At 64.8% G+C, this 55444-nt stretch carries 56 protein-coding genes and 1 riboswitch (1 of these 57 cut by a window edge); of the genes, 28 read left to right on the forward strand and 28 right to left on the reverse strand.

Features of this window, described 5'->3' with window-relative positions:
* Positions 1-145: 145 nt before the first annotated feature.
* From ACQ4N9_RS06485 to lnt, 5 genes are all read left to right on the forward strand, one after another.
* Entirely contained in the window at positions 146-691 is a 546-nt protein-coding gene (locus tag ACQ4N9_RS06485; RefSeq protein ID WP_125462484.1) for a tetratricopeptide repeat protein, read from the forward strand.
* 262 nt (positions 692-953) lie between these two features.
* The gene (locus ACQ4N9_RS06490; protein ID WP_347150090.1) at positions 954-1952 is read left to right on the forward strand and encodes a PhoH family protein; all 999 of its coding nucleotides are present in this window, start codon (positions 954-956) and stop codon (positions 1950-1952) included.
* Entirely contained in the window at positions 1945-2418 is a 474-nt protein-coding gene (gene ybeY / locus ACQ4N9_RS06495) for an rRNA maturation RNase YbeY (protein ID WP_390966704.1), read from the forward strand. Before ACQ4N9_RS06490 ends, ybeY begins: the two co-directional genes overlap by 8 nt.
* Positions 2419-2444: 26 nt before the next feature.
* Positions 2445-3284, forward strand: a complete 840-nt coding sequence (locus ACQ4N9_RS06500) for an HlyC/CorC family transporter (protein WP_110993410.1) — start codon at positions 2445-2447, stop codon at positions 3282-3284.
* An 8-nt stretch (positions 3285-3292) separates the two neighbouring features.
* The gene (lnt, locus tag ACQ4N9_RS06505) at positions 3293-4810 is read left to right on the forward strand and encodes an apolipoprotein N-acyltransferase (RefSeq protein WP_390966702.1); all 1518 of its coding nucleotides are present in this window, start codon (positions 3293-3295) and stop codon (positions 4808-4810) included.
* A gap of 252 nt (positions 4811-5062) precedes the next feature.
* Here the strand turns inward: lnt and ACQ4N9_RS06510 are convergent, their stop codons facing one another.
* Both ACQ4N9_RS06510 and ACQ4N9_RS06515 read right to left on the reverse strand, forming a co-directional pair.
* Positions 5063-5824 carry a YdcF family protein gene (locus ACQ4N9_RS06510; protein ID WP_390966700.1) on the reverse strand — a complete coding sequence of 254 codons (762 nt, stop codon included), beginning with the start codon at positions 5822-5824 and terminating at the stop codon, positions 5063-5065.
* A 129-nt stretch (positions 5825-5953) separates the two neighbouring features.
* Positions 5954-6268 carry a hypothetical protein gene (locus ACQ4N9_RS06515; protein ID WP_125462479.1) on the reverse strand — a complete coding sequence of 105 codons (315 nt, stop codon included), beginning with the start codon at positions 6266-6268 and terminating at the stop codon, positions 5954-5956.
* Between the two features lie 239 nt (positions 6269-6507).
* Here ACQ4N9_RS06515 and leuS point away from each other — a divergent pair, with 239 nt between their 5' ends.
* The 5 genes from leuS (at position 6508) to ACQ4N9_RS06540 (ending at position 12563) form a co-directional block, all read left to right on the forward strand.
* Positions 6508-9114: a leucine--tRNA ligase gene (gene leuS, locus ACQ4N9_RS06520; protein ID WP_430932461.1), complete on the forward strand. Its 2607-nt coding sequence runs from the start codon at positions 6508-6510 to the stop codon at positions 9112-9114.
* 61 nt (positions 9115-9175) lie between these two features.
* Positions 9176-9781 (forward strand): LPS assembly lipoprotein LptE, encoded by a 606-nt coding sequence (gene lptE, locus ACQ4N9_RS06525; RefSeq protein WP_390966696.1) that lies wholly within the window; start codon positions 9176-9178, stop codon positions 9779-9781.
* Positions 9782-9817: 36 nt separating this feature from the next.
* On the forward strand, positions 9818-10855 hold the full coding sequence (holA, locus tag ACQ4N9_RS06530; RefSeq protein WP_390966695.1) for a DNA polymerase III subunit delta: 1038 nt from the start codon (positions 9818-9820) through the stop codon (positions 10853-10855).
* A 159-nt stretch (positions 10856-11014) separates the two neighbouring features.
* Entirely contained in the window at positions 11015-11179 is a 165-nt protein-coding gene (gene arfA / locus ACQ4N9_RS06535) for an alternative ribosome rescue factor ArfA (RefSeq protein WP_153787732.1), read from the forward strand.
* Positions 11180-11249: 70 nt separating this feature from the next.
* On the forward strand, positions 11250-12563 hold the full coding sequence (locus ACQ4N9_RS06540) for a lytic murein transglycosylase (RefSeq protein ID WP_390966692.1): 1314 nt from the start codon (positions 11250-11252) through the stop codon (positions 12561-12563).
* An 82-nt stretch (positions 12564-12645) separates the two neighbouring features.
* Here ACQ4N9_RS06540 and ACQ4N9_RS06545 read toward each other — a convergent pair whose 3' ends face one another.
* The 13 genes from ACQ4N9_RS06545 to ACQ4N9_RS06605 form a co-directional block, all read right to left on the reverse strand.
* Positions 12646-13584, reverse strand: a complete 939-nt coding sequence (locus tag ACQ4N9_RS06545; protein WP_390966690.1) for a S66 peptidase family protein — start codon at positions 13582-13584, stop codon at positions 12646-12648.
* Between the two features lie 97 nt (positions 13585-13681).
* Entirely contained in the window at positions 13682-14698 is a 1017-nt protein-coding gene (gene lipA, locus ACQ4N9_RS06550; protein WP_153787728.1) for a lipoyl synthase, read from the reverse strand.
* Between the two features lie 2 nt (positions 14699-14700).
* Entirely contained in the window at positions 14701-15348 is a 648-nt protein-coding gene (lipB, locus tag ACQ4N9_RS06555; protein WP_390966688.1) for a lipoyl(octanoyl) transferase LipB, read from the reverse strand.
* The gene (locus ACQ4N9_RS06560) at positions 15348-15623 is read right to left on the reverse strand and encodes a DUF493 domain-containing protein (protein ID WP_390966687.1); all 276 of its coding nucleotides are present in this window, start codon (positions 15621-15623) and stop codon (positions 15348-15350) included. Before ACQ4N9_RS06560 ends, lipB begins: the two co-directional genes overlap by 1 nt.
* A 72-nt stretch (positions 15624-15695) precedes the next feature.
* Positions 15696-16856, reverse strand: coding sequence for a D-alanyl-D-alanine carboxypeptidase family protein (locus ACQ4N9_RS06565; RefSeq protein ID WP_153787725.1), 1161 nt, complete (start codon positions 16854-16856; stop codon positions 15696-15698).
* Positions 16857-17128: 272 nt separating this feature from the next.
* Complete coding sequence (locus tag ACQ4N9_RS06570; RefSeq protein WP_390966685.1) at positions 17129-18127, reverse strand: septal ring lytic transglycosylase RlpA family protein; 999 nt, start codon at positions 18125-18127, stop codon at positions 17129-17131.
* On the reverse strand, positions 18127-19137 hold the full coding sequence (gene mltB, locus ACQ4N9_RS06575) for a lytic murein transglycosylase B (RefSeq protein ID WP_390966683.1): 1011 nt from the start codon (positions 19135-19137) through the stop codon (positions 18127-18129). The genes ACQ4N9_RS06570 and mltB overlap by 1 nt, the downstream gene beginning before the upstream one ends.
* 17 nt (positions 19138-19154) lie before the next feature.
* Positions 19155-20258: a rod shape-determining protein RodA gene (gene rodA / locus ACQ4N9_RS06580; RefSeq protein WP_390966857.1), complete on the reverse strand. Its 1104-nt coding sequence runs from the start codon at positions 20256-20258 to the stop codon at positions 19155-19157.
* Between the two features lie 38 nt (positions 20259-20296).
* A complete protein-coding gene (gene mrdA / locus ACQ4N9_RS06585) occupies positions 20297-22195 on the reverse strand; it encodes a penicillin-binding protein 2 (protein WP_110993392.1) in 1899 nt (632 codons plus the stop codon).
* 16 nt (positions 22196-22211) lie between these two features.
* Complete coding sequence (gene rlmH / locus ACQ4N9_RS06590) at positions 22212-22679, reverse strand: 23S rRNA (pseudouridine(1915)-N(3))-methyltransferase RlmH (protein ID WP_023631106.1); 468 nt, start codon at positions 22677-22679, stop codon at positions 22212-22214.
* A gap of 9 nt (positions 22680-22688) precedes the next feature.
* A complete protein-coding gene (rsfS, locus tag ACQ4N9_RS06595) occupies positions 22689-23117 on the reverse strand; it encodes a ribosome silencing factor (RefSeq protein ID WP_110993391.1) in 429 nt (142 codons plus the stop codon).
* A 44-nt stretch (positions 23118-23161) separates the two neighbouring features.
* The gene (gene nadD / locus ACQ4N9_RS06600; protein ID WP_390966855.1) at positions 23162-23788 is read right to left on the reverse strand and encodes a nicotinate-nucleotide adenylyltransferase; all 627 of its coding nucleotides are present in this window, start codon (positions 23786-23788) and stop codon (positions 23162-23164) included.
* 34 nt (positions 23789-23822) lie between these two features.
* Entirely contained in the window at positions 23823-25094 is a 1272-nt protein-coding gene (locus tag ACQ4N9_RS06605) for a glutamate-5-semialdehyde dehydrogenase (protein WP_390966680.1), read from the reverse strand.
* 297 nt (positions 25095-25391) lie between these two features.
* On the opposite strand from ACQ4N9_RS06605, the gene ACQ4N9_RS06610 reads away from it, so the two are divergent.
* The gene (locus ACQ4N9_RS06610; protein ID WP_390966678.1) at positions 25392-26084 is read left to right on the forward strand and encodes a DNA-3-methyladenine glycosylase; all 693 of its coding nucleotides are present in this window, start codon (positions 25392-25394) and stop codon (positions 26082-26084) included.
* 3 nt (positions 26085-26087) lie between these two features.
* The gene (locus tag ACQ4N9_RS06615; protein ID WP_390966676.1) at positions 26088-27404 is read left to right on the forward strand and encodes a bifunctional DedA family/phosphatase PAP2 family protein; all 1317 of its coding nucleotides are present in this window, start codon (positions 26088-26090) and stop codon (positions 27402-27404) included.
* Positions 27405-27503: 99 nt separating this feature from the next.
* On the opposite strand, the gene ACQ4N9_RS06620 is transcribed toward ACQ4N9_RS06615, so the two are convergent.
* Genes ACQ4N9_RS06620 through ACQ4N9_RS06630 form a run of 3 tightly spaced genes read right to left on the reverse strand, consistent with a single transcriptional unit; the run spans position 27504 to position 29179 of the window.
* Positions 27504-28094 (reverse strand): LON peptidase substrate-binding domain-containing protein, encoded by a 591-nt coding sequence (locus ACQ4N9_RS06620; protein ID WP_390966674.1) that lies wholly within the window; start codon positions 28092-28094, stop codon positions 27504-27506.
* A 9-nt stretch (positions 28095-28103) separates the two neighbouring features.
* Positions 28104-28820: an LrgB family protein gene (locus ACQ4N9_RS06625; RefSeq protein ID WP_390966672.1), complete on the reverse strand. Its 717-nt coding sequence runs from the start codon at positions 28818-28820 to the stop codon at positions 28104-28106.
* Positions 28817-29179 carry a CidA/LrgA family protein gene (locus ACQ4N9_RS06630; RefSeq protein WP_390966670.1) on the reverse strand — a complete coding sequence of 121 codons (363 nt, stop codon included), beginning with the start codon at positions 29177-29179 and terminating at the stop codon, positions 28817-28819. The genes ACQ4N9_RS06625 and ACQ4N9_RS06630 overlap by 4 nt, the downstream gene beginning before the upstream one ends.
* Before the next feature lie 148 nt (positions 29180-29327).
* Between ACQ4N9_RS06630 and ACQ4N9_RS06635 the strand changes: the two genes are divergently transcribed.
* The 3 genes from ACQ4N9_RS06635 to ACQ4N9_RS06645 all read left to right on the forward strand — a co-directional run bounded on the left by ACQ4N9_RS06635 (position 29328) and on the right by ACQ4N9_RS06645 (position 32301).
* Positions 29328-29783, forward strand: a complete 456-nt coding sequence (locus tag ACQ4N9_RS06635) for a MaoC family dehydratase (protein ID WP_390966668.1) — start codon at positions 29328-29330, stop codon at positions 29781-29783.
* A 113-nt stretch (positions 29784-29896) separates the two neighbouring features.
* On the forward strand, positions 29897-31630 hold the full coding sequence (locus tag ACQ4N9_RS06640) for a C13 family peptidase (protein WP_390966666.1): 1734 nt from the start codon (positions 29897-29899) through the stop codon (positions 31628-31630).
* 26 nt (positions 31631-31656) lie between these two features.
* Positions 31657-32301, forward strand: a complete 645-nt coding sequence (locus ACQ4N9_RS06645) for an oxidoreductase (protein WP_390966664.1) — start codon at positions 31657-31659, stop codon at positions 32299-32301.
* Between the two features lie 137 nt (positions 32302-32438).
* Here ACQ4N9_RS06645 and ACQ4N9_RS06650 read toward each other — a convergent pair whose 3' ends face one another.
* From ACQ4N9_RS06650 to ACQ4N9_RS06665, 4 genes are all read right to left on the reverse strand, one after another.
* Complete coding sequence (locus ACQ4N9_RS06650) at positions 32439-32726, reverse strand: YceK/YidQ family lipoprotein (RefSeq protein ID WP_390966662.1); 288 nt, start codon at positions 32724-32726, stop codon at positions 32439-32441.
* On the reverse strand, positions 32723-33352 hold the full coding sequence (ubiX, locus tag ACQ4N9_RS06655; protein ID WP_390966660.1) for a flavin prenyltransferase UbiX: 630 nt from the start codon (positions 33350-33352) through the stop codon (positions 32723-32725). The genes ACQ4N9_RS06650 and ubiX overlap by 4 nt, the downstream gene beginning before the upstream one ends.
* On the reverse strand, positions 33349-34698 hold the full coding sequence (mpl, locus tag ACQ4N9_RS06660; protein ID WP_390966658.1) for a UDP-N-acetylmuramate:L-alanyl-gamma-D-glutamyl-meso-diaminopimelate ligase: 1350 nt from the start codon (positions 34696-34698) through the stop codon (positions 33349-33351). Before mpl ends, ubiX begins: the two co-directional genes overlap by 4 nt.
* 66 nt (positions 34699-34764) lie before the next feature.
* A complete protein-coding gene (locus ACQ4N9_RS06665) occupies positions 34765-36750 on the reverse strand; it encodes a sigma-54-dependent Fis family transcriptional regulator (protein WP_390966656.1) in 1986 nt (661 codons plus the stop codon).
* A 266-nt stretch (positions 36751-37016) separates the two neighbouring features.
* Between ACQ4N9_RS06665 and exaC the strand changes: the two genes are divergently transcribed.
* The 9 genes from exaC to ACQ4N9_RS06710 all read left to right on the forward strand — a co-directional run bounded on the left by exaC (position 37017) and on the right by ACQ4N9_RS06710 (position 46332).
* Positions 37017-38537, forward strand: a complete 1521-nt coding sequence (gene exaC, locus ACQ4N9_RS06670) for an acetaldehyde dehydrogenase ExaC (RefSeq protein ID WP_125462456.1) — start codon at positions 37017-37019, stop codon at positions 38535-38537.
* A gap of 223 nt (positions 38538-38760) precedes the next feature.
* Entirely contained in the window at positions 38761-40209 is a 1449-nt protein-coding gene (gene eat / locus ACQ4N9_RS06675) for an ethanolamine permease (RefSeq protein WP_125857293.1), read from the forward strand.
* A 49-nt stretch (positions 40210-40258) separates the two neighbouring features.
* Positions 40259-41653 carry an ethanolamine ammonia-lyase subunit EutB gene (locus ACQ4N9_RS06680; RefSeq protein ID WP_390966654.1) on the forward strand — a complete coding sequence of 465 codons (1395 nt, stop codon included), beginning with the start codon at positions 40259-40261 and terminating at the stop codon, positions 41651-41653.
* Between the two features lie 8 nt (positions 41654-41661).
* The gene (gene eutC, locus ACQ4N9_RS06685; protein ID WP_390966652.1) at positions 41662-42480 is read left to right on the forward strand and encodes an ethanolamine ammonia-lyase subunit EutC; all 819 of its coding nucleotides are present in this window, start codon (positions 41662-41664) and stop codon (positions 42478-42480) included.
* Positions 42481-42586: 106 nt separating this feature from the next.
* Positions 42587-43045, forward strand: coding sequence for a GNAT family N-acetyltransferase (locus ACQ4N9_RS06690; RefSeq protein ID WP_153787707.1), 459 nt, complete (start codon positions 42587-42589; stop codon positions 43043-43045).
* Between the two features lie 334 nt (positions 43046-43379).
* Positions 43380-44027: a DedA family protein gene (locus ACQ4N9_RS06695; protein ID WP_390966649.1), complete on the forward strand. Its 648-nt coding sequence runs from the start codon at positions 43380-43382 to the stop codon at positions 44025-44027.
* Positions 44028-44032: 5 nt separating this feature from the next.
* The gene (locus ACQ4N9_RS06700) at positions 44033-44848 is read left to right on the forward strand and encodes a zinc-dependent peptidase (RefSeq protein WP_125857290.1); all 816 of its coding nucleotides are present in this window, start codon (positions 44033-44035) and stop codon (positions 44846-44848) included.
* A gap of 94 nt (positions 44849-44942) precedes the next feature.
* Complete coding sequence (gene ppa / locus ACQ4N9_RS06705; protein WP_003255365.1) at positions 44943-45470, forward strand: inorganic diphosphatase; 528 nt, start codon at positions 44943-44945, stop codon at positions 45468-45470.
* Between the two features lie 163 nt (positions 45471-45633).
* Positions 45634-46332, forward strand: a complete 699-nt coding sequence (locus tag ACQ4N9_RS06710) for a LexA family transcriptional regulator (protein WP_390966647.1) — start codon at positions 45634-45636, stop codon at positions 46330-46332.
* Positions 46333-46641: 309 nt separating this feature from the next.
* On the opposite strand, the gene ACQ4N9_RS06715 is transcribed toward ACQ4N9_RS06710, so the two are convergent.
* The 3 genes from ACQ4N9_RS06715 to ACQ4N9_RS06725 all read right to left on the reverse strand — a co-directional run bounded on the left by ACQ4N9_RS06715 (position 46642) and on the right by ACQ4N9_RS06725 (position 48590).
* Complete coding sequence (locus ACQ4N9_RS06715; protein ID WP_390966645.1) at positions 46642-46977, reverse strand: type II toxin-antitoxin system RelE/ParE family toxin; 336 nt, start codon at positions 46975-46977, stop codon at positions 46642-46644.
* Complete coding sequence (locus ACQ4N9_RS06720; RefSeq protein WP_390966643.1) at positions 46974-47204, reverse strand: type II toxin-antitoxin system ParD family antitoxin; 231 nt, start codon at positions 47202-47204, stop codon at positions 46974-46976. The genes ACQ4N9_RS06715 and ACQ4N9_RS06720 overlap by 4 nt, the downstream gene beginning before the upstream one ends.
* 159 nt (positions 47205-47363) lie before the next feature.
* Positions 47364-48590 (reverse strand): RtcB family protein, encoded by a 1227-nt coding sequence (locus ACQ4N9_RS06725; RefSeq protein WP_390966641.1) that lies wholly within the window; start codon positions 48588-48590, stop codon positions 47364-47366.
* 72 nt (positions 48591-48662) lie between these two features.
* Positions 48663-48804: riboswitch (FMN riboswitch) on the forward strand.
* 80 nt (positions 48805-48884) lie between these two features.
* On the opposite strand from ACQ4N9_RS06725, the gene ribB reads away from it, so the two are divergent.
* Positions 48885-49535 carry a 3,4-dihydroxy-2-butanone-4-phosphate synthase gene (gene ribB, locus ACQ4N9_RS06730; RefSeq protein WP_125462444.1) on the forward strand — a complete coding sequence of 217 codons (651 nt, stop codon included), beginning with the start codon at positions 48885-48887 and terminating at the stop codon, positions 49533-49535.
* Positions 49536-49655: 120 nt separating this feature from the next.
* Here the strand turns inward: ribB and ACQ4N9_RS06735 are convergent, their stop codons facing one another.
* From ACQ4N9_RS06735 to ACQ4N9_RS06745, 3 genes are read right to left on the reverse strand one after another with little or no spacing between them, the layout of a single operon-like run.
* Positions 49656-50849 (reverse strand): SGNH/GDSL hydrolase family protein, encoded by a 1194-nt coding sequence (locus ACQ4N9_RS06735; protein WP_390966638.1) that lies wholly within the window; start codon positions 50847-50849, stop codon positions 49656-49658.
* A 1-nt stretch (position 50850) separates the two neighbouring features.
* Positions 50851-51978, reverse strand: coding sequence for an SGNH/GDSL hydrolase family protein (locus ACQ4N9_RS06740; protein WP_390966636.1), 1128 nt, complete (start codon positions 51976-51978; stop codon positions 50851-50853).
* Entirely contained in the window at positions 51965-53368 is a 1404-nt protein-coding gene (locus tag ACQ4N9_RS06745) for an MBOAT family O-acyltransferase (RefSeq protein ID WP_390966634.1), read from the reverse strand. The genes ACQ4N9_RS06740 and ACQ4N9_RS06745 overlap by 14 nt, the downstream gene beginning before the upstream one ends.
* A gap of 224 nt (positions 53369-53592) precedes the next feature.
* Between ACQ4N9_RS06745 and ACQ4N9_RS06750 the strand changes: the two genes are divergently transcribed.
* The 3 genes from ACQ4N9_RS06750 to dxs form a co-directional block, all read left to right on the forward strand.
* Positions 53593-53835, forward strand: coding sequence for an exodeoxyribonuclease VII small subunit (locus ACQ4N9_RS06750; RefSeq protein ID WP_011531978.1), 243 nt, complete (start codon positions 53593-53595; stop codon positions 53833-53835).
* On the forward strand, positions 53832-54719 hold the full coding sequence (locus tag ACQ4N9_RS06755) for a polyprenyl synthetase family protein (protein WP_390966632.1): 888 nt from the start codon (positions 53832-53834) through the stop codon (positions 54717-54719). Before ACQ4N9_RS06750 ends, ACQ4N9_RS06755 begins: the two co-directional genes overlap by 4 nt.
* A 174-nt stretch (positions 54720-54893) precedes the next feature.
* Positions 54894-55444: the 5' portion of a 1-deoxy-D-xylulose-5-phosphate synthase gene (gene dxs, locus ACQ4N9_RS06760; RefSeq protein ID WP_347150058.1), read on the forward strand. The gene runs 1345 nt beyond the window's last position; 551 of the gene's 1896 nt are visible here — the first part of the coding sequence; the start codon lies at positions 54894-54896; the stop codon falls past the right edge of the window.

The following is a 55444-nucleotide window of genomic DNA, read 5'->3' on the forward strand; positions in this document are numbered from 1 at the left end:
AACCAGGTCACAAGGACCTGAGGCGTCGACAACCCTCAATGCAGATGTAGAATTTCCAGTAAAACTTTGTAAGGTTGGCGCTGCTTATCCCATAATGTGCCACCAGAGACCTTGGCCGTAGCTTTGCAGAGGTAAGTCGATCCCCATGAACCGCACCGGCCGCGCCCTGACCATGGGCTGCCTGTTGCTTCTTCAGCCCCTGCTGGCCCTGGCGGAGGGCGGTAACTCGTTGCTGATTCCAGCGACGGGCCGCTGCACGCTGAATGCCGCGCCGGAGGATCAGGAGACTGCCCTGAAAGCCTGCGAGCAAACGGCAGACGCCGGGGATGCCGAAGCACAGTACGAGCTGGGCGAGTTCTATTACAGCGGTACCCCCCGTCACCTCGACAAAGCGCTCAAGTGGTTCGAGAAGGCCTCGCTGCAGGGCCACGCCCAGTCGCAGTATCGCCTCGGTTCGATGTTCTTCCACGGCGAAGGGGTCAAGGCCAACAACGTGCAGGCCTACATCCTGCTGAAGATGGCTGCGGTCAACGGTGCCGAAGATGCACTGGACATGGCCGACGAAGTCACCGAGCAAATGCCGCGTGACGAGCTTGAGCATGCCACCCAGGTGCTCGGCCAGATCTTCCGCAAGTACCTGCTGGAACTGCAGAACGCCGAAGGGCGTACCCCGTTCTCGCCCCTCCCCTGACGACAGCCCTATCACACAGACGTAAGAAATGCCGATCAAGATGGGTCGAGGATTTCTCGTGCTCGCGCCGGCCTCATCGCGCAGCCCACGAAACTGTGCTTGGAGGCGGCCCAAAACAGGCCATAGCGTGGGAGCGGGCTTGCCCCGCGATGAGGCCACCACGGGCACTACCGACCCTTGATCGTTTCAGTGCTTTCGCCACTGCCACTCAAGGGTTATTCTTGAGCTCACATTCATTGCCGTCGAGCGGCTAAAAACCACCTTGAACGCACCCATACAACCCCATCGCTTCATCCTCGAACCTTTCGAGGCCAACCGTTTCGCCAACCTGTGCGGCCAGTTCGACGAGCACTTGCGCCTGATCGAGCAACGCCTGGCCATCGAGATCCGCAACCGCGGCAATCAGTTCGAACTGATCGGCGAACCCAAGACCACCTCCGCCGCTGAACAGCTGCTGCGCCGCCTCTATCGCGAGGCCAAGGCCAGCGAACTGTCGCCGGAAACGGTCCACCTCTATCTCCAGGAATCCGCGGTCGAGGACATCGGCAACCCCGCCGTCAATGAAGTCAGCGTCTCGCTGCGCACGCGCAAGGGCAAAATCACGCCGCGCGGCGTCAATCAGCAACGCTACGTCAAAGAGATCCTGGCCAACGACATCAACTTCGGCGTCGGCCCGGCCGGTACCGGCAAGACCTACCTGGCTGTGGCCTGCGCCGTGGATGCGCTGGAGCGCGAGCAAGTGCGCCGCATCCTGCTGGTGCGCCCGGCGGTCGAGGCTGGCGAGAAGCTCGGCTTCCTGCCCGGCGACCTGGCCCAGAAGATCGACCCGTACCTGCGCCCGCTGTACGACGCGCTGTACGAGATGCTCGGCTTCGAACATGTGGCCAAGCTCATCGAGCGCCAGGTGATCGAGATCGCCCCGCTGGCCTACATGCGCGGCCGCACGCTCAACAACAGCTTCATCATCCTCGACGAGAGCCAGAACACCACGCTCGAGCAGATGAAGATGTTCCTCACCCGCATCGGCTTCGGCTCGACCGCGGTGATCACCGGTGACATCACCCAGGTCGACCTGCCACGCGGCACCAAGTCGGGCCTGGCCCACGTGATCGAGGTGCTCAAGGACGTACCGGGCATCAGCTTCACCCATTTCCAGCCCAAGGACGTGGTGCGCCATCCGTTGGTGCAACGCATCGTCGAAGCCTACGACCGCTTCGAAGCCCGACAGGCCCAACCCGAGGCGCGCGGCAAAGATGCTTGAACTCGATCTGCAACGGGCAACGGATGCTGCCAGCCCGGATGACGCCGCCTTCCGCCGCTGGTGCGAGCTTGCCCTGCGCCAGCGCAGCGCCGACTCCGAGATGACCATCCGCCTGGTCGACGAAGCCGAAGGCCGCGAGCTTAACCACACCTACCGGCACAAGGACTACGCGACCAACGTGCTGTCCTTCCCCGCCGACGTGCCCGACGACCTGCTGGACATCCCGCTGCTCGGCGACCTGGTGATCTGCGTCGCCGTGGTCGAGCGCGAAGCCAAAGAACAAGGCAAGGCCCTCGAAGCGCACTGGGCCCATCTGGTCATCCATGGCTGCCTGCACCTGCTCGGCTACGACCATATCGACGACGACGAAGCCGAAGAGATGGAAGCGCTGGAACGGGAATTGCTGGCGGAACTGGGTCACCCGGACCCGTACGCCGACGACGAAACCGACTCAATCACACACTGACACTGCAAGGAACACGAGTAACCGCCATGAGCGAAGACCGATCGAGCAACGGGCAAAAGTCCTGGCTGGGTAAACTGACCCAGGCTTTTGCCCATGAGCCGAAAAACCGCCAGCAGCTGCTTGAACTGCTGCGCGAAGCCCATCAGAACAAGCTGCTCGACAGCGAAGCGCTGACCATCGTCGAAGGCGCCATCCAGGTCGCCGACCTGCAGGTGCGCGACATCATGGTGCCGCGCTCGCAGATGATCAGCATCAAGGCCAGCCAGTCGCCACGCGAGTTCCTGCCAGCGGTGATCGATGCCGCGCACTCGCGCTACCCGGTGATCGGCGAAAGCCATGACGATGTGCTTGGCATCCTGCTCGCCAAGGACCTGCTGCCGCTGATCCTCAAAGAGAACGGCGACAGCTTCAACATCAAGGACCTGCTGCGCCCGGCCACCTTCGTGCCCGAGTCCAAGCGCCTGAACGTGCTGCTGCGCGAGTTCCGCGCCAACCACAACCACATGGCCATCGTCATCGACGAATACGGCGGTGTGGCCGGCCTGGTGACCATCGAAGACGTGCTTGAACAGATCGTCGGCGACATCGAAGACGAACACGACGTCGAGGAAGACAGCTACATCAAGCCGCTGCCCAGCGGCGACTTCCTGGTCAAGGCACTCACCCCGATCGAGAACTTCAACGAGTTCTTCGACAGCGAATTCTCCGATGACGAGTTCGACACGGTCGGCGGCCTGGTGATGAGTGCGTTCGGTCACCTGCCCAAACGCAACGAGACCACCGAGATCGGCGGCTACCGCTTCCGCATTCTCAACGCCGACAGCCGGCGGATACACCTGCTACGCCTGACACCGATCAACCGTTAAGGACGAACATGCGCTGGATCACCCGCCCCGGCTGGCCCGGTAACCTGCTGGCCATGGTGGCCGGCGCTTCCACCCTCCTGGCCCTGGCGCCTTTCGACATCTGGCCGTTGGCGCTGCTGTCCATCGCCCTGTTCTACGCCGGCCTGCGTACCCTCAACCCGCGCCAGGCCCTGGCCCGCGGCTGGTGCTTCGGCTTCGGCCTGTATGGCGCCGGCACCTGGTGGATCTACGTCAGCATGAACACCTACGGCGGCGCCTCGCCGTTGCTGGCGATCCTGCTGTTGCTGGCGTTCTTCGCCTGCCTGGCGTTTTTCTTCGCCTTGCCGGCCTGGCTCTGGGCGCGCTGGCTGCGCCGCGACGAGGCGCCCTTGGCCGATGCGCTGAGCTTCGCTGCGCTGTGGCTACTGCAGGAAGCCTTCCGTGGCTGGTTCCTGACCGGTTTCCCATGGCTCTACGCCGGCTACAGCCAGCTCGACGGCCCCTTGGCCGGGCTGGCGCCGCTCGGCGGTGTGTGGCTGGTGTCGTTCAGCCTTGCGCTGACCGCGGCATTGCTGTGCAACCTGCTCCGGCTACGCGCACGCCCATCGTTCCTGGCCATTGGCGTCGTGCTGCTGGTAGCGCCCTGGGTCGTCGGCATGGCGCTCAAGGGCCACGCCTGGACCCGGCCGGCCGGCGACCCGCTCAAGGTCGCCGCGCTGCAGGGCAACGTCGAACAGGACCTGAAATGGGACCCAGCCCATGTCAACGCCCAGCTGGCGCTGTACCGTGACATGAGCTTCAGTTCAAAACCTGTGGACCTGCTGGTCTGGCCGGAAACCGCTGTACCGGTGCTCAAGGACCAGGCCCAGGGCTACATCGACATGATGGGGGCGTTTGCCGCCGAGCGGCATTCGGCGCTGATCACCGGGGTGCCGGTACGGCAGATGGTCCACCACCAGCGGCGCTACTTCAACGGCATCACCGTGGCCGGTGAAGGCGACGGCCTGTACCTCAAGCAGAAGCTGGTGCCCTTTGGTGAATACGTGCCGCTGCAGGACATGCTGCGCGGGGCGATCGAGTTCTTCAACCTGCCGATGTCGGACTTTGCCCGCGGCCCTGCGGACCAGCCGCTGCTGCAGGCCAAGGGCTACCAGATTGCGCCCTACATCTGCTACGAAGTGGTCTACCCCGAGTTCGCCGCCAGCCTGGCAGCACGCAGCGACCTGCTGCTGACCATCAGCAACGACACTTGGTTCGGCACCTCGATCGGCCCGCTGCAGCACCTGCAGATGGCGCAGATGCGGGCCCTGGAAGCCGGCCGCTGGATGATCCGCGCCACCAACAACGGCGTGACCGCGCTGATCGACCCGTTCGGCAAGATCACCACGCAGATCCCGCAGTTCGAGCGCGCGGTGCTGTATGGCGAGGTAGTGCCGATGCAACAGCTGACGCCTTACCTGCAGTGGCGTTCGTGGCCGCTGGCGATTGTCTGCGCATTGCTGCTGGGTTGGGCCTTGCTGGCCGGGCGGATTGCCAAGACTGTCTGACAGCGCTCGCAAGGGCCTCTTCGCGGCGGTTCGACGCCTCGATAAACCCGCTCCCACATGGACCGCGCTAACCTCGAGGCAAGCATCGTACCTGTGGGAGCTGGCTTGCCAGCGATGAGGCCAGCACTGACAACATAAGACAGTTGCTCCCACGGGTTCGCCGCGGCCCTCAAGGCTTGCATAGTAGCTGTGGGAGCGGGTTTATCGAGGCGTCGAACCGCCGCGAAGAGGCCGGCACCTGCGGTGCAAGAATCAGTAGAACAGCCGATACCCCACCAGCCCCACCGCCTCGTTCAGCAACTGCCCGCTCTGCCAGATCGCCCGGCTTTCCGGAAGCAACCCGGCAAACGGCCGGGCATGATCGCGCCCGAGGAACCCCACCGGCGCCGGCACCACTTCGAAGCCGGCACGCTCAAAGCTCCAGCGCGAGCGCTGCATGTGCCAGGCCTGGGTCACCACTACCACGCGGCGAATCCCCAGCGGCTGCAAGACCTGCGCGCTGAGCGCGGCGTTCTCCCAGGTGGTATGGCTGGCCTCTTCCTTCCAGGTGACCGAAACACCAAAATCTGCCTGCAGCCGCTCAGCCATCAACTGCGCCTCACTCGGCGGCGTACCATAGTGCAGGCCGCCGCTGGTCAGCACCGGCAACCCCGACGCCTTGGCCAGTTGCGCGGCATAGCGCATGCGCTCCAGGGCCAGGTAGGAAGGTTGATCGCTGCCGCCCCAGGCTGGATCGCCTCGATCACGCCCGGCGCCGAGCACCACGATGGCATCGGCACGGCTTGCCAGGCTCGCCCAGCTCTGCGGCGTCAACGCAGGTTCCGTTTCCAGCTGCCGGGCCGCCTGCTCCACGACCAACGGCAGGCTCATCAGCCACAGCCCACCCAGGCCCAGGGCAAAGCACGCAGCCGCCAGGCGCGGCCGGCGCCGACGCCACCACCAGGCCGCCAGCAATAACAGCAGCAGCACGCCCGGCGGCATCAGCCATTGTTTGATGAAAAAGCGAATCGGCATCACACACCTCCATGGAAGGCATGCAGCCTAAGAGGATCGGCGCCGGGCCTCAAGGGGAGGTCGACGCCGATCACAGAGTGGGTGTTGAAGAACCGGCGCGTGAACACGTGCGCCTGCAAACCTGAACGGCTATCGGGATGGCTGCGTCCTGGATCTTGCTGGAGCAGTGGCGCGTTTTCGATCCTTGAGCCAGATGATTCTGGCCGAGGATGGTTCCGGTTGCGGGTAGGCACCGGCGCTGGCATGGCGACCTGCCGGGAGTGACTCCAGATAGGCCTTGATCACCTCGAACTCGGCGTGGCTCAGGCCACGCAATTCCAGTTCGGCAGGCATCTCGTCGCGCAATCGTACCGAGGTTCTGGCCACTTCCAGTGCCAGGCCCAGGCGGTCGATCAGGCGTTCGTAAAGCTCCGGTTTGCTTGCAGGTAGTTGCGACTCTCCCATCCGTTCACCTCATTGAAGGTAAGAATATCTCCCCCCACAAATGAGCTTAGCGTTGTCATGAAAAGCAGCTGCCCGCCGCGACCAACGGCCCGCGCGGCGGGGGATGCAATCAGGGTTTCCCACGATGCGCGGCGCTCATGTATGCTACGGCGTTCACTCTATCGACACCGGAGTGCCGGTCGCAGCGAGGTTCCGCTGCCTGGAAACAGGGTCCTTTCTCTCTCAGTTAAAAAGTAGCCATGCACGAACAATACACGCCCCGTGATATCGAAGCCGCCGCCCAGAAGTTCTGGGACGAGCAACAGTCGTTCGCTGTTACCGAACAGCCAGGCAAGGAGACCTACTACTGCCTGTCGATGTTCCCGTACCCGAGCGGCAAGCTACACATGGGGCATGTGCGCAACTACACCATCGGCGACGTGATTGCCCGCTACCAGCGCATGCTGGGCAAGAACGTCCTGCAGCCGATGGGCTGGGACGCCTTCGGCATGCCGGCGGAAAACGCGGCGATGAAAAACAACGTCGCCCCGGCCAAGTGGACTTACGAAAACATCGACTACATGAAGACCCAGCTCAAGAGCCTGGGCCTTGGTATCGATTGGGCCCGTGAAGTCACCACCTGCAAGCCGGACTACTACCGCTGGGAGCAGTGGCTGTTCACCCGCCTGTTCGAGAAAGGCATCATCTACCGCAAGAACGGTACCGTGAACTGGGACCCGGCCGATCAGACCGTGCTCGCCAACGAGCAGGTCATCGACGGCCGTGGCTGGCGCTCGGGCGCGCTGATCGAAAAGCGCGAAATCCCGATGTACTACTTCCGCATCACCGACTACGCCGACGAGCTGCTGGAAAGCCTCGACGAGCTGCCGGGCTGGCCTGAGCAGGTCAAGACCATGCAGCGCAACTGGATCGGCAAGTCGCGCGGCATGGAAGTACAGTTCCCGTACGACCAGGCCAGCATCGGCCACGAAGGCACGCTGAAAGTCTTCACCACCCGCCCCGACACCCTGATGGGCGCCACTTACGTCGCCGTCGCCGCCGAGCACCCGCTGGCCACCCAGGCCGCCCAGGGCAACCCGGCGCTGCAGGCGTTCATCGACGAGTGCAAGGGCGGCAGCGTCGCCGAAGCCGACATGGCCACCCAGGAGAAGAAGGGCATGGCCACTTCCCTGCTGGTCGAACACCCGCTGACCGGCGAGAAGCTGCCGGTGTGGGTCGCCAACTACGTCCTGATGCACTACGGCGACGGCGCCGTGATGGCCGTGCCGGCCCACGACGAGCGCGACTTCGAGTTCGCCCACAAGTACAACCTGCCAGTGAAGGCCGTTGTGCGCACCAGCGCCGGTGACGAAGTGTCCAGCGAATGGCAGGCCGCCTATGGCGAGCACGGCCAACTGATCAACTCCGGCGAATTCGATGGCCTAGACTTCGCCGGCGCCTTCGACGCCATGGAAGCCGCCCTGATCCGCAAGGACCTCGGCAAGTCGCGCACCCAGTTCCGCCTGCGCGACTGGGGTATCAGCCGTCAGCGCTACTGGGGCTGCCCGATCCCGATCATCCACTGCCCAACGTGCGGCGACGTACCGGTGCCGGAAGACCAACTGCCGGTCACCCTGCCGGAGAACGTGGTGCCGGACGGCGCCGGTTCGCCGCTGGCGCGCATGCCCGAATTCTATGAATGCACCTGCCCGAAATGCGGCACCGCGGCCAAGCGCGAAACCGACACCATGGACACCTTCGTCGAGTCGTCCTGGTACTTCGCCCGCTACGCCTCGCCGAACTACGACAAGGGCCTGGTAGACCCCAAAGCTGCCAACCACTGGCTGCCGGTCGACCAGTACATCGGTGGCATCGAGCACGCCATCCTGCACCTGCTGTACGCGCGCTTCTTCCACAAGCTGATGCGTGACGAAGGCCTGGTCACCTCCAACGAGCCGTTCAAGAACCTGCTCACCCAGGGCATGGTCGTCGCCGAAACCTACTACCGCGTTGCCAGCAACGGCGGCAAGGACTGGTTCAACCCGGCCGATGTCGAGATCGAGCGCGATGCCAAAGCCAAGATCATCGGCGCACGCCTGAAGACCGACGGCCTGCCGGTCGAAATCGGCGGCACCGAGAAGATGTCGAAGTCGAAGAACAACGGCGTCGACCCGCAGTCGATGATCGACGTCTACGGCGCCGATACCTGCCGCCTGTTCATGATGTTCGCCTCGCCGCCCGACATGAGCCTGGAATGGTCCGACTCCGGCGTCGAGGGCGCGAGCCGCTTCCTGCGCCGTGTCTGGCGCCTGGCCCAGGCCCACGTTGCTCAGGGCCTGCCAGGCAAGCTGGATGTCGCCTCGCTCGACGACGCACAAAAAGTCATCCGCCGCGCCATCCACGCGGCGATCAAGCAGGCCAGCACCGATGTCGGCCAGTTCCACAAGTTCAACACCGCCATCGCCCAGGTGATGACCGTGATGAACGTGCTGGAAAAGGCCCCGCAAGCCACCGCCCAGGACCGTGCCCTGCTGCAGGAAGGCCTCGAGGCCGTGACCCTGCTGCTGTCGCCGATCACCCCGCACATTTCCCACGAGCTGTGGAAGCACCTGGGCCACGACCAGGCCGTCATCGACGCCGGCTGGCCGGCCGTTGACGAAAGCGCGCTGGTGCAGGACACCGTCACGCTGGTGGTACAGGTCAACGGCAAGCTGCGCGGCCAGGTGGACATGCCTGCCGCCGCCAGCCGCGAGGAGATCGAAACGGCCGCCCGCAACAACGAGAATGTCCTGCGCTTCACTGATGGCCTGACCATCCGCAAGGTCATCGTGGTACCGGGCAAGCTGGTCAACATCGTCGCCAATTGATGGCAACGCCCGTCCGCGCACGGCGCGGGCGGGCGTATTCGGCCCACGAGGGAGCTACAACATGATCAAACGCAATCTGCTGGTAATGGGCCTGGCCGTACTGCTCAGCGCCTGTGGTTTCCAGCTGCGCGGCACCGGCACCACCGAACTGACCATCAAGGAGCTGGACCTCAGCGCCCGCAACGCTTACGGCGACACCGTCAAGCAGTTGCGCCGTACTCTGGAAAGCAACGAGGTAAGGGTATACAGCGGTGCGCCGTACAAGCTGGTACTCACCAACGAACAGGAAACCCAGCGCGCGGCGACCTACAGCAGTGGTAACCGCTCGGCGGAATACGAGCTGACCACGGTGCTGAACTATGCCATCGAAGGCCAGAACGACACCGTGCTGTTGGAAGACAAACTGCAGGTGCAGCGCTACTACGTGCACAACGGCAACAACATCACCGGCTCCAGCCAGGAAGCGGCCCAGGTCCGTCAGGAAATGCGCAGCGACCTGGTACAGAGCATGATGGTCCGCCTGCAGCAGCTGACCCCAGAACGCCTGGGCGAGCTGCAGCACAAGGCCGACGAACGCGCCAAAGCCGAAGCCCAGGCACTGCAGGAAGCACAACGCATCCGCGACGAGACGCCCCAGCAGTCCCCGCTGGAAGTCCCGGCCAACTGAGCCTGAACGGGGTGCCCCGGCACCCCGCCTTTCGCCATGAAACTCTCCCCAGCCCAACTCAACAAACACCTGCAGGGCCAGTTGGCCCCTGTGTACATCGTCAGCGGCGACGACCCGCTGCTGTGCCAGGAAGCCGCCGACGCCATTCGTGGCGCCGCGCGCCAGCAAGGTTACGACGAGCGCCAGGTGTTCAGCGCCGATGCCAACTTCGACTGGGGCAACCTGCTGCTGGCCGGTGCCAGCCTCTCGCTGTTCGCCCAGCGCCGCCTGCTGGAGTTGCGCCTGCCTTCGGGCAAGCCTGGCGACAAGGGCGCGGCCGCACTCATCGAGTACTGCGCCAACCCCGCCGAAGACACCTTGCTGCTGATCAGCCTGCCCAAGCTCGATGGCAGCGCGCAGAAAACCAAGTGGGGCAAGGCACTGATCGAGGGCGGCCACTGCCAGTTCATCCAGATCTGGCCGGTGGACGCCCAGCAGTTGCCGCAGTGGATCAACCAGCGCCTCTCACAGGCCGGCCTGACAGCACAGCGCGATGCGGTCGACATGATCGCCGCCAGGGTCGAAGGCAACCTGCTGGCCGCCGCCCAGGAAATCGAAAAGCTCAAGCTGTTGGCCGATGGCAACCAGATCACCGTCGAGACCGTGCAGGCGGCAGTTGCCGACAGCGCCCGTTTCGATGTATTCGGCCTGGTCGATGCCATCCTCAACGGCGAGGCAGCCCATGCCCTGCGCATGCTCGAGGGGCTGCGCGGCGAAGGTGTCGAGCCGCCGGTGATCCTCTGGGCCCTGGCCCGTGAACTGCGCCTGCTGGCGGGGCTGGCCCAGCAGTTCAGCCAGGGGGTGCCGCTGGACAAGGCCTTCAGCCAGGCCCGGCCACCGGTGTGGGACAAGCGCCGGCCGCTGGTGAGCAAAGCACTGCAACGCCTTTCGGCGCAGCGTTGGGCCATGCTGTTGCAGGATGCCCAGCGCATCGATGCGCAGATCAAGGGCCAGGCCCAGGGTTCGCCCTGGACCAGTCTGGCGCGTCTGGCGCTGTTGATGGCCGGGCAGCGGCTGGCCCTTCCCGCCGAATAACGATCGCGGGGCAAGCCCGCTCCTACAGCTGTCGCGCACTACACGTGGGAGCGGGCTTGCCCCGCGATAGGCTTTCAAACCATAAACACAATCAATTGGCCCCCACGCCTGCACAGGCCTAAATTACGCCGCGAAACCCACCCCAATCGGGAACCCGCCATGAGCAAAAAGCCGAAAAAGCACGGCCCCAACAAGGCCAAGTCGATCATCGCCCAACCGCTGTTCCGCTGCCGCCAGGAACGACCGGACAAAGGCAAAGGCAGCTACCGCCGCGAAGCCTTCCAATCGAGAGATTGGGAGGCTTCCTGCTTTATGGCGGCATGAAAGCCATCAAAGGCATGAAATGCGCAGGCATGGTATGGTCGGCACCTGACCTGCAATTCTGGATTCGTGCATGCCCTCTCGTCTCACTCTACGCTGGCAACCTCGCCAGCTGATCGCGGCCACCAGCTTCATCCTGCTCGTCGCCTGCGCCGAGAAACCCACCGCCGCCGACGCCCTGCCGCTGGCTCCCGCCCAGCCCGCCCCCGTGGTGACGCTGCCCGGCACCGGCGCCGAGACCAACACAGAAATCCAGCCTCTGCAGACCTTTGCCCAATGGCAGGCAGGCTTCCGCCAGCAGGCCCTGCAAGCCGGTATCAACCCCAGCCTGTTCGATCGCGCCTTCCTCGGCGTCACCCCGGACATGGACGTGATCAAGGCCGACCGCAGCCAACCCGAATTCACCCGCCCGGTCTGGGAATACCTGGACGGCGCCTTGTCGCCACTGCGCGTGCGCAACGGCAAGAAACTGCTGGAGCAGAACGCCGAGCTGCTGGCCCGTATCGAGCAACGCTATGGTGTCGACCGCCAGGTGCTGGTGTCGGTGTGGGGCATGGAGAGCAACTTCGGCCAGTTCCAGGGCAGCAAATCGGTGATCCGTTCGCTGGCCACCCTGGCCTACGAGGGCCGTCGCCCGCAGTTCGCCCAGGACCAACTGATCGCCGCCCTGCAGATTCTGCAGAACGGCGACATCCAGCCCGACGCCATGCGCGGCTCCTGGGCCGGGGCCATGGGCCAGACCCAGTTCATCCCCACCACCTACCTGACCCACGCCGTGGACTTCGACGGTGACGGCCGCCGCGATATCTGGAACAGCACCGCCGACGCCCTGGCGTCGACCGCGCACTACTTGCAGGCGTCTGGCTGGAAACGCGGCCAACCCTGGGGCTTCGAAGTGCAGGTACCTGCCGGCTTCGACTACTGGCTGGCCGACGGCAGCCAGCGCAAGAGCGTCAATGAATGGCTGCAACTGGGCGTGAAACTACCGACGGGCACCCAGCTGCCGGCCAACAGCAGCCAGCTGTCCGCCGCCCTGCTGCTGCCGGCTGGCGCTCGCGGCCCGGCGTTCCTGGTGCTGGACAACTTCCGCGCGATCCTCAAGTACAACAACTCGTCGTCCTACGCGCTGGCGGTCAGCCTGCTGGGTGATCGGTTCTCTGGCTGGGGCTTCATCGCCGGCAGCTGGCCGAAGGACGACCTGCCCTTGAGCCGCAGCGAGCGGATCGAACTGCAGACCCTGCTCAACGCCAGCGGGCACGAGGCGGGCAATCCCGATGGCATCATCGGCGCCAACACCCGCAAGGCCATTCGCAATGCGCAGCAGGGCCAGGGCTGGCCGGCAGATGGCTACCCGACGCACAAATTGCTCGATAGCCTGCGCCGCTGAATCCGTTGATACCTATCGCGGGGCGAGCCCGCTCCCACGCCTTGCACAGGCGCTGTGGGAGCGGGCTTGCCCCGCGATGGCCTTATGCCCTGAACAAGGGCTGCGCCAGGCTCAGGCACTGAAGCGTGCTGTCGAGCGCTACCCGCGCCCCCATCGGCAAACACAGGTTCGGATCACAGTGCCCGCTGCGCCAGCCGGCCAGCACCGGCACCCCGAGCGGGCCGAAGATATCCAGCAGCAGCGGCGTCATCGCTGCAACCGTCACCCCGGCAAAGTCCCCCACCAGCACACCCCGCAGGCCTTGCAGCTTGCCCGCCAGGCGCAGCTGGGTCAGCAGGCGGTCAACCCGGTACAGCGGCTCGTTGACGTCCTCGATGAACAGAATGGCGCCTTGGCTATCCAGCTCGGCCACCGTGCCCAAGGTGGCACCGAGCATCGACAGGTTGCCCCCCACCAGTCGCCCGCTCGCCACGCCCGGCACAACCGTCGTCAGCGGGTAAGCCGCCGGATGAACAATCGCATCCCCCTCCCCCAGCCGCCCATCCAGCTGCTCGAACAGTGAGCTCACCGTCGGCTCAAGCTTGCCCCCCAACAGGTCGGCATTGAGCATCGCGCCGTGGAAGGTGATCAGCCCGGCATGCCGATTGAGCGCCGTATGCAGCGCGGTGATATCGCTGTAGCCCACCAGCGGCTTGGGGTGGCGACGGATCAGGTCGAAGTCCAGCGCATCCAGCAGGCGCATGCTGCCGTAGCCGCCACGCATGCACAGGATCGCGTCGACCTCAGGGTCGCTGAAGGCGTCGTGCAGGTCTTGCAAGCGCTGTTGATCGCTGCCAGCCAGGTATCCTTGGGCCTGCTTGGCCCCAGGGTAAACACGGCAACGGTGGCCACGCTGCTCGAACCACTGCTGCGCCTTGTCCTCATCCAGGCGCGCCGGCCCTGCCGGCGCGACAATGGCGAACCGGGCATTGTCGGATAGGGCCCTCAACAGCAGGGTCTCGCTGGTCTCCACGCAATTCATCGCGCCACTCCTTGCAGCTTGCTGCTTGAAACTTGCAGCTAAAAAAAAGCCGATGCGGCCTCGCGGCGCACATCGGCATGTTCAGCTCAAGCCCGTGTCAGAGCTTGATCTTGGCTTCGTGAGCCTGCTGGTCGGCGTGGTACGAGGAACGTACCAGCGGGCCGGAAGCGACGTTCTTGAAGCCCATCTTGTAGCCTTCCTCGGCGAACCAGGCGAAGGTGTCCGGGTGCACGAAGCGCTGCACCGGCAGGTGGCTGCGCGACGGCTGCAGGTACTGGCCGAGGGTGAGCATGTCGATCTCGTGCTCACGCATGCGGTGCATGACCTCGATCACTTCCTCGTCGGTCTCGCCCAGGCCCAGCATCAGCCCGGACTTGGTCGGTACGTGCGGCACCATCTGCTTGAACTTCTGCAGCAGGTCCAACGACCAGTCGTAGTCCGAGCCCGGGCGCGCGGCCTTGTACAGGCGCGGTACGGTTTCGAGGTTGTGGTTGAACACATCCGGCGGGGTCTGCGCGGTGATTTCCAGCGCCACGTCCATACGGCCGCGGTAGTCCGGCACCAGGGTCTCGAGCTGCACACCCGGCGACAGCGCGCGAATCTCGCGAATGCAGTCGGCGAAGTGCTGGGCACCGCCGTCGCGCAGGTCGTCGCGGTCCACCGAAGTGATCACCACGTACTTCAAGCGCAGGTCGGCGATGGCCACGGCCAGGTTCTTCGGCTCGTCCAGGTCCAACGGCTTCGGCCGGCCATGGCCGACGTCGCAGAACGGGCAGCGACGGGTGCAGATGTCACCCATGATCATGAAGGTGGCGGTGCCGCCCGAGAAGCACTCACCCAGGTTCGGGCAGGAGGCCTCTTCGCACACGCTGTGCAGCTTGTGCTTGCGCAGCAGTTGCTTGATCCGGTCGACTTCCGGCGAAACCGGGATGCGTACGCGAATCCAGTCGGGTTTCTTCGGCAGTTCTTCGGTGGGGATGATCTTCACCGGAATGCGCGCCACCTTTTCGGCGCCGCGCAGCTTCACGCCGGCTTCGACTTTCTTGGGCGCGGGGCGCGGGGTGACGTCTTGCGTCGGGATCAGGTTCGGCACGGCTTCTTGCACAGTTGTCATATTCAGTCGATTCCGCCCGTGAGGGTCGTCTGCTCAGCGTAGTCGAGGTGCTTGACCAGCTGTCCGCGCAGCCTTGTCCTGACCTCGTCGAGTTCGATCGGGCCTGCCAGGTCGCGCAGCTGGGTCATCGCCAGCCCCGCATACCCACAGGGATTGATTCGGCGGAATGGCGCAAGGTCCATGTCCACATTCAGAGCAAGGCCGTGGAAGCAACGACCGTTGCGGATTCGCAGGCCAAGGGAGGCGATTTTCGCTCCATCGACATAGACGCCAGGGGCATCGGGCTTGGCGGCAGCCTGCACGCCGTAGCTGGCGAGCAGCTCGATCAGCGTCTGCTCGATGCGGCTGACCAGTTCACGCACACCAAAGCCCAGGCGACGCACATCCAGCAGCAGGTAGGCGACCAACTGGCCGGGGCCGTGGTAGGTCACCTGGCCGCCGCGATCGGTCTTCACCACCGGGATGTCGCCAGGCACCAGCAGATGCTCGGCCTTGCCAGCCTGGCCCTGGGTGAACACCGCCGGGTGCTCCACCAGCCAGATTTCGTCCTGGGCATCCGGGCCACGCGCCTCGGTAAAGCGACGCATGGCCTCCAGCACCGGTTCATAGGGCTGTAGGCCAAGCTCGCGGATACCGAGGCATGCGCTCATCACAGCACCATTTTCACGATGCCGGTGGCACGCAGGGCACTGTTGATGTCGTGCAGTTGATCTTCGCTTTCGGCAATGATGTGCAGTTGCACCGTGGTGTACTTGCCTTCCTTGCTCTGGCGCTCCGCCAGGGTGGCCAGATCGACCTTGGCGTACTTGCTGAGGATCTCGATCACCATGTCCTTGAAACCGACCACGGTATCGCCGATCACTTTGATCGGATAGTCCTCGCAAGGGAATTCGATCTTATGCGACTTGACGTCTTCTTCGCTCATTGCGGGATGGCCTCGTAAGCCGTGGCAACAGCAACGCCCCCGCCTGGTTCACGGGGGCATGCAGGTCACGTATCAGTTGAACAAACCGTAGAAGAACAGGCGGATGCTGTCCCACATACGGCCGAAGAAACCAGCTTCTTCCACGCCATCGAGGGCGATCAGGTCGGCGCTGTGAATCACTTTCTCGTCCAGTTTGACTTCCACTTTGCCGATCACGTCACCTTTGGCGATCGGAGCGGTCAGTTGCGGATTCATGCTCATCGAAGCCTGCAGGCGCTTCAATTGGCCTTTAGGCATGGTCATGGTCAGGTCGTTGGCCAGGCCGGCTTTGACCTGGTTGGTCGCGCCTTTCCATACCGGGGCCTGGGTCAGCTCGGTGCCCTTCTGATAGAAGGTCTGGGTTTCGAAGAAGCGGAAGCCGTAGGTCAGCAGCTTTTGCGTTTCGGCGGCACGCGATTGCTCGCTGTTGGTGCCGAACACCACGGCGATCAGGCGCTGGCCGTCACGCACGGCGGAGGCGACCATGCAGTAGCCGGCTTCGTCGGTGTGGCCGGTTTTCAGGCCGTCGACGGTCTTGTCGCGCCACAGCAGCAGGTTGCGGTTAGGCTGCTTGATGTTGTTCCAGAAGAACTCTTTCTGCGAGTAGATGGCGTAGTGCGCAGGGTCTTCGTTGATGATCGCGCGTGCCAGCAGGGCCATGTCGTGGGCCGAGGAGTAGTGCTCCGGGTTCGGCAGGCCGGTCGGGTTCATGAAGTGGCTGTTGCCCATGCCCAGGTCGGCGGCAGTCTTGTTCATCATGTCGGCGAAGGCGTCTTCGCTGCCGGCGATGTGCTCGGACAGGGCCACCGATGCATCGTTGCCGGACTGGATGATGATGCCGTGCAGCAGGTCGCTGACGGTCACCTGGGTGCCGACCTTGATGAACATGCGCGAACCGCCGGTGCGCCAGGCGTTTTCGCTGACGGTCACCGGGTCGTTCTCGCCGATCTGGCCACGACGGATGTCGAGGGTGGCGATGTAGGCGGTCATCAGCTTGGTCAGGCTGGCTGGCGGCAGGCGCTCGTCACCGTTGTTCTCGACCAGCACGTTGCCGCTGGCCGCGTCCATGAGTACATAGGACTTGGCGGCCAGTTGCGGTGGTGCCGGCATCATCTGCTCGGCCGCGAAGGCGACAGGCGTGATCAGCAGCAGAACAGGCAGGCAAAGTCGTTTGGCAAGGTTGGTGATGTTCATCCGTCTCTCGTAAATCGCTAATGGTCTGATGTTCCGCGGGCCACATCGTGTGCCCGGCGCCCCGTCAGTCTAGTTTTATGGCCGATGGCCTGGCCCGCAAAAGTGCGACCTAATGCCGCTGCGGGCAAAAGCGGGCATTGTACATGGCAACGCCCGGCAATTCATGAACAAACCGACAGCAAGAGCTGCAAGCCGCAAGCTTCAAGCGGCAAGAAAGAGCAGGCGTGCACCGTGGCTTTTTCTTGAGGCTTGCAGCTTGAAGCTTGCCGCTGCTAGTCGGTGACGACTTTGGCCTGGCCGAGATTGGCCAGGCGAATGCTGTCCTGGGTCTGCTGGATCTCGCCCTGGCTGTTGATCGGCCCCAGGCGGACTCGGTGCAGGGTCTGCTGGTTACGCACGACGGAGCTGATGAACACCGGCGCACTGACCATGGTGCTCAGCTTGGAGCGCAGCAGCTCGGCGGCGTCCGGGTTGGCGAAGGCGCCCACCTGCAGGATGCTGCCACCGTTGCTGTTCGGCACGTTGTTGCCGCTCACCTGCACCGGCACCACAGGCGCTGCATGCTGCTGCGGCGGCGGGGTCCACTGCTCGACACGCCCGGTGCTGGCAGCGATCGGCTGGGCCTGGGCGACCTGCGGTTCCTTGAGCATCAGCGGCGGCTGCTGGCCACGCTGGGCCCACCATTGCTGCGGGTCGATACCTTCGACGCGCACATGGGCGGTACCGCTCTCGGCATAGCCGAGCTTCTTCGCCGCAGCGTAGGACAGGTCGATGATGCGGTCGGAATAGAACGGCCCGCGGTCGTTGACCCGCAGGATCACACTGCGGCCGTTGGCCAGGTTGGTCACCCGTACGTAGGCCGGCAGCGGCAGAGTCTTGTGCGCCGCGCTCATGCCATAGAGGTCGTACAGTTCGCCGTTGGCGGTGTTCTGCCCGTGGAACTTGGTGCCGTACCACGAGGCAGTGCCCTCGGCGCGGTAGTTGCGCGAGTCCTGCATCGGGTAATAGGTCTTGCCCAGCACCGTGTACGGGTTGGCCTTGTAGTTGCCGGTGTGCACGGTCGGGGTGGCGTCGGGGATCTTGTTGACGTCCACGTCCCACCACGGCGCGCCATCCTTGTGGGCGCGGTTGATGTCCAGGCCCGGCTGCGAACGCACCGCGTTGCCGCTGCCCTGGGAGGTCGGGCGGCTGGTCGAGCAACTGACCAGGAGCATGCCGACGGTGACGCAGGTCAGCAGCTTGAAGGTGTTGGCAGAGATGATTGCGCGCATTACTTGACGCCCCGTGCTTGAACCAGCTGTTCGGCAAGCTGATGCACCGCCATGGCATACATCACGCTGCGGTTATAGCGAGTGATCGCGTAGAAGTTCTTCTGGCCCATCCAGTACTCGGGGCCGTACTCGCCTTCCAGGCGGAAGGCGGTGACCGGCAGATCATCGCGCAGCGCATCATGACTCGACCAGCCCAGCGCTCGCAACTGCCCCACGGTCTTGACCGGCTCGATGCCGGTGGTCAGGCCTTCGTCGGCTCTGGCGCCTGCAACCTGCGCGCGGCTGACCACGGCCCCACCGGCTACCCAGCCGTGACGCTTGAAGTAGCTGGCGACGCTGCCGATGGCATCGTCAGGGTTGTTCCAGATATTGATGTGGCCGTCGCCGTCAAAATCCACCGCGTAGTTGCGAAAGCTGCTCGGCATGAATTGCGGCAGGCCCATGGCGCCGGCATAGGAGCCCTTGAGCGTCAGCGGGTCGAGCTGTTCATCACGGGCCAGCAGCAGGAACTCGCGCAGCTCCTTGCGGAAGAATTCGGCACGCGGCGGGTAGTCGAAACCGAGGGTGGACAGCGCGTCGATCACCCGGTAGTTGCCGGTGTTGCGGCCGAAGAAGGTCTCTACGCCGATGATCGAGACGATGTACTGCGCCGGCACGCCGTATTCCTGCTCGGCGCGGGCCAGCACCGCCTCGTGCTGCCGCCAGAAGTCCACCCCGCGGGCGATGCGCGCGTCGGTGATGAACATCGGACGGTACTCTTTCCACGGCTTGACCCGCTCGGCCGGCCGCGAGATCGCGTCGAGGATCGCCTGCTTGCGCTGCACCTCGCTGAACACACCCAGCAACTGCTCACTGGCAAAGCCGTAGTCACGGGTCATCTCGCCAACGAACTCGGCCACCTGGGGCGAGCCGTCGTAATCGCCGGCAAGGGCTTGCTGGACAGCGCCGCACAGGCCCACCACACCGATCCACGGCACACAACGGGCAACCCAGCCACGCACTGCTTGCATTGAATTCTTCACCTTTTTCAAACTTGAGCAATCCATTTGCGGTGCGTATGGATCGACATCAGAACGCCAAACGCTGACAGCAGCGTCACCAACGAAGTTCCGCCATAGCTGATGAAGGGCAGCGGCACGCCCACCACGGGCAGAAGGCCGCTGACCATACCGATATTGACGAACACATAAACAAAGAAGGTCATGGTCAGGCTGCCCGCGAGCAGCTTGCCGAACAGAGTCTGCGCCTGGGCCGTGATCATCAGCCCGCGGCCGATCAGCAACATGTAGATCAGCAGCAGCAGGCAAATGCCGACCAGGCCGAATTCCTCGCCCAGCACGGCGATGATGAAGTCGGTGTGGCTTTCCGGCAAAAAGTCCAGGTGCGACTGGGTGCCCAGCAGCCAGCCCTTGCCGAATACCCCGCCCGAGCCGATCGCCGCCTTGGACTGGATGATGTTCCAGCCGGTGCCCAGCGGGTCGCTTTCCGGGTCGAGGAAGGTCAGCACGCGCTGCTTCTGGTAGTCATGCATGACAAAGAACCACATGGCCACCGCCACCGGCACCGCCGCGGCGATCACACTGACGATCCAGCGCCAGCGCAGGCCGCCCATGAACAGCACGAAGGCACCGGAGGCGAGGATTAGCAGCGCCGTGCCGAGGTCGGGCTGGCGCACGATGAGGATGAACGGCACGCCGATCAGCACCAGGCTGATCGCCACGTGCTTGAGGTGCGGCGGCAGGGTGCGCTTGGACAGGTACCAGGCGATGGTCGCCGGCATGATGATCTTCATGAACTCCGAGGGCTGGAAGCGAATCACCCCGGGGATGTTGATCCAGCGCGTGGCGCCCATGGCGTTGTGGCCCATCACGTCCACCACCACCAGCAGCATCACCCCGCTGAGGTAGGCCAGCGGCACCCAGCGCGCCATGAAGCGCGGCTCCAGCTGGGCAATGATGAACATCGACACCAGGCCGATGCCGAAGGAAGAGGCCTGCTTCATCAGCAGGTCCCAGTTCTTGCCGCTGGCCGAATACAGCACGAACAGGCTGCCGGCGGCCAGCGTCAGCAGGATGAGCAGCAAGGGGCCGTCGACGTGGATGCGCTGCAGGAAGCTGGCGCGCCGGCGCATCACGTCTTCGCTGGAGAGCATGCGATCGAAGTTGTTCATCACGGGGCCGTTTCCTGGGCGACTGTGGCGGGGCCGAACTCAGGCTTGAGCCGGCCGTTCTCGTCGAGCAGCCAGGCGTCCATGACCTGGCGCACCACGGGGGCGGCGACACCGGAGCCGGACTCGCCGTTCTCGACCATCACCGAGACCACGATCTTCGGGTCTTCGGCGGGGGCGAAGGCAACGAACAGGGCGTGGTCGCGGTGGCGCTCCTGGAGCTTGTTGCGGTCGTACTTCTCGCCCTGCTTGATCGCCACCACCTGCGCGGTGCCGCTCTTGCCGGCGATACGGTATTGCGAGCCAAGGGCCGCCTTGCGCGCGGTACCACGGGCACCGTGCATCACCTGCTCCATGCCATGGGTGACCTTGGCCCAGTCGGACTTGTCGCGCAGGACGATGTTCTCCATCGGGTTCTCGTCCACCGGCGGCTGGCCTTCGATGGTCTTGGCCAGGTGCGGGCGGTTCCACACCCCCTTGTTGGCGATCAGCGCGGTGGCCTGGGCCAGTTGCAGCGGCGTGGTCTGCATGTAGCCCTGGCCGATACCGAGGATCAGCGTTTCGCCCGGGAACCAGGCCTGGCGGCGGGTGGCGCGCTTCCATTCGCGGGACGGCATCAGGCCGGGGGATTCCTCGAACATGTCCAGCGAGACCTTCTGCCCGATGCCGAACCGGTTCATGTAGTTGGACAAGCGGTCGATGCCCATCTTGTGCGCAAGGTCGTAGAAGTACGTGTCATTCGAGCGCATGATCGCCACATCCAGGTCCACCCAGCCATCGCCGGTGCGGTTCCAGTTGCGGTACTTGTGGTCGTAGTTGGGCAGTTGGTAGTAGCCCGGGTCGAACACCCGGCTGGAGGCGGTCACCACGCCACTGTCCAGGCCGGCAATGGCCACCGCCGGCTTGATGGTCGAACCCGGCGGGTACAGGCCGCGCAGCACACGGTTGAACAGTGGCCGGTCGATCGAGTCGCGCAGCTCGGCATAGGCCTTGAAGCTGATGCCGGTGACGAACAGGTTGGGGTCGAAGCTCGGCTGGCTGACCATCGCCAGCACTTCGCCGGTGCGCGGGTCGAGCGCCACGATCGCGCCGCGCCGCCCGCCCAGCGCCTGCTCGGCCGCTTCCTGCAGCTTGATGTCGAGGCTCAGCACGATGTCCTTGCCCGGCTTGGGGTCGGTGCGCTTGAGCACCCGCAGCACCCGGCCACGGGCATTGGTCTCGACTTCCTCGTAACCCACCTGGCCGTGCAGGTCATCTTCGTAGAACCGCTCGATGCCGGTCTTGCCGATGTGGTGGGTGCCGCTGTAGTTCACCGGGTCGAGGGTCTTCAGCTCTTTCTCGTTGATCCGCCCCACGTAGCCCACCGAGTGAGCAAAGTGCGCGCCCTGCGGGTAGTGGCGCACCAACTGCGCCGCCACCTCGACACCGGGCAGGCGGAACTGGTTGACCGCGATACGGGCGATCTGCTCTTCGTTGAGCTCGAACAGGATCGGCACCGGCTCGAATGGCCTACGCCCCTGCTTCATGCGCTTCTCGAACAAGGCGCGGTCATCCGGGGTGAGCTCCAGCACCTCGACGATCACATCCAGCACTTCCTGCCACTTGCCAGGGTTGCCGGAGCGCTCGCGGGTCATCACCAGGCTGAAGCTGGGCCGGTTGTCGGCGACGATCACCCCGTTGCGGTCGAAGATCAGCCCGCGGGTCGGCGGGATCGGCTGCACATGCACCCGGTTGTTTTCCGACAGCGTCGAGTGGTAGTCGAACTGGATGACCTGAAGGAAGTAGAGCCGGGCGATCAACACGCAGACGAGCAGCACCACCGCCACGGCGCCCACGACGACGCGGTTGCGCACCAGGCGGGCGTCTTTCTCGTGGTCCTTGAGGCGGATCTGCTGCGGCATCGGCGGGCTTACAGGTTCATTTGTGGTACGGATGCCCGGACAGCACGGTCCAGGCGCGATAGATCTGCTCGCCGATCAGTATCCTTACCAACGGGTGCGGCAACGTCAGCGGCGACAGCGACCAACGCTGCTCGCTGCGTGCGCAGACCTCCGGCGCCAGCCCTTCCGGGCCGCCCACCATCAGGTTGACCGTACGCGCATCCAGGCGCCAACGGTCCAGCTCGCCCGCCAGCTGCTCGGTACTCCACGGCTTGCCATGGACCTCCAGCGTGACGATGCGTTCCCCAGGCTGCACCTTGCTCAGCATCGCCTCGCCCTCCTGACGGATCAGGCGGGCGACATCGGCGTTCTTGCCGCGGGTATTCAGCGGGATTTCCACCAGCTCGAGCGCAAGCTCCGGGGGCAGGCGCTTGGCATATTCATGCCAGCCTTCCTCGACCCACTTGGGCATGCGCGAGCCGACCGCGATCAGACGCAGACGCACGACGCTTCCTTATTCCCGGTCTTTGAGCTTGTCGGAATACTCGTGCGCGTGCTCCGGGCTGTGGTGCTTGCCATCGTTGGCGCGGCTCTGCTCGGCACCCAGCCACAGGCGTTCCAGGTCGTAGAACTGGCGCGCGGCGGCGGTCATCATGTGCACGATGACGTCGTTCAGGTCCAGCAGCACCCAGTCGCTGTCGCCCTTGCCTTCTTCGCCCAGTGGCTGAGCGCCTTTGGCCTTGACCGCTTCACGGACCTTTTCCAGCATCGCGTTGATCTGGCGATTGGAAGTACCGGTGGCGATGATCATGAAGTCGGTCAGGCTGTGCTTTTCGCGCACGTCGATAACCTGGATGTCCTGGGCCTTGACGTCTTCCAGCGCGGCCTTGGTCAGCGCGACCAGCTCTTCGCCACTGATGCCATTGATTTTCTGCTTGGTCATATAAAACTCGTTCAACTCATTGAATGAGGCGCCCATGGGCGCCGTCAGTTGGACACACGATACAGATCGTGCGCCTCGATGTAGGCCAGTACTGCGTCCGGCACCAGGAACCGCGCCGACTTGCCGCTGGCCAGCAGCTGTCGGATCTGCGTGGCGGACACCGCGAGCGGCGTCTGCCAGACGAACGAAATGTGCCCCGCCGGGCCGGACATGGCGGTGGGGTCGTTCTGTGAGCGCGCAGCCAGCAGGTTGCGCAGCTCGTCAGGGGGTTCGACATCAGCATCCGGGCGTTGCAGCACCAGGATGTGACAGTGTTGCAACAACTCTTCCCAGCGGTGCCAGCTGGGCAGGCCGCAGAACGCGTCCCAGCCCATGATCAGGAACAACTGGTCGTGCCCGTTCAGCTCGGCACGCACCGATTCGAGGGTGTCGATGGTGTACGACGGCTTGTCGCGCGCCAGCTCGCGGGCGTCCACGCTCAGGCAGCCAACACCCTCTACGGCGCTGCGCACCATGGCCAACCGGTCCTGCGCCGCCACTTGTGGCGTATCGCGGTGCGGCGGGCGGGCGTTGGGCAGCAGGCGCAACTCGTCCAGGTGCATGAACTCGGCCACTTCCAGCGCACTGCGCAGGTGACCGATATGCACCGGGTCGAAGGTACCGCCGAGCATGCCGACGCGCCGAACTGCCACCGCCTTGCTCAACTCAGCAGGACTCCTGGCCGCGCAGCTGGCCGTCGCCGATCACCACGTACTTCTCGCAGGTCAGGCCTTCCAGGCCGACCGGGCCGCGGGCATGCAGCTTGTCGGTGGAAATGCCGATCTCCGCGCCCAGGCCGTACTCGAAGCCATCGGCGAAGCAGGTCGGGGTGTTGAGCATGACCGACGCCGAGTCGACCTCGGCGATGAAGCGCCGGGCCTGGCCCTGGTGTTCGGTTATGATCGAATCGGTGTGGTGCGAGCCATAGTGGTTGATGTGCTCGATGGCCTGGTCCAGGCCGTCGACCACACGGATCGATAGGATCGCGTCGAGGTATTCGGTGTGCCAGTCGTCTTCAGTGGCCAGCTGGCAGTCGATGATCGCCTGGGTGCGCTGGCAACCGCGCAGCTCGACGCCCTTTTCCTGGAAGCGGCGGGCCATCTCCGGCAGGAAGCGCTCGGCCACGTGCTGGTCGACCAGCAGCGTTTCCATGGCGCCGCAGATGCCGTAGCGGTAGGTCTTGGCGTTGAAGGCAACGCGCCAGGCCTTGTCCAGGTCGGCATGTTCGTCGACGAAAACGTGGCAGATACCGTCCAGGTGCTTGATCACCGGCACCCGCGCGTCGCGGCTGATGCGTTCGATCAGGCCACGGCCGCCGCGCGGCACGATCACATCGACGAACTCGGGCATGCTGATCAGCGCGCCCACCGCGGCGCGGTCGGTGGTCTCGACCACCTGCACCACCGCCGGCGGCAAGCCGGCCTCGGCCAGGCCACGCTGGATGCACGTGGCAATGGCGCGGTTGGAATGGATGGCTTCGGAACCGCCGCGCAGGATGGTGGCGTTGCCCGACTTGAGGCACAGGCTGGCGGCGTCGATGGTCACGTTGGGACGCGATTCGTAGATGATCCCGATCACCCCCAGCGGCACGCGCATCTTGCCGACCTGGATGCCCGACGGGCGGTAGCTCATGTCGCGGATGGCGCCGACCGGGTCCGGCAGGCTGGCCACCTGGCGCAGGCCGGTGATCATGCCGTCGATACGCGCCGGGGTGAGTGCCAGGCGGTCGAGCAGTGCGGGCTCCAGGCCATTGGCACGGCCGCTGGCAAGGTCCTGTTCATTGGCTGCGGTGAGCGCGTCGCGGGCGGCGTCCAGCGCATCGGCGGCGGCCTGCAGGGCGCGGTTCTTCTGCGCGGTGCTGGCACGGCCGATGACCCGCGAGGCCTCACGGGCGGCGTGACCCAGGCGGGTCATGTAGTCAAGAACGGACTCAGTCATGGGCTCGGTGTCTTGGCGAAAGGGGAAATCGGCTGATTATAACTGGCGCGCTTCGGTACGCCCAGCGGTGGGTGGCGGATGGTAGAAAATGGTGGGCATCGATGTGTAGGAAAGATGTAACCAGCCTTATCGAAAAAACCTGCGCCTGCACTACCGTAATCGCTGGCAAGCCAGCTCCCACAGGCTTGGCTCCCTCCTGCGGGAGCTGGCTTGCCAGCGATGAAGCTACCCGCGATTCAGCCTCGATTAAGCCAATCATTGCTATCATCCCCGGCTTTACCGCCACGAACCGCCCGCATGACCGAACACGCCCCCTGCCCGGCCCGTGCCCTGCCCGACAGCTTCTTCGACCGCGACGCCCAGACCCTCGCCCGCGACCTGCTCGGCAAGGTGATCCGCCACCGGCACGGCAATCTCTGGCTGGCGGCGCGGATCATCGAGACCGAGGCCTACTACCTCACCGACAAGGGCAGCCACGCGTCCCTGGGTTTCACCGAAAAGCGCAAGGCGCTGTTCCTCGATGGCGGGCATATCTACATGTACTACGCCCGCGGCGGCGACTCACTGAACTTCAGCGCCCATGGCCCGGGCAACGCGGTGCTGATCAAGTCCGCCTACCCCTGGGTCGATGCCCTGTCCGACGAAAACAGCCTGGCGCAGATGCAACTGAACAACCCCGACGCCAGCGGCAACCTGCGCCCGCCCGAACGCCTATGCAACGGCCAGACCCTGCTGTGCCGGGCCATGGGCCTCAAGGTGCCGCACTGGGACGCCCAGCGCTTCGACCCCGAGCGGCTGTACGTCGAGGACTGCGGCATCCGCGTGCCCCGGGTGCTGCAGGCCGCCCGACTGGGCATCCCCCACGGCCGTGACGAGCACCTGCCCTATCGCTTCGTCGACGCCGAATACGCCCGCCACTGCACGCGCAACCCACTGCGCCGCGGCCAGGTCGAAGGCCAAGACTTCTTCATTCTCGAACAAGGAAACTGACCCATGGGCCAATGGCTAGACAGCCTGACCTCCTGGCTTGGCGCCAACCCGCAGTGGCTGGGCCTGGCGATCTTCGTGGTGGCCTGCGTGGAATGCCTGGCGATCGCCGGCATCATCGTGCCCGGCACCGTACTGCTGTTCGCTGTCGCCGTGCTGGCCGGCAGCGGCACCTTCAGCCTGGGCGAAACCCTGTTGCTGGGTTTCCTCGGCGGCCTGCTGGGTGACGCAATTTCCTATGCCGTGGGCAAGTATTTCCACCAGAACATCCGCCGCCTGCCGCTGCTGCGCAGCCACCCTGAATGGATCGGCAGCGCCGAGGCCTACTTCCAGCGCTACGGCATCGCCAGCCTGCTGGTGGGCCGCTTCATCGGCCCGCTGCGGCCGATGCTGCCGATGGTCGCGGGCATGTTCGACATGCCGCTGCCGCGCTTCATCGCCGTCAGCCTGGTGGCCGGCGCCGGCTGGTCGGTGGCCTACCTGCTGCCTGGCTGGGCCACCGGCGCCGCCATGCGCCTGCCGCTGCCCGAGGGGTTCTGGCTGGATGCCGGGATCATCGTCGGCACCCTTGCGGTATTGATTGGCCTGAGCCTGAACAGCAGCATCCGCGACCAGCGCCACGGCACCCGCCTGGTCGCCGCGCTCAGCGGCGTGGCGGTGGCCGCCCTGTTCGTCGGCTGGCCGTACCTGAGCGAATTCGACCAAGGGGTGATGACCCTGGTGCAGGAGCACCGCAGCCAGGCACTCGACGGCGCCGTGGTGATGATCACCCGCCTGGGCGATTTCCGTACCCAGTTCTTCCTCGGCGGCCTGCTGACCGGGCTGTTGCTGCTGGCCCGGCAGTGGCGCCATGCACTGTTCGCAGGCTCGGTACTGATCGGCACGGCAATCGCCAATGGCACGCTGAAATGGCTGTTCGCCCGGGCCCGCCCGGAGGTGCTGAGCGACCCGCTGACCAGCTACAGCATGCCCAGCGGCCACAGTTCGGCGGCGTTCGCCTTCTTCCTGGTGCTGGCGGTACTGGCCGGGCGCGGGCAACCACCGCGCATGCGCCTGACCTGGGTGATGCTGGGCTGCCTGCCGGCCCTGGCGATCGCCCTGTCGCGGGTGTACCTGGGGGCGCACTGGCCGACCGACATCCTGGCCGGGGCGCTGCTGGCGTGCTGCGTGTGCGCGCTGAGCCTGACGCTGGTGCAGTATCGCCAGCCGCTCACGGCGCTGTCGCAACGGGTGTGGTGGCTGGTGCTGCCGGCGTGTGTCGCGCTGCTGGCGTTCTTTGTGCTGCATGCATTGCCCAAGGCGTTGCTGCGTTACCAGTATTGAGGGCGGCTGCGCTGACCCCTTCGCGGCTAAAGCCGCTCCCAGAGGTTATACGCAGACCCTGTGGGAGCGGCTTCAGCCGCGAAGGGGCCGATGAAACACTCAGGCGAACAACTCGCCCTGGATCCGCTCCAGCAGCGCCTGGATCGCCTCCAGCCGTTGCTGCGGCGAATCGATTGCCAGCAAATCGAGCTTGTCTTCTTCCATGAACGGCAACAGGTAGGCGAGCTGGTTGCCCAGCGACTGCCGCCCGTCCACGTCACGCGGCATGTCCAGCGCCTCGACCATCGGGTGCTCGCCCAGCGCCAGCAGCAGCGCCAGCAGGTCATCGTCCTGCTCTACCAGCGGACTGTCGGCCAGTTCCGGCAGCCAGTTGACTTCGCCGACCAGCAACTGGTCCTTCTGCACCTCGGTCTGCTCGACACTGAAGCGCCGCACACCTTCCACGCGAATCCCCAGCAGGCCGTTGTCCTGCTGCACAAAATCGCGGATCAGCGCCTCGCAACCGATCGATGCCACCACTGGCGGGGCCTTGCCCACCTGCTCGCCCTCGAGGATGCACACCACACCAAAGCCGGCACCTTGCTTCATGCAGCGGCCGATCATGTCCAGGTAGCGCGCCTCGAAGATCTGCAGGTCGAGCAGGCAACCGGGGAACAGCACGGTATTGAGGGGAAACAGCGGTAACGTCATCTCAAGTCCTCATGCCACCAGGCTGACCGCCAACGGCAGGAACACCGCCGTGGCCACCCCCATCAGGCTCATCGCCAGCGCGGCGAAGGCGCCGCATTCATCACTTTCCTGCAAGGCCACCGAGGTACCCACCGCGTGGGCGGTTACGCCAAGGGCCATGCCCCGGGCCTCGGCGCTGAGCACACCGCAGCGGGTCAACAGCGCCGGGCCGAAGATCGCCCCGATCACCCCGGTGATCAGCACGAACACCGCCGCCAGCGCCGCCACGCCACCAATCTGTTCGGCCACCAGCATGGCGATCGGCGAGGTGACCGACTTGGGCGCCATGGTCATCAGGATCATGTGCTCGGCGCCGAACCACCAGCCCAGCGCCAGGCAGGCCAGCGTGGCGAACAAGCCTCCGATTACCAGCGTAGTAAATGTCGGCCAGAACAGCTGACGGATGCGGCGCAGGTTCAGGTAGAGCGGCACCGCCAGGGCCACGGTAGCCGGCCCAAGCAACGTCCCCATGATCTCGGTGCTCTTGCGGTACTCGGCGTAGTCGATGCCGCACACCAGCAGCACGCCGATCACCACCAGCATCGACACCAGCACCGGCTGCAGGAAGATCCAGCGGGTCTTTTCATAGGCCGCCAGCACCAGTTGGTAGGCCGCCAGGGTGATACCGATGCCGAACAACGGATGATGGATCACCGCGTCGAGCGCGCCATGCCAGTCTAGGGTCATGGCAGTTCCTCGCGCTTGCCCTGGCGGTGGATCAGCTTCTGCATCAGCACGCCAACGAACACCAGGGTCACCAGGCAGGAAATCAGCAAGGCGCCGGCGATGGCCCAGAAGTCGGCGGCAATGTCCCTGGCGTAGACCATCACCCCCACGGCCGGCGGCACCAGCAGCAACGGCAGGTTGCGCAGCAGGCTGCTGGCGGCTTCGTTGAGCGGTTTGCCCACTTCACCACGCGCCATCAGGAAGGCCAACAGCAGCAACAGGCCGATGATCGGCCCGGGCAGGATAGGCAGGAACAGATGATTGATCGCCGTCCCCAGCAGCTGGAACAGCACCAGCCAGGTCAACCCACGCAACAGCATAAAGACCTCCTGAAAGCAGGCGGCCATTATAAGCACGCCAAGCACGCGGCTATAAGGCGATATTCGGCGAAAAAGGCATAACTTGACTGCAACGGCTGGCCGTGCTGATCTTGCACCTTCGTACCAAATGACAACCTGGAGAGTCGCGATGCCCCATGTACCGGTTACAGAGCTTGCGCAGTACGTTGGTAAGGAACTGGGACGTTCCGCCTGGCTGAAGATCGATCAGCAACGCATCAACCTGTTCGCCGAGGCCACCGGCGATTTCCAGTTCATCCATGTCGACCCGGTCAAAGCGGCGAAGACCCCGTTCGGCACCACCATCGCCCATGGCTTCCTCACGCTGTCGCTGATCCCCAAGCTGATGGAGGACCTGCTGGTGCTGCCCGAAGGCCTGAAGATGGTGGTCAACTACGGCCTGGACAGCGTGCGCTTCATCCAGCCGGTCAAAGTCGACAGCAATGTACGGTTGAAGGTGGACCTGACCGAAGCCATCGAGAAGAAGCCCGGTCAGTGGCTGCTCAAGGCCACCGTCACCCTCGAGATCGAAGGTCAAGAGAAACCGGCCTACATCGCCGAGCCGCTGTCGCTCTGCTTCGTCTGAAGGGCTGACTGAACACCTGTGGGAGTGGGCTTACCCACTCCCACAAACGCCCCAATTCACCCTTTCACGCATTGTGCGGCATACTCCATGCATCGTTCGGCCCGGACTTTGCCATGCGCTCCCTGCTACCCCTGACCCTTATCCTGCTGCTCGCCGCCTGCGGCGATGGCGAACCCTTGTCGCCACCTGACGCCCGCCTGCCCGATGGCGGCCGCTACCGGGGCCAGGTGGTCAACGGCCTGTTGCAGGGCGAGGGGCGCATCGACTACCCCAATGGCAGCTGGTACGCCGGCACCTTCAAGGATGGCCAATGGCATGGCCAGGGCGAATGGCACGGCAGCAACGGCGAGGTCTACCGTGGCCAGTTCGCCGCTGGGCTGTTCGAGGGCCTGGGCGACCTCACCACCCCGGGCAGCCACTACGCCGGCACCTTCAAGCACGGCCGCCGCGATGGCGAAGGCACCCTCAAGCAACATGACCAGACCTACCGCGGCCAGTTCAAGGACGACCAGTACGACGGCGCCGGCCAGCTCGACCTGGCCGACGGCAGCCGTTACCAGGGCCTGTTCGCCAAAGGCAAGCCCAATGGCGCCGGGGTACGCAGCGATGCCAGCGGCAACCAGTTCAGCGGCCACTTCATCGACGGCCAGCTGCAGGGCGCCGGCACCTACGACAGCGCCGACGGCGAGCAGTACATCGGTGAGTTCAAGGACAACCACCTCGAAGGCCGAGGGCGCTACGAGAATGTCGACGGCGATGTGTGGATCGGCGACTTCAAGGATGGCTCGCTGGTGGGCCAGGGCGAACTGCTGGGCAGCGACGGCAGCCGCTACAAAGGGGCTTTTCGTGACTGGCGCTTCAATGGCAACGGCAGCCTGCAACTGGCCGATGGCAGCGAGTACATTGGCGGCTTCGCCGACGACGCCTACCAGGGCCATGGCCGCCTGACCCACCCCGACGGCCGGGTCGAGGCTGGCTACTGGACCAACGGCGTGCGCGTGCGTGACGAGAACAGCAAGCTGCTGCCCGACCCACTCGACCTGGCCCTGCTCAACCAGGGCAAGCTGCTGGACGATGCCCTGAGCAAGGTGCCGCGCTCGCTCCCACCCGTGCAGCTGTACAGCCTGGTTGTGGCCGGCGATGGCCAGCAAAGCGTGTTCATGCGCGAGGCCGACTACGTCAGCAACATGCTCAAGGTTCGCTTCGGCGCCCACGGCCAGGTGACCCTGGTCAACCACCGCGACCACCTTGCCGACCGCCCCATGGCCACCCGCGAGAACCTCACCCGCGCCGCCCGCGTGATCGCCGAGCGCAGCGGCCCGGAAGACCTGGTGTTCGTCTACCTGACCAGCCATGGCAGCCATGACCACCAGCTGGTACTCGACCAGCCGCGCCTGCAACTGGCCGACCTGACCGCCGACGAGCTGGCCAGCGCCCTCGCCCCCCTCAAGGACCGCGACAAGGTCATCGTGGTCTCCGCCTGCTACTCCGGTGGCTACATCGCCCCGCTCAAGGACGACCGGACCTTGATCATGACCGCCGCCCGCCCCGACCGGGTATCGTTCGGCTGCTCGGAAGAGGCCGACTTCACCTATTTCGGCGATGCCCTGTTCGCCCAGGCACTGAACCAGACCGACGACCTGAAACAGGCGTTTGAACTGGCGCGGCAAAGTGTTGCCGAACGGGAGAGAAGGGAAGGCTTCGAAGCCTCTGAGCCGCAGCTATGGGCGCCGCCGGCAGTGGTCACGCACTGGCAGCGCCTGCGCCGGCAACAGGCCGAACAAGCCTTGCGCAATGGCACACAGCCAGTACCGGGCGAACAGGCAAAAATACCTGCCACCCACTAAGCTGTGTGTAACAAGGGAGAGACATCATGTACTTGACGCCTCAGCATGTCCTGCTTGCCGGTGCCACGGGTCTGACGGGTGAACACCTGCTCGACCGCCTGCTCAACGAGCCCACCATCAGCCGCGTGCTGGCGCCGACTCGCCGGCCGCTGGCCGAGCACCCACACCTGGAAAACCCGGTGGGTGACCCGGCCGTGTTTCTCCCGCAACTGGCCGGCCGTGTCGATATCGCCTTCTGCTGCCTGGGCACCACGCTTAAGCAGGCCGGCTCGGAAAACGCCTTCCGTGCGGTCGACCTGGACATGGTCGTGGCCTTCAGCAAGCGCGCCCGCGAGATGGGTGCGCGCCACCTGCTGGTGATCAGCGCGCTGGGGGCCGACGCAAAATCTTCGATCTTCTACAACCGGGTCAAGGGCGAGATGGAAGAGGCGCTCAAGCAACAGGACTGGCCGCAGCTGACTATCGTGCGGCCGTCATTGCTGCTGGGCGAGCGCATCGAACCTCGACTGGGTGAGCGCATGGCCGCGCCCTTCTCTCGCCTGATCCCAGGCAAGTACCGGGGGATCGAGGCCTGCACCCTGGCCCGGGCGCTGTGGCGCCTGGCACTGGAAGAAGAGGACGGGATTCGCGTCGTCGAATCGGACGAACTGCGCAAACTGGGCAAAAAATGAATTGAAGCGCGAAGTGCATGACCTGTGGGAGCGGGTTCACCCGCGAATGCGCCATTGAACCCAAAGACGTATTCGCGGGTAAACCCGCTCCCACAGTCTTCACCTGATCAATGACTGACCTTTCGCCCCTTGATCACTTACAGCCCGCCCGTGGCGTTAAAGCCTACCCCCGCCGCCGTCAGCAACGACAACGGCAACAGCAAAGTATCGAGCAGCGCGCTCCCCGGCAGGTCCAGCCCCGGATAGGCCGGCGCCAGCGCACCGAAGTGATCCTGCGGGCAACAGCCGCCATTGATCACATACAGGTCCAGCCGCGTCCCGGCATACACCACCGGGGCGCCCGGCTTGTTCGCGTCCAGCGTGCGCACCGTGGCGCAACCGCCAAGCTGGGTCAGCACCAGCAGCCCGAGCAGAACCCGCCTCAATCGTCGACCCCGTAGTGATGCTCACCCCAGCGCGGCAGCATGTCCTGGGGAATGTTCAGCAGGTTGAGAACCCGCGCCACGACGAAATCGACCAGGTCGTCGATGGTCTGTGGCTGGTGGTAGAAGCCCGGCGCCGCCGGCAGGATTACCGCGCCCATCTGCGACAGCTTGAGCATGTTCTCCAGGTGGATGGTGGAGAACGGTGCTTCACGCGGCACCAGGATCAACTGGCGTCGCTCCTTGAGCGTGACGTCGGCAGCGCGTTCGATCAGGTTGTTGCAGGCGCCGGTGGCAATCGCCGAGAGCGTACCGGTGGAACAGGGCACCACCACCATCGCCGCCGGCGCGCCGGAGCCCGAAGCCACCGGCGACATCCAGTCTTCCTTGCCATACACACGGATCTGCCCATCGGCGGCGCCGGTGTACTCGGTGAGGAAGGCCTGCATCGCCTGGGGCTTGGCCGGCAGCAGCACATCGGTCTCGGTGGCCATCACCAGTTGCGCAGCCTTCGAGATGAGGAAGTGCACCTCGCGGTCCTCACGCACCAAGCAGTCGAGCAGGCGCAGACCATACTGCGCCCCGGAGGCGCCGGTCATGGCCAGGGTGATGCGCTGCGGCCCGTTCACTTCAGTGCCTCGGCCAGCTTGCCATGCAGGCCGCCGAAACCGCCGTTGCTCATGATCACCACATGGGTACCCGGACGGGCCTGGCCCTTGATGCGTTCGATGATCGCTTCGAGGCTGTCGGCAACCACGCTGGGCACCTTGCACTGGGCGGCCGTGGCGGCGAGGTCCCAACCCAGGTTGGCCGGGGCATACCAGATCACCTGGTCGGCATCGTTGACGCTTTCCGGCAAGCCATCGCGGTGCGCACCGAGCTTCATGGAGTTGGAGCGCGGCTCGATCACCGCGATCACCGGCGCCTCGCCGACGCGCTTGCGCAGGCCGTCGAGGGTGGTGGCAATGGCGGTCGGATGGTGGGCGAAGTCGTCGTAGATGGTCACGCCCTGCACTTCGGCGACCTTCTCCATGCGCCGCTTCACGCTCTTGAACGCACTGAGGCCGTCGATGGCCATGGCCGGCACCACACCGACATGACGGGCGGCGGCCAGGGTGGCCAGGGCGTTGGCGACGTTGTGCTGGCCGGTCATTTCCCAGTCCACCACGCCTTGCACCTCACCGTCGAACAGCACTTCGAAGCGCGAGCCGTCGGCGCTGAGCAGGCGCGCCTGCCATTGGCCACCCTCGCCGGTGGTCTGCACCGGGGTCCAGCAGCCCATGCCGATTACCCGCTCCAGGGCCTGCTCGGTGGTCGGGTGGATCACCAGGCCTTCGCTCGGGATGGTGCGCACCAGGTGATGGAACTGCCGCTCGATGGCTGCAAGGTCCGGGAAGATGTCCGCGTGATCGAACTCAAGGTTGTTGAGGATCGCGGTGCGCGGGTGGTAGTGGACGAACTTCGAGCGCTTGTCGAAGAACGCGCTGTCGTATTCGTCGGCCTCGACCACGAAGAACGGCGTATCGCCCAGGCGGGCGGAGACCGAGAAGTTCTGCGGCACGCCACCGATCAGGAAGCCCGGGCTCATGCCGGCGTGTTCGAGCACCCAGGCCAGCATGCTGCTGGTGGTGGTCTTGCCGTGGGTACCGGCCACTGCCAGCACCCAACGGCCCTGCAGCACATGGTCGGCCAGCCACTGCGGGCCGGACACATAGGGCAGGCCCTTGTTCAGCACGTACTCCACCGCCGGGTTGCCCCGCGACATGGCGTTGCCGATCACCACCAGGTCCGGGGCCGGCTGCAGTTGTGCAGGGTCATAGCCCTGGGTGAGCTCGATGCCCTGGGCTTCGAGCTGGGTGCTCATGGGCGGATAGACGTTGGCGTCCGAACCGGTGACGCGATGGCCAAGTGCCTTGGCCAGCACCGCCAGCGAGCCCATGAAAGTGCCGCAAATACCGAGAATATGAATGTGCATGGTCGACCTCGCAAAACGTCGACGCAGGGTAGCCCAGGGCGCGGGAAATCGCACCCGCTGTTTCGCTCAGCCGGCCCTGGCGATGCCGTGTTTGCGCAGTTTCCGATACAGGGTGTTGCGGCTGATGCCCAAGTGCTCGGCGACGTGGGTCATGTGCCAGCGGTTGGCTTCCAATATGTCCAGCAGCGCCTGGCGCTCGGCATGTAGGAGCGGCCTTGTGCCGCGAATGGGCTGCGAAGCGGCCCCGGCGGAATCGGCGGTGTCGGTGCAATTTTGGGGCCGCTGCGCGACCCTTTCGCGGCACAAGGCCGCTCCTACAGGGGACGCGTCATCGCGGACGATTGCGGGGAGGTCCGAAAAACCGATATGCGTGCCGTCGCACAGCGCCACCAAGGTCCGTAGCACGTTACGCATCTGCCGCACGTTACCCGGCCAGGCGAAATCGAGCAGCGCCTGACGCGCCGCAGGCTCGATGGCCAGCGCCTGCCCTTCGGCCTCCTGACCCAGCAAAAAGTCCAGCAACTGCCCTTTGTCACTGCGCTCGCGCAGCGCCGGCAACGCCACCTCCAGGCCATTGAGGCGGTAATAAAGGTCTTCGCGAAAGCCCCCCTGCGCCACCCGCTCGAGCAAATCACGGTGGGTGGCGCTGATGATGCGCACATCTACTGCCTGCGGTTCACCACCAATCGGCACTACCTGGCGCTCTTCCAGCACCCGCAGCAAGCGGGTCTGCAACGCCAACGGCATGTCGCCGATCTCGTCGAGCAACAGGGTGCCGCCATCGGCCTGCAACAGCTTGCCGCGCATGCCCTCCTTGCGCGCCCCGGTGAAACTGCCGCCTCGATAGCCGAACAGCTCGCTCTCGATCAGGCTCTCCGGGATCGACGCGCAGTTGATCGCCACGAAGGGCTTGTGACGGCGAGCGCTGGCTTGGTGCACGGCCTGGGCGAACGCCTCCTTGCCACAACCGGTCTCACCGCGCAGCAGCAGCGGCACATCACGCTCGAAGACCCGCACGGCCCGGCGAAAGTCATGCTGCAACGCCGGGTCGAGCAGGCAGATGCCCGGCTCGGCGGCCTGGCGTGCCTGGGGCAACGCCGCCGGCACCGACCACACAGGTTTACGCGCCTGCCCGCGCAGGCTGGCGAACACCTGCCGGCCATCACGGGTGTGCAGCGGCCAAGCCGTGCTGCCTTGCGCCGTGGCGCGGCTGAACAGTTCGTCATGACTGCAGGCAAAGAACCGATCGACCGTTTTGCCCAGCACGCCACCGCGAATGCTGCCCAGCAGGTTCAGCGCGCTCTGGTTGGCAGCGCAGATCCGCCCATCGCCGTCGAACGCCAGCAAGCCTTCGCTGAACAAGCCGACCGATTCGGCCTGCAGGTGGAAACGCAGCAGCCATTGCTGCTCGAAGTGGCGCAGGAAGTAGCAGCTCTCGATCATCTTCGCCGAAAGGTTGACCAGCGCCATGGTATGGAACTGGCTCTGGCGCGACACGTCCGGCCGCGCCGACGACACGTCGAGCACCGCCAGCAGTTCACCGTGGGGGTCGAACACCGGGCTGGCCGAGCAGGTCAGGCCGGTATGCCGGCCACGAAAGTGCTCGCCCTGGTGGATGGTCAGGGCCTGGCGTTCGACCAGGCAGGTGCCGATGCCGTTGGTGCCCTCGCGCGCCTCGCTCCAGTCGGCACCGAGCCACAACCCGGCACGCTCGAAAATGCGCCGCTCGCCGGGTGCGGTCACGCAGTTGAGGATCACCCCGCGGGCATCGGTGAGCAACACGGCATGCCCGCTGCCCGAAAGCTGCTGGTGCAGGCTGTTCATCTCGTTGTCGGCGATCTGCAGCACCTGCTGCAGGCGCTCGCGGCTTTCCAGCAGGCGGCCGTGTTCGAGCACCACCGGGGCCTGGGCGCGCGCAGGGTCGAGATGATAGTCCTCCAGGCAGCGCAGCCAGGAGCGGGCGATGGAGGGGTCGCTGCCCGGCCCGCTGGCCTGGCCATGGGCGACAGTCAGCACTTGCTGGGCGTGGCGGCTGAACGGGTTGCTCTGCATTTGTTGTTGTTCTCCGCAGATAGAGCGTTGCGCCAGCATCCTCCAGGCACGAACGCTTTGCAATGCTGGCTGACCACCGAGTCACCGGCTGTGCCATCAACGGTACAAAGTGTCACCCAGTCCGTGCCAGCCTTGGTACAGGGCCGTGCCGACCCGCCTGGAAAAATGACCCAAGTCATTGATCTGCAAGGGCCAGCCGGCACTGGCCCGACCTTTGCTCTACGCTTGGTAACTCCGCAACAATCACAATGACCAGGAGACACACCATGCGTTACGCACATCCCGGTACCGAGGGCGCCAAGGTCAACTTCAAGACCCGCTACGGCAACTACATCGGTGGTGAGTTCGTTCCTCCGGTAAAGGGTGAGTACTTCACCAACACCTCGCCGGTGAACGGCCAGCCGATCGCCGAGTTCCCTCGTTCCACTGCCGAAGACATCGACAAGGCCCTCGACGCCGCCCACGCCGCCGCCGATGCCTGGGGCCGCACGTCAGTGCAGGACCGCTCCAACGTGCTGCTGAAGATCGCCGACCGCATCGAGCAGAACCTCGAACTGCTGGCCATCACCGAAACCTGGGACAACGGCAAGCCGATCCGTGAAACCCTCAACGCCGACATCCCGCTGGCCGTCGACCACTTCCGCTACTTCGCCGGCTGCATCCGCGCCCAGGAAGGCGGCGCCGCCGAGATCAACGAGAACACCGTGGCCTACCACATCCACGAGCCGCTGGGCGTGGTCGGGCAGATCATCCCCTGGAACTTCCCGCTGCTGATGGCCGCCTGGAAGCTCGCCCCGGCCCTGGCCGCCGGCAACTGCGTGGTGCTCAAGCCCGCCGAACAGACCCCGCTGGGCATCACCGTGCTGCTGGAACTGATCGGCGACCTGCTGCCCAAAGGCGTGCTCAACGTGGTGCAAGGCTATGGCCGCGAGGCCGGTGAAGCGCTGGCCACCAGCAAGCGCATCGCCAAGATCGCCTTCACCGGCTCCACCCCGGTCGGCTCGCACATCATGAAGTGCGCGGCCGAGAACATCATCCCGTCCACCGTCGAACTGGGCGGCAAGTCGCCGAACGTGTACTTCGAAGACATCATGCAGGCCGAGCCGAGCTTCATCGACAAGGCCGCCGAAGGCATGGTGCTGGCGTTCTTCAACCAGGGCGAAGTGTGCACCTGCCCGTCGCGTGCGCTGGTACAGGAGTCGATCTACCCGCAGTTCATGGAAGTGGTGATGAAGAAGGTCCTGCAGATCAAGCGCGGCGACCCGCTGGACACCGACACCATGGTCGGCGCCCAGGCCTCGCAGCAGCAGTTCGACAAGATCCAGTCCTACCTGAAGATCGCCCAGGAAGAAGGCGCCGAGCTGCTGACCGGCGGCAAGGTGGAGCAACTCGAAGGTTCGCTGGCCACGGGTTACTACATTCAGCCGACCCTGCTCAAGGGCAACAACAAGATGCGCGTGTTCCAGGAAGAAATCTTCGGCCCGGTGGTCAGCGTCACCACCTTCAAGGACGAAGCCGAAGCCCTGGCGATTGCCAACGACACCGAGTTCGGCCTCGGCGCCGGTGTATGGACCCGCGACATCAACCGCGCCTACCGCATGGGCCGCGGCATCAAGGCCGGCCGTGTGTGGACCAACTGCTACCACCTGTACCCGGCGCATGCCGCGTTCGGTGGCTACAAGAAGTCCGGCGTCGGCCGTGAAACCCACAAGATGATGCTCGACCACTACCAGCAGACCAAGAACCTGCTGGTGAGCTACGACATCAACCCGCTGGGCTTCTTCTAAAACCGCGTCGCCTGCTTCGCGGGTAAATCGCATCGGCGCACCGCCGCTCCCACAGGTTCAGCACAAGGCCTGTGGGAGCGGGTTTACCCGCGAAGAGGCCAGACCTGCATACACCAAACCCAGGCCGGTTGCCGTGCAGCAACCGCTCTGGCTCGCTTCCTGCAACACAAATCACCAAGGCCCGGAACCCTTCCGGCCACCAAAAAAAACAACAGGTGAATCCATGCCAAGCGATCATTCCGCCGGCGCGCCGGCAAGCTCCTCCGTCGACTTTGAAAAGGTCAATTCCGAGTATTTCCAGCAACGTGAACTGAAAAAAGGTGCCGCCGGCTGGGTCCTGCTGGTAGGCCTGGGCGTGGCCTACGTGATTTCCGGCGACTACGCCGGCTGGAACTTCGGCCTGGCCCAGGGTGGCTGGGGCGGCATGTTCCTCGCCACCTTGCTGATGGCCACCATGTACCTGTGCATGTGCTTCTCGCTGGCCGAGCTGTCCTCGATGATCCCCACCGCCGGCGGCGGCTACGGCTTTGCCCGCAGCGCGTTCGGGCCCTGGGGCGGCTTCCTTACCGGCACGGCGATCCTCATCGAATACGCCATCGCCCCCGCGGCCATCGCCGTGTTCATCGGTGCCTACTGCCAGTCGCTGTTCGGCATCGGCGGCTGGATGATCTACCTGGCGTTCTACATCATCTTCATCGGCATCCACATCTTCGGGGTGGGTGAGGCACTGAAACTGATGTTCATCATCACCGCCGTCGCCGCCATCGCCCTGGCGGTGTTCCTGATCGGCATGGTGCCCCATTTCGATGCAGCCAACCTGTTCGACATCGCCAAGACCGACGCTGTCGGTGCAAGCAGCTTCCTGCCGTTCGGTTATGTCGGCGTGTGGGCCGCGATCCCCTATGCGATCTGGTTCTTCCTCGCCGTCGAAGGCGTGCCCTTGGCCGCCGAAGAAACCAAGAACCCGAAACGCGACCTGCCGCGCGGCCTGATCGGCGCCATGCTGGTGCTGCTGGCCTTCGCCCTGCTGATCCTGGTGGTCGGCCCCGGCGGCGCAGGGGCCGACGCCCTCAAGGCCTCGGGCAACCCGCTGGTCGAGGCGCTGGCCAAAGCCTACGGCGGCTCCACCTGGATGGGCGGCTTCGTCAACCTGGTCGGCCTGGCCGGCCTGATTGCCAGCTTCTTCTCGATCATCTACGCCTATTCGCGGCAGATCTTCGCCCTGTCCCGCGCCGGCTACCTGCCGCGCAAACTGTCGCAGACCAACAAGAGCAAAGCCCCGGTACTGGCCCTGGTGATCCCCGGGATCATCGGCTTCGCCCTGTCGCTGACCGGCCAGGGCGACCTGCTGATCCTGGTGGCGGTATTCGGCGCTACGCTGTCCTATGTGCTGATGATGGCCGCGCACATCACCCTGCGTATCCGTCGCCCGAAAATGGAGCGCCCGTATCGCACCCCCGGTGGCATCTTCACCTCGGGCGTGGCCCTGGTGCTGGCCTGTATCGCCGTGGTCGCCGGTTTCCTGGTCGACCCGCGGGTGGTGATTGGCGCCGCAGTGATCTATGCGGTGTTGATCGCCTACTTTGCGTTCTACAGTCGCCACCACCTGGTGGCCGGCACGCCGGAAGAGGAATTCGCCGCGATCCAGAAGGCCGAAGAGGCCCTGCACTGATCGTCGACCCGCGCCGCAGGCCAGCCCTGCGGCGCTCTGGAGATTCTGTATGGCAAGTTTCGTACACACGGTGGGCAACCAGCTCTACCGTTTCGACAGCCTCAAAGAGGTCATGGCCAAGGCCAGCCCGGCACGCTCGGGCGACTACCTGGCCGGGGTGGCCGCCAGCAACGATGGCGAACGGGTCGCCGCGCAGATGGCCCTGGCCAATATCCCGCTCAAGCACTTCCTCAACGAAGCGTTGATCCCTTACGAAGACGATGAAGTCACCCGGCTGATCATCGACAGCCACGACCCGCAGGCCTTCGCCCCGGTCAGCCACCTGACCGTCGGCGGCCTGCGCGACCGGCTGCTCGGCGAGCAGGCCGACGAACACAGCCTGCGCGCCCTGGCCCCCGGCCTGACGCCAGAAATGGCCGCGGCCGTGTCGAAGATCATGCGTGTGCAGGACCTGGTGCTGGTGGCGCAGAAGATCCGTGTGGTCACCGCCTTCCGCGGCACCATGGGCCTGCGTGGGCGCCTGTCGACGCGGCTGCAACCCAACCACCCCACCGACGAACCCGCCGGGATCGCCGCCAGCATCCTCGACGGCCTGCTGTACGGCAACGGCGATGCCATGATCGGCATCAACCCGGCCACCGACAGCATCGCCTCGATCTGCGACCTGCTGGTGATGCTCGACAACATCATCCAGCGCTACCAGATCCCCACCCAGTCCTGCGTGCTGACCCACGTCACCACCAGCATCGAGGCGATCAACCGTGGCGTGCCACTGGACCTGGTGTTCCAGTCGATCGCCGGCACAGAAGCGGCGAATGCCGGCTTCGGTATCAACCTCAACGTGCTGCAGGAAGGCTACGAGGCCGGGCTGTCGCTCAAGCGCGGCACCCTCGGGCAAAACCTGATGTACTTCGAAACCGGCCAGGGCAGCGCCCTGTCGGCCAACGCCCATCACGGCGTCGACCAGCAAACCTGCGAAACCCGCGCCTATGCCGTGGCCCGGCATTTCAAGCCCTTCCTGGTCAACACCGTGGTCGGCTTCATCGGCCCGGAGTACCTCTACAACGGCAAGCAGATCATCCGCGCCGGCCTCGAGGACCACTTCTGCGGCAAGCTGCTGGGCGTGCCGATGGGCTGCGACATCTGCTACACCAACCATGCCGAAGCCGACCAGGACGACATGGACACCCTGCTCACCCTGCTGGGCGTGGCCGGGATCAACTTCATCATGGGCATCCCCGGCTCCGACGACATCATGCTCAACTACCAGACCACCTCGTTCCACGATGCGCTGTATGCACGGCAAACCCTCGGCCTCAAACCCGGGCCGGAATTCGAAGCGTGGCTCGAACGCACCGGCATCTTCACCCAGGCCGATGGCCGGGTCCGCTTCGGCGACAACCTGCCGCCGGCCTTCCGCCACGCGCTCGCGCAGCTGGCCTAGGAGCGCCCATGGACCGACATACCCCTACCGAACAAAACCCCTGGCTGGCCCTGCGTAACCTCACCCCGGCGCGCATCGCCCTGGGCCGCACCGGCATCAGCCTGCCGACCAGCGCCCAACTGGACTTCCAGTTCGCCCACGCCCAGGCCCGCGATGCCGTGCACCTGCCCTTCGACCATGCCGGCCTGCGCCAGCAGCTCAGTGATCGTGGCCGCGCCAGCCTGCTGCTGCACAGCGCCGCCAGCGACCGCAACCAGTACCTGCAGCGCCCCGACCTTGGCCGGCGCCTGCACGCGGACTCTGCCCAGCAACTGCGTGAGCACGCCCAGGCCAACCCGGCCGGCGTCGACCTGGCCATCGTCGTCGCCGACGGCCTGTCGGCCCTGGCCGTGCACCGCCACACCCTGCCCTTCCTCAGCCGCTTCGAAGAGCAGGCCGCCGCCGACGGCTGGACCAGCGCCCCGGTGGTGCTGGTGGAACAAGGTCGGGTGGCGGTGGCCGATGAAGTGGGCGAGCTGCTCAAGGCACGCATGACCGTGATGCTGATCGGCGAGCGCCCGGGGCTGAGCTCGCCCGACAGCCTCGGGCTGTACTTCACCTATGCGCCCAAGGTCGGCCTGACCGACGCCTATCGCAACTGCATATCCAACGTGCGCCTGGAAGGCCTGAGCTATGGCATGGCCGCCCATCGCCTGCTGTACCTGATGCGCGAAGCCTGCAAAAGGCAGCTGTCGGGGGTGAATCTGAAGGATGAGGCCGAGGTCCACAGCATTGAAAGTGACAATTCGGGCAAAAAAAATGGAAACTTCCTGCTAGGAGAAGGGTAAAAAACATGTCACGGAAGGCGGATTGCACTTGTAGGCTGCTTTAGGCAGCATGCAGTTGACTGCTGGCAATCCGCCGTATCCCCTAAATGGACACTGAGGCCCGCACATGCGAATCATCAAGGCTACCCTGGAGCACCTCGACCTGCTCACGCCGTTGTTTGTGAAGTACCGTGAGTTCTATGGCCAGCTGCCTTACCCGGACAGCTCCCGCAGCTTCCTGGAAAAGCGCCTCAAGCGCGGCGAATCGATCATCTACCTCGCCCTGCCCGTTGACGACGACAGCAAGTTGCTGGGTTTCTGCCAGCTCTACCCGAGCTTCTCGTCGCTGTCGCTCAAACGTGTGTGGATCCTCAACGACATCTACGTCGCCGAAGACTCGCGGCGCATGCTGGTGGCCGACCACCTGATGCGCGAAGCCAAGAAGATGGCCAAGGAATCGAACGCCGTGCGCATGCGCGTGTCCACCAGCAGCGACAACGAGGTGGCGCGCAAGACCTACGAGTCCATGGGTTTTCGCAAGGACACCGAGTTCGAAAACTACATCCTGCCGATCACCCAGGATTGAACCTAAGCGCTGCGCGAGGCTGCTCTCACAGATCTGCACAGATGTAATGGGTGTGCCAGGGCCCTGTGGGAGCGGCTTCAGCCGCGAACACCGGCGCAGCCGGTGCCATGCATCGCGTCGCTTGCTTAGCGGCGATAGCCGCTCCCACAGGTTATGCGTGAATCCATCGTAACCCCCCGCTACAAACTCTCCGGGCATGATTGCGACTTCGCCGTATAATCCCCCTCCAGTCATGTGTGAAAAGTTACCTTTCCCCAGGTGAATCTGCCCACGCCCAAGACGCTGTCCGTCATCGCGCGCCCGTGGAAGCGGGTCATGAACTCAGGTGCTGTACATGGATTTCAACCCGCTGGACCTCATCCTGCATCTCGATGCCTACCTTGATCTGCTGGTCACCAACTACGGCCCCTGGATCTACGCCATCCTGTTTGCCGTGATCTTCTGCGAAACCGGCCTGGTGGTGATGCCTTTCCTGCCAGGTGACTCGCTGTTGTTCATCGCCGGTGCCGTGGCCGCAGGCGGCGGCATGGACCCGGTGTTGCTGGCCGGCCTGCTGATGGCGGCAGCGATCCTCGGCGACAGCACCAACTATGTGATCGGGCGCACGGCAGGCGAGCGGCTGTTCAGTAACCCTAAGTCGAAGATCTTCCGCCAGGACTACCTGCAGCGGACCCACGACTTCTACGCCCGCCATGGCGGCAAGACCGTCACCCTCGCCCGCTTCCTGCCGATCCTGCGGACCTTCGCGCCGTTCGTCGCCGGTATCGCCCACATGCACTACCCGCGCTTTCTGGCCTTCAGCGTGACCGGCTCGCTGCTGTGGGTGGGCGGCCTGGTCACACTGGGCTACTTCTTCGGCAATGTGCCGTTCATCAAGCAACACCTGTCGCTGATGGTGGTGGCCATCATCGTCCTGTCGCTGGTGCCGATGCTCCTCGGCCTGCTGCGCGGCCGCCTGGGCCGCACCGCCAAGGCCCACTGACGCAAATGTGGTCGTTCAGCGCCTGGCGGCGCCGGCGCACCCTGGCCCGCTACCCGGTCGATGATCAACTGTGGCAGGCCATCCGTCAGCGCCTGCCAATGCTCGACGGTATCAGCGACGACGAAGACCGCTGGCTGCGCGAGGCTTGCGTGCTGTTCCTGCACGACAAGCACCTGACCGCCCTGCCCGGGGTCGAACTGGATGACCAGCAGCGTCTGTTCCTCGCCGCCCAGGCCCAGCTGCCACTGCTGCACCTGGGCGAGCTGAACTGGTACCAGGGCTTCCATGAGCTCATCCTCTACCCCGACGACTTCGTCAGCCCCCAGCGCCACCGCGACAGCAGCGGCGTGGAACACGTGTGGGACGCCGAGCACAGTGGCGAGGCCTGGCAACAGGGCCCGGTGATCCTGGCCTGGCCGGGGGTGCTGACCAGCGGCGGCTGGGAGGCCTACAACCTGGTAATCCACGAACTGGCGCACAAGCTCGACATGCTCAATGGCGACGCCAACGGCCTGCCGCCGCTGCACAGCGGCATGCAGGTCGAAGACTGGGCCAACGCCATGCAGCACGCCTACGACGACCTGAACCGTCAGCTCGACGCCAACCCCGACGCCGAGACCGCCATCGACCCCTACGCGGCAGAGAATCCGGCGGAGTTCTTTGCCGTCAGCAGCGAGTACTTCTTCAGCGCCCCCGACCTGCTGCACGCCGCTTATCCGAAGGTCTACCTTCAGTTGTCGCTGTTCTACCGCCAGGACCCGCTGGCCCGTCTGGCACGCCTGCAGGCCGAGCATCCGGACTACCGCGAAAACCACGCCTGACAGCCCCGCACATCAGGCCGGGCGTGGCATGCCCTGTCGGAATGTGCCTATAATCGCGCCACTTTTTTTTGATCAAACACGGGGGCATAGCCCAATGAGCTACAGCAAGATCCCGGCTGGCAAAGACCTGCCGAACGACATTTACGTCGCTATCGAGATCCCGGCCAACCACGCGCCGATCAAGTACGAAATCGACAAGGACAGCGACACCCTGTTCGTCGACCGCTTCATGGCCACCCCGATGTTCTACCCGGCCAACTACGGTTTCATCCCCAACACCCTGGCTGACGACGGTGATCCGCTGGACGTGCTGGTCGTCACCCCGTACCCGGTTGCCCCAGGTTCGGTCATCCGCGCCCGCCCGGTCGGCGTGCTGAACATGACCGACGACGGCGGCGGCGACGCCAAGGTCATCGCCGTCCCGCACGACAAGCTGTCCCAGTTGTACGTTGACGTGAAGGAATACACCGACCTGCCAGCCCTGCTGATCCAGCAGATCGAGCACTTCTTCGCCAACTACAAGGATCTGGAGAAGGGCAAGTGGGTCAAGATCGAAGGCTGGGAAGGCGCCGACGCCGCCCGCGCCGCGATCACCAAGTCGGTTGCTGCCTACAAGGGCTGAAGCTGATGCATGAAAAAGCCCTGCCTCGGCAGGGCTTTTTTGTGGGCGATGGAAAATTCCTACTTGCTCCTAGGCAAATGCCTGCGAACCGCAATGATTCCCACAGATCGCCTGCACATCGAGTTCATTTCCACACAGTAAACAGGGCGATAGACTCGCCACCATGAACTCATCCGGTGATCGCCTCAAAGCCCTCCCGCAGGAGTGCAACCTGACCCCTTCCGACTTTGCTGCCCAGCGCAACGTCACGCCCCAACACATCAACAACTGGTTCAAGCGTGGCGTGCCGCAAGCTCGGCTCGACGAAATCGCCGAGCTGTTCTGTGTGTACCCGCGCTGGCTACGTAGCGGCGAAGGCCCTAAACATCCCGACCCTCTCGCACCCGCCCGCCCTGCCCTTGCACCCACGCAAGCCCCAGCGCCGCTGCTGGCGCTGGGCACGCAAAGCGTGCAACTGCCCTTGCATCAGTTGCAGCAGGGCAGCCTGAGTGCCACACCTGAGCTGTTCCAGCCGATCCCCCGCCAAGCCCTCGACAGCGTGGGTGTTGCCGCGCACAACGCCTTCTGTATCGGCATGCCGGCCAGCAACATGGCGCCGCTATTGCCCCCGGGCACGCTCCTGGCCATCGACTCCAGCCTCACCCGGGTGATCGAAGGCGAATACTACGCACTGCTGCACAACGGCCGGTTGCGCGTGCACCGACTCACCCAAGGCAACAACGGCACCTTGTGCCTGCACAGCCACGACCGTCTCAACCACCCGGTCGAGCGCTTCACCGCCCAGCAACGCAGAACGCAGAAGCTGCTGATCCTCGGCTGGGTGTTCTGGTGGTCCTGCCTGCGCCCGGCGCGGCCATGCTGAAACACTTCGCACTACTTTTTGCTGGGCATCCCCGGTGAGCCCTAGTATGCTACGCGCCACATCACGCCCCCTGATGGTGCAAGCCGCATTGCAGAGGGCCTGGCGACGCCTCACACAGCCGTCCGCCATCTTTTTCAGGCCATGTTGCCAACCGTTTAAGGCGATTGCGGCTTATCAAAAATGAGCCAAGATCGTCCCCGAGAAGCCGGCCACAAGCCGGCTTTTTAATGCCTGCACGATACCCCCGCATTTCTCTGCCACCGGGCATAGCCTGAGGTTGTCATGCGCGTCTTACCCGTGCCCATCGAACTAATGGATGAGGTCGTCGGCCAACCATTGAGCAATGTCGCGCTTGGCATGCAAAACACGCCAGACATCGATGTGGTCATCGCGCTCGACGTAGAACACCAGGTAGGGGTAACGCTTCAACGGCCAGCAGAACAACCCAGGCAGATCCAGATCGTGGCCATAGCGGCTGATACCCGATGTCGGATGGCGACTCATATGCCCGTAGCCTTGTTGAAGCGCATCGATGAATCCGACTGCGACTTGCTCTGTGGCCTCAGCAAGGTAGTAACTGACAGCATTCTCGACATCTTCACGCGCGAGCACTCGGGGAATCACTGGCTTGGCCGTTGCCTTCACCCCCTGCGTACCTTTGCCCGCAGTGATTCGAAGTAGTCATCATCCACCGAAGTGGTGGGAGCCGAGCCAGCCCCGGCCAGAAGCAGACTCCGTAGATGTTGCCGATCCTGATCCTTGCGGATCAACTCGCGCACGTACTCGCTACTGGTGCTGTAACCGCGCTGGCTGACCTGATCGTCAACGAACGACTTCAATGAGTCCGGCAGGGAAATGTTCATGGTGCTCATGACTGCGTCCGGATTTGCCAAAATTTGCCAAAGCATACACCCCAGAAAACACTGTTGAAGCCCTACACGACAAAAGGATGGCCGAGCATTACCCCTGCGACGAAACGCCAGTACCAAGCCAGGCATTCGAGGTGGATAACGCAGCCTCTCGTCGCAACTTCAGCCCTTCACACACACCACCTGGCGCAGGGTATGCACCACCTCGACCAGCTCGCGCTGGGCCTGCATGACCGCGTCGATATCCTTGTAGGCCATCGGGATCTCGTCGATCACGTCCTTGTCCTTGCGGCACTCGACATGGGCCGTGGCGCGCCGCTGGTCATCGACGCTGAAGCGGCTCTTGGCCTTGGTGCGGCTCATCACCCGGCCTGCACCATGGCTGCACGAGCAGAACGATTCCTCGTTGCCCAGGCCGCGCACGATGAAACTCTTGGCGCCCATGGAGCCCGGGATGATGCCCAACTGCCCCTTCTGCGCCGACACCGCCCCTTTGCGCGTCACCAGCACTTCACGTCCGAAGTGCCGTTCCTTCTGCACATAGTTGTGGTGGCAGTTGACCGCCTCGAGGCTGGCCTCGAACGGTTTGCCCAGCACCTTGCGGGTGGCCGCCACCACCGCCTGCATCATCAGCTCGCGGTTGTGCCGGGCGAAATCCTGGGCCCACTCCACCGCCTCCACGTAGTCGGCGAAATGCCGGCTGCCCTCTTCGAAATAGGCCAAGTCCTTGTCCGGCAGATTGGCCAGGTGCTGGCGCATGTCGGCCTGGGCCAGCTCGATGAACAGGTTGCCGATGGCATTGCCGACGCCGCGCGAGCCACTGTGCAACATGAACCAGACCCGGTCGGCCTCGTCCAGGCAGACCTCGATGAAGTGGTTGCCACCGCCCAGGGTGCCCAGGTGCTGGCGGTTATTGGTCTTTTCCAGCCGTGGGTACTTGTCGGTGATGGCCTTGAAGCGCCCGGCCAGGCCTTGCCACTGCTGGTCGGCGTGCCTGGGCACGTTGTCCCAGGCGCCCTGGTCGCGGCGACCAAAGGTCTTGCCGTGGGGCACGGCCTGCTCGATGGCCGTACGCAGGCCGTGCAGGTTGTCCGGCAGGTCGCGGGCATGCAGCGAGGTCCGCGCAGCGATCATGCCGCAGCCGATATCCACCCCCACCGCCGCCGGGATGATCGCGCCCAGGGTGGGGATCACGCTGCCGATGGTCGAGCCCTTGCCCAGGTGCACGTCCGGCATCACCGCCAGGTGCTTGAAGATGAACGGCATCTGCGCCGTGTTGAGCAACTGTTTGCGGGCCTCGTCTTCGACCGGCACGCCGTCGGTCCACAGTTTGATCGGCTTGCCGCCGGCGCCTTGCAAGGTGTCCATGTCATCGTTTCCGCAGAGCATTTGCCGCCATGATACCGCCGAAGGTCGTAGACCGGCCGCTTGCCAGCAAGGTGGCACAGTGCTGTATGCTTGGCCGGTCTTCAGGGCGGGGTGAAAGTCCCCACCGGCGGTAAATCGAAAGATGAGCCCGCGAGCGCCCCGGCCATGCCGGGGGTCAGCAGATCTGGTGCGACTCCAGAGCCGACGGTCATAGTCCGGATGAAAGAAGGCGTCAGGCAGGGGCCATCCAGGCGCCCCTGCGCGCGCATTTTGTTCGCCCCGAGACGTTCATCGATCATTCACGAGGAGCGTTTCATGTCCACCTTGCTCAACAAGCAATTCCCCAACGTCACTGCCGCCATCGCCGCCTTCCAGGCCGGGCGCCCGGTGCTGCTGCTCGACGACGACGACCGCGAGGACGAAGCCGATATCGTCGCCGCCGCCGAGAACCTTTCGCTGCAGACCATGGCCATGATGATCCGCGACTGCAGCGGCATCGTCTGCCTGTGCCTGGACGAAGCCACCGTCGACGCCCTGCAGCTGGCGCCGATGGTGCCGAACAACCAGGCCCGCCACGGCACCGGTTTCACCGTCACCATCGAGGCAGCCGAAGGCGTGAGCACCGGCGTCTCGGCACAGGACCGCATCACCACCATCGAAGCGGCGCTGCGCTCCACCGCGCAGCAGCGGCATATCGTCAGCCCCGGCCACGTGTTCCCGCTGCGCGCCCGCGACGGCGGCGTGCTGACCCGCCGCGGCCACACCGAAGGCTCGGTGGACCTGGCGCGCCTGGCCGGCCTGCGCCCGGCGGCGGTGCTGTGCGAGCTGATGAACCCCGATGGCAGCATGGCCCGGGGTGAGCAGGTGGCGGTGTATGCCCGGCAGTACAACCTGCCGGTGCTGACCATCGAAGAGCTGGCGCGCTATCGCGAAGCCATGCTGGAGCTTGAGGCCGAGCCGGCCTGACCTTTGTCGGGGGCGCTTTGCGCCCCTATCGCCGGCAAGCCGGCTCCCACAGGGATAGCGCATAGCTTGGGTTTATACGGTCGGGGTGGGAGCCGGCTTGCCGGCGATACGGCCTGAAGCTCAACGCAGCCCCAACGGCCCCTTCAAGAACGCATACAACCCCGCCGCACTCTTGCGATAGCCGTCAGCCGTCAGGTGCACCAGGTCTGGCCGCGCCAGCCCATTGGCCTGCCAACCGGCAATCGAGCACGGCCCGCCCATGAACGCCTGCCAGTCCCAGAACAGCGCCTTGTGCCGCTGTGCCAGTTGCTTCTGAATGCGGATCACCGACGCCAGCGGCTGTGGCTGACGCGCCGCGCAACTGCCCGCCTTGCGCCGCTTGATCGAGTCCGGCGGCCCGACCAGCAGGATCGCTGCTTGCGGCAGGTCCTTGCGCAGGCTGCGCAGCGTCGCCTCCAGCTGCGACTGGTACAGCCCCAGGTCGAGCGTGTCGTCGAAGGCCTCGTTGGTGCCATAGGCCAGGATCACCAGGTCCGGTCGCACAGCCTTGAGGCTGTCCAGCCAACCCGGCTGCCACTTGTCCACCACCTCCTGGCGGGCACCATTGATGCCCAGCGCCGAGTAGATCACCCCGGCATTCCTCTGCCCCTGCAGGTACCAGCCGCCCAACGCGATGTTGCCCCCACCCTCCACGCCCAGTTGCAGCGGCAGGCCGAGATTGGCGAAGGCCGGGCTGAAGCGCCACTGCCCGTTGGTGATGGCCAGAGGGCGACGCTGGCCGCCGTTGGCCAGTAGCGTGGCGTTGCCGGTGGACTGGTACAGCGCCGAGACCTTGTAGCGCTGGCGGTCTTCATCACGCGCCTTCAGCAGCACACTGGAGCGGTTGGCTTGCGGCAGCGACAGGTAACCGCCAAGCGGGAACTGGCTGCTCTGCTGGTTGCGTGCCGACACCAGTTGCCACTGGCGCGCCTCGCTCTTGATGATCACTCGGTCATTGCGGATACCCGGCACCGACGAAGCCGGCACCAGGCCGATACCGCCATCGCCGTATTGCGCCTGCAACAGGCGGCGCAGCTCACCGCTGAACAGGTCGGCGGCGGTGTGCGAGTCGCCCAGCTGGACGATGCCAACCGGCGCGCGGCCGGCATTGCGCAACTTGCCGGCAAGCAGGCCGACATTGCCGTCCTGGCGCACAACGGGCGCGGCTGCCGGCCGTGCGGCGGGCTGGGTGGCCACGCTGTTGGCGCCGGTGCTGCACGCAGGTACGGCGCTGATCAGCAGGGCCAGGCCCAGCAAGTGATGCCATTGGCGCATCTTAGTGTCCTGTAACGGTCAGGCCCGGCAAGCTGATCAGCGACAGTACCTGTGCGGCGATCATCTTCTGGCCCGTGATGGTGAAATGAATGCCGTCATCGACCCGCACCTTGACCCGCTTGCCCTCGGGCGTCAGCACCGTCGCGGCGAACCCGTCGTCGGTATAGCCGAGGATCGGGTTGGCCGACACATAGTGCTGGCCGTACAGCGCAGTCTGCTGCTGGTACAGGTCGCTCAGGTAGCCCATGGCCGTGGACAGCCGCGGCTTCTCCATGTTCGGCGGCCCGACCCACAACACCTGCACGTTGTGCGCACGGGCCTGGTCGAGGATCGAGTCGATACGTGCACGATAGGCCACTTCCCACTCCGGCGACTTGAAGCGCAAAAACGGCTTGCCCTTGCCCTGGGGCATGTCCCAGGGGTCGTTGGGGCCGAGGAACACCACCATCAGGCGGATGTTCGGCTCGTGGGCGAGGGTCTCGGCCACGGTTTTCGGCCAGTTGAAGAAGCCCGGGTAGGCAAGGCCGGTACTCTGCTTGCTGAGGTTGACCGTGCGGATCTGGTAGCGCTTGCGCAGGCTGTTGGCCAGGTGCGGGGCCACGCCCTGCATCAGCGAGTCGCCGACCAGCAGCACGTCATCGCCGGCGGCCAGGGAAACCACGGTGCCAGGTTGCAGCAAGGTCGGGGCAGATGCCGCCGGCGGTGCTGCAACGGCTACCTGAGGCGGCAGGGCATGCTGGGGGGCAGGCGCAGGCAGGGCCACTGGCGCCGCCGGCAAGGGCTGGGCCAGCGCCGCCGGTGTTTCCAGGTTGACCGTGACCACCGGCATCGGCGCGGGCAGCACCTCGGGCAATGGGCCTGCGACCTGCTGCTGCGCCGCTTGCAGTTGCGCGATGACGCTGTCGCGGCCCTGCTCCAGCGCCGCCGTCAGTTGCGCCCCGAAGCGCCAGGCCGGCAGTTGGCCGAGCAGCGGGATCTCGCAGCTCTGGTGGTACTTCTGCTGGCAGTACAGCCTGATCGAGTCCTGGTTCAGCCAGAACAGCAAGGCGGTCGTGACCACGATCGCGTACAACGCACGGGCCGCGCCCATCTGCACCTGAAACAGCTGTTTGCTATCAGAAGCTTGCATAGATGAACCCCGGCACACCCGATTGCGACGCGAAAATCACCAGCGACACGCCAATCCCCAATGGCACTGGGTACAGCTGCCAGGGCAGCCGCTGGCTGGCAGCAAAGCCCTTGCGCAGCACTGCCAGCCACTGTGGATAAGTAGCGATGTAAAACACGCAGGCCAGCAGCATGAGGCCGGTGGCGCTGTTGAGCCCGGCCAGGCTCAGTTGGGCGATGTCGCCGAGCATCTCGACGGCGCCGTCCAGCGTCGGGCTGCGGAAGAAGATCCAGGCAAAAGCCACGTAGTGGAAGGTCATCAGGCGTGCCAGCAGGCCAGCGCCGGGCATATTCGCGAAGCCTGGCAGCAGCTGGCTGAACAGCTTGGAGAGGGCCAGGCCAACCCCGTGCAGCGCGCCCCACAGAATGAAGTTGATGCTGGCGCCATGCCACAGCCCGGACACCAGCATCGCCAGCAGCATGTTCAGGTTGCCGCGCCACACGCCTTTGCGGTTGCCGCCCAGCGGGATATAGACGTAGTCACGGATGAAGCGCGACAGGCTGATGTGCCAGCGCCCCCAGAACTCCTTGAGGTTGTGCGCGGCATAAGGTGCGTTGAAGTTCTCCGGCAGGCGGAACCCCAACAGCAGGGCGATGCCGGTGACCAGGTTGGTGTAGCCGCTGAAGTTGAAGTAGATCAGCAGGCTGTAGCCGTACACGCTCAACAGCACCTGCTCGGGGGTGAAGCTGCCCGGGGTTTCGAACACCGGGTCGACCCACTCACTGCCCAGCCAGGCGCTGAGGAAGAACAGCTTGACCACCGCCAGCGCGATCAGCCCCAGCGCCCGCTGCGGCTCCAGCACCTGGCGCAAGCCCTGCGGGCGGATCTGCGGCAGCATGTGCAGGGCGCGGTTGACCGGGCCGGCCACCAGGCTGGGGAAGAACGCCAGGTACAGGGCCAGGTCCAGCGCCGTGGCCGGCGCCAGTTCGCGACGGTTGATCGATACCAGGTAGCTGACCGAATGGAAGGTGTAGAACGACAGGCCGATGGGCACCAGCAGTTCCAGCAACGGCAGCGACACGTCCAGCCCGGCCGCCGCCAGCGCGGCTTGCACGCCTTCGACGAAGAATGCCTGGTACTTGAACAGGTAGAAGCAGCCCAGCACCAAAGTCAGCAGCAGCACGCCGCAGAACCGGCGCCCGGGGTAGCGCCCGGCCAGCAGCCCAAGCAGGTACACCAGTGCGCTATAGCCCAACAGGATGTACAGCGAGTTCAGGCTGAAGCTCGCCACCAGGCCATAGCTAGCCGCCAGTAGCAGGAGGTTCTGTAGCCGTGCACTCCAGCACAGGCTCCAGTAGACAATGAAGAACAGCGTAAAGCAGAGGCCGAATTCGATCGAAAGGAAGCTCACAACGTAGTCCGTTACGTGACATCAAAGGGGGGTGCCAGCCCGCAGGCCAGAGGGCGCGGAGTATGGCAGAGGGCCAACCCCCTCACAATCTGAAAACGACTGGATTTGCAAGACATCCGCACCGGCACAAATGCTACAAAATAAGACCAAAGCCTTGCTGATTTGCTCCCCCTGCCCCGCTCTGCTAGTGTCGCGCCGTTCTGAATACCACCGAGACAGTCGCCATGGCCCGCAAAAAAGCCTCCATCGATTTCGAACAGTCCCTCGCCGACCTGCAAGCCCTGGTCGAGCGCCTGGAGAACGGCGAATTGTCGCTGGAAGAGTCGCTGGCCGCCTTCGAGCAAGGCATCGCCCTGACCCGTGACTGCCAGGGCGCCCTGGCCCAGGCCGAGCAAAAGGTGCAGATCCTGCTGGAACGTGACGGCGAGCTGGCTGCCCAGCCGTTCGACGCGGAGCCAGAGGCATGATCGCCGGTTACCAGGCCAGCGCCCAGGTGCGGGTCGACGCCGCACTGGAAACGCTGTTCAAGGCCCCCTCCAAAGAACTCGAGCGCCTGTACGCCGCCATGCGCTACAGCGTGATGAACGGTGGCAAGCGCGTGCGCCCGCTGCTCGCCTACGCCGCCTGCGAGGCCCTGGGTGCGCCGGCCGAACAGGCCAACGGTGCGGCCTGCGCGGTGGAACTGATCCACGCCTACTCGCTGGTGCATGACGACCTGCCGGCAATGGACGACGACGACCTGCGTCGCGGCCAACCGACCACCCACAAAGCCTTCGACGAAGCCTGCGCCATCCTCGCCGGCGACGGCCTGCAAAGCCTGGCGTTCAGCGCCCTGCTGGACCCGGCGCTGAGCCCGCAAGCCGACAGCATCCGCCTGCAGATGGTCCAGGCCCTGGCCAAGGCCGCGGGCCCCGCCGGCATGGTCGGCGGCCAGGCCATCGACCTTGGCTCGGTGGGCGTCAAGCTCGACCAGCAGGCCCTGGAATACATGCACCGGCACAAGACCGGCGCGCTGATCGAAGCCAGCGTGCGCCTCGGCGCCCTCGCCAGCGCCCGCGCCGAACAGGCCCAGCTCGACGCCCTGCAGACTTATGCACAGGCCATCGGCCTGGCCTTCCAGGTGCAGGACGACATCCTCGATGTGGAGAGCGACACCGCCACCCTGGGCAAACGCCAGGGCGCCGACATCGCCCGTGACAAACCGACCTACCCGGCGCTGCTCGGGCTGGACGCGGCCAAGGCCTATGCCCTGGAACTGCGCGACCAGGCGCTGGGCGCCCTCGCCGGCTTCGGCGACAGCGCCGAGCCGCTGCGGGCGCTGGCCCGCTATATCGTCGAACGCCGTCATTGAACCTTGACGCCTCTCCCTGTGGGAGCGGGTTTACCCGCGAATGCGGTAGTTGATGCAACATCGCATTCGCGGGTAAACCCGCTCCCACAGAGGGCGTAGGCCCCCGCTTGAATGGGCAGCTTTTCCCACAATGGGGTAAACTGCCGCGTCTTCAAACCTATAACGACTCGCCTGATGCCCACGACGTTTCAAGAGATCCCCCGCGAACGCCCGGTCACGCCGTTGCTCGACCGCGCCGACACGCCTGCCGGCCTGCGCCGGTTGGCCGAAGCCGACCTCGAGCCTTTGGCCGACGAGCTGCGCCAGGAACTGCTCTATACCGTGGGGCAGACCGGCGGGCATTTCGGTGCCGGCCTGGGCGTCATCGAGCTGACCATCGCCCTGCACTACGTCTTCGACACCCCGGATGACCGGCTGGTGTGGGACGTCGGTCACCAGGCCTACCCGCACAAGATCCTCACCGGCCGGCGCAACCGCATGTTGTCGCTGCGCCAGAAGGACGGCATCGCCGCCTTCCCGCGCCGTAGCGAGAGCGAGTACGACACCTTTGGCGTCGGTCACTCCAGCACCTCGATCAGCGCCGCGCTGGGCATGGCCATCGCCGCCCGCCTGCAGAACGATCCGCGCAAATCCATCGCGGTGATCGGCGATGGCGCACTGACCGCCGGCATGGCCTTCGAAGCGCTGAACCACGCGCAGGAAGTGAATGCCGACATGCTGGTCAT

The sequence above is a fragment of the Pseudomonas sp. ES1 genome (genome assembly GCF_050586605.1).
Lineage (GTDB): Bacteria > Pseudomonadota > Gammaproteobacteria > Pseudomonadales > Pseudomonadaceae > Aquipseudomonas > Aquipseudomonas sichuanensis.

Coding starts and splice junctions, on each gene's coding strand:
- ACQ4N9_RS06485 (WP_125462484.1), top strand. CDS start 146: ATGAACCGCACCGGCCGCGCCCTGACCATGGGCTGCCTGTTGCTTCTT.
- ybeY (WP_390966704.1), top strand. CDS start 1,945: ATGCTTGAACTCGATCTGCAACGGGCAACGGATGCTGCCAGCCCGGAT.
- ACQ4N9_RS06500 (WP_110993410.1), top strand. CDS start 2,445: ATGAGCGAAGACCGATCGAGCAACGGGCAAAAGTCCTGGCTGGGTAAA.
- lnt (WP_390966702.1), top strand. CDS start 3,293: ATGCGCTGGATCACCCGCCCCGGCTGGCCCGGTAACCTGCTGGCCATG.
- ACQ4N9_RS06510 (WP_390966700.1), bottom strand. CDS start 5,824: ATGCCGATTCGCTTTTTCATCAAACAATGGCTGATGCCGCCGGGCGTG.
- ACQ4N9_RS06515 (WP_125462479.1), bottom strand. CDS start 6,268: ATGGGAGAGTCGCAACTACCTGCAAGCAAACCGGAGCTTTACGAACGC.
- leuS (WP_430932461.1), top strand. CDS start 6,508: ATGCACGAACAATACACGCCCCGTGATATCGAAGCCGCCGCCCAGAAG.
- lptE (WP_390966696.1), top strand. CDS start 9,176: ATGATCAAACGCAATCTGCTGGTAATGGGCCTGGCCGTACTGCTCAGC.
- holA (WP_390966695.1), top strand. CDS start 9,818: ATGAAACTCTCCCCAGCCCAACTCAACAAACACCTGCAGGGCCAGTTG.
- arfA (WP_153787732.1), top strand. CDS start 11,015: ATGAGCAAAAAGCCGAAAAAGCACGGCCCCAACAAGGCCAAGTCGATC.
- ACQ4N9_RS06540 (WP_390966692.1), top strand. CDS start 11,250: ATGCCCTCTCGTCTCACTCTACGCTGGCAACCTCGCCAGCTGATCGCG.
- ACQ4N9_RS06545 (WP_390966690.1), bottom strand. CDS start 13,584: ATGAATTGCGTGGAGACCAGCGAGACCCTGCTGTTGAGGGCCCTATCC.
- lipA (WP_153787728.1), bottom strand. CDS start 14,698: ATGACAACTGTGCAAGAAGCCGTGCCGAACCTGATCCCGACGCAAGAC.
- lipB (WP_390966688.1), bottom strand. CDS start 15,348: ATGAGCGCATGCCTCGGTATCCGCGAGCTTGGCCTACAGCCCTATGAA.
- ACQ4N9_RS06560 (WP_390966687.1), bottom strand. CDS start 15,623: ATGAGCGAAGAAGACGTCAAGTCGCATAAGATCGAATTCCCTTGCGAG.
- ACQ4N9_RS06565 (WP_153787725.1), bottom strand. CDS start 16,856: ATGAACATCACCAACCTTGCCAAACGACTTTGCCTGCCTGTTCTGCTG.
- ACQ4N9_RS06570 (WP_390966685.1), bottom strand. CDS start 18,127: ATGCGCGCAATCATCTCTGCCAACACCTTCAAGCTGCTGACCTGCGTC.
- mltB (WP_390966683.1), bottom strand. CDS start 19,137: ATGCAAGCAGTGCGTGGCTGGGTTGCCCGTTGTGTGCCGTGGATCGGT.
- rodA (WP_390966857.1), bottom strand. CDS start 20,258: ATGCGCCGGCGCGCCAGCTTCCTGCAGCGCATCCACGTCGACGGCCCC.
- mrdA (WP_110993392.1), bottom strand. CDS start 22,195: ATGCCGCAGCAGATCCGCCTCAAGGACCACGAGAAAGACGCCCGCCTG.
- rsfS (WP_110993391.1), bottom strand. CDS start 23,117: ATGACCAAGCAGAAAATCAATGGCATCAGTGGCGAAGAGCTGGTCGCG.
- nadD (WP_390966855.1), bottom strand. CDS start 23,788: ATGCTCGGCGGTACCTTCGACCCGGTGCATATCGGTCACCTGCGCAGT.
- ACQ4N9_RS06605 (WP_390966680.1), bottom strand. CDS start 25,094: ATGACTGAGTCCGTTCTTGACTACATGACCCGCCTGGGTCACGCCGCC.
- ACQ4N9_RS06610 (WP_390966678.1), top strand. CDS start 25,392: ATGACCGAACACGCCCCCTGCCCGGCCCGTGCCCTGCCCGACAGCTTC.
- ACQ4N9_RS06615 (WP_390966676.1), top strand. CDS start 26,088: ATGGGCCAATGGCTAGACAGCCTGACCTCCTGGCTTGGCGCCAACCCG.
- ACQ4N9_RS06620 (WP_390966674.1), bottom strand. CDS start 28,094: ATGACGTTACCGCTGTTTCCCCTCAATACCGTGCTGTTCCCCGGTTGC.
- ACQ4N9_RS06625 (WP_390966672.1), bottom strand. CDS start 28,820: ATGACCCTAGACTGGCATGGCGCGCTCGACGCGGTGATCCATCATCCG.
- ACQ4N9_RS06630 (WP_390966670.1), bottom strand. CDS start 29,179: ATGCTGTTGCGTGGGTTGACCTGGCTGGTGCTGTTCCAGCTGCTGGGG.
- ACQ4N9_RS06635 (WP_390966668.1), top strand. CDS start 29,328: ATGCCCCATGTACCGGTTACAGAGCTTGCGCAGTACGTTGGTAAGGAA.
- ACQ4N9_RS06640 (WP_390966666.1), top strand. CDS start 29,897: ATGCGCTCCCTGCTACCCCTGACCCTTATCCTGCTGCTCGCCGCCTGC.
- ACQ4N9_RS06645 (WP_390966664.1), top strand. CDS start 31,657: ATGTACTTGACGCCTCAGCATGTCCTGCTTGCCGGTGCCACGGGTCTG.
- mpl (WP_390966658.1), bottom strand. CDS start 34,698: ATGCACATTCATATTCTCGGTATTTGCGGCACTTTCATGGGCTCGCTG.
- ACQ4N9_RS06665 (WP_390966656.1), bottom strand. CDS start 36,750: ATGCAGAGCAACCCGTTCAGCCGCCACGCCCAGCAAGTGCTGACTGTC.
- exaC (WP_125462456.1), top strand. CDS start 37,017: ATGCGTTACGCACATCCCGGTACCGAGGGCGCCAAGGTCAACTTCAAG.
- eat (WP_125857293.1), top strand. CDS start 38,761: ATGCCAAGCGATCATTCCGCCGGCGCGCCGGCAAGCTCCTCCGTCGAC.
- ACQ4N9_RS06680 (WP_390966654.1), top strand. CDS start 40,259: ATGGCAAGTTTCGTACACACGGTGGGCAACCAGCTCTACCGTTTCGAC.
- eutC (WP_390966652.1), top strand. CDS start 41,662: ATGGACCGACATACCCCTACCGAACAAAACCCCTGGCTGGCCCTGCGT.
- ACQ4N9_RS06690 (WP_153787707.1), top strand. CDS start 42,587: ATGCGAATCATCAAGGCTACCCTGGAGCACCTCGACCTGCTCACGCCG.
- ACQ4N9_RS06695 (WP_390966649.1), top strand. CDS start 43,380: ATGGATTTCAACCCGCTGGACCTCATCCTGCATCTCGATGCCTACCTT.
- ACQ4N9_RS06700 (WP_125857290.1), top strand. CDS start 44,033: ATGTGGTCGTTCAGCGCCTGGCGGCGCCGGCGCACCCTGGCCCGCTAC.
- ppa (WP_003255365.1), top strand. CDS start 44,943: ATGAGCTACAGCAAGATCCCGGCTGGCAAAGACCTGCCGAACGACATT.
- ACQ4N9_RS06710 (WP_390966647.1), top strand. CDS start 45,634: ATGAACTCATCCGGTGATCGCCTCAAAGCCCTCCCGCAGGAGTGCAAC.
- ACQ4N9_RS06720 (WP_390966643.1), bottom strand. CDS start 47,204: ATGAGCACCATGAACATTTCCCTGCCGGACTCATTGAAGTCGTTCGTT.
- ACQ4N9_RS06725 (WP_390966641.1), bottom strand. CDS start 48,590: ATGCTCTGCGGAAACGATGACATGGACACCTTGCAAGGCGCCGGCGGC.
- ribB (WP_125462444.1), top strand. CDS start 48,885: ATGTCCACCTTGCTCAACAAGCAATTCCCCAACGTCACTGCCGCCATC.
- ACQ4N9_RS06735 (WP_390966638.1), bottom strand. CDS start 50,849: ATGCGCCAATGGCATCACTTGCTGGGCCTGGCCCTGCTGATCAGCGCC.
- ACQ4N9_RS06740 (WP_390966636.1), bottom strand. CDS start 51,978: ATGCAAGCTTCTGATAGCAAACAGCTGTTTCAGGTGCAGATGGGCGCG.
- ACQ4N9_RS06750 (WP_011531978.1), top strand. CDS start 53,593: ATGGCCCGCAAAAAAGCCTCCATCGATTTCGAACAGTCCCTCGCCGAC.
- ACQ4N9_RS06755 (WP_390966632.1), top strand. CDS start 53,832: ATGATCGCCGGTTACCAGGCCAGCGCCCAGGTGCGGGTCGACGCCGCA.